Genomic DNA, 57,671 nt, shown 5'->3' with positions numbered 1-57,671 from the left:
CCTGATGCGGCGCCTGTCCGAGCGGCTCGCGCGCGAACACGAGTTCCTCGCGGACGCCGCGCACGAGCTCAAGACGCCGCTGTCGGTCGTGCAGCTCAATGCCCACCTGCTGGAAGCGTCGACCGACGCGGCGCAGAAGACCGAAGCCGGTGCCGGCCTGCGCGAAGGCGTCGCGCGCGCCACGCACGCGGTGCACCAGCTGCTCGCCTACGAACGGGCGCGCCAGGAACCGACGGACGCGCCGCTGCAGGACCAGGACCTGGCCGCGCTGCTGCGCGAACGCATCGCCGTGGCCGCGCCGCTGGCGCTGCAGCGCGGCGTCGACATCGAATTGCGCGCCTCTTCCCCCGTCATCCTGCCGCTGCACCGCGAAAGCATGGCCGCCCTGCTCGACAACGTGGTCGGCAACGCGATCAAGTATTCGCCGGACGGCGCGCGCGTGGACGTGTGCCTCGACGCCGGTCCATGCATCACGGTGTCGGACCAGGGTCCCGGCATCCCGCCCGCGCTGCGTGCCCGGGTGTTCGAACGCTTCTACCGCGTGCCCGGCCAGGACCAGGCGGGCAGCGGCCTCGGTCTCGCGATCGCGGAACGGGCCGCGGCCCGCAACGGCGCCCGCATCACGCTCGATGGCCGCCCCGATGGGCGCGGACTGGCCGTGCGCATCGCGTTCGGCGTGAGCCACCCCGAGCGCATGCTATAGTGGCCGGGCTCCGCTCCCTCACCATGAACGTTTCTTCGCCCGATCGCCTGCGCACGCGGCTCGCGCTGCTGCTGCGCGCCAATGCCATCCTGCTGTGGGCGGCGCTCGTCGGCTGCGCCGGCGCGCTGGCGACGCTCCTCTTCCGCGACGGTCTCACGCTGCTGCAGGCGCTGCTGTTCGGCCGCAGCGGCTCGTTCGTCGACATCGCGACCGCACTGCCCTGGCAGGCACGCCTGCTGATGCCATGCGCGGGCGGCCTGCTGGCCGGCTGCGTGCTGGTACTGGCGCGCCGCCATGCTGGCGGTGCGCGTGCGGACTACATGGAAGTGGTGGCCGTCGGCGACGGCAAGGTGCCGGTGCAGCTTACGCTCGTGAACAGCGTATCGTCGCTGCTGTCGATCGCGTCCGGCGGCTCGATCGGCCGCGAGGGCTCGATGATCCAGCTGGCGGCGATGAGCGCGTCCGTCGTCGGCCGCATCGCCCGTTTCAATACCGAGCGTCTGCGCCTGCTCGTGGCGTGCGGCGCGGCGGCGGGCATCGCCGCGGCCTATAACGCGCCCATCGCCAGCGCGTTCTTCGTCACCGAGATCATCCTGGGCGCCATCACCATGAACAGCCTCGGGCCGATCATGGTCGCCGCCGTCGTCGCCAACATCACCATGCGCCGTCTGCCCGGCTATCACCCGACGTACGAGATGCCCGCGTTCGCGCCCATCGCCAACCTGGAGGTCGTGTGGTTCGTCGCGCTGGGCGTGCTCGCGGGGCTGATCGCGCCGGCCTTCCTGGTCGCGCTGCAGCGCACGCGCGGCCTGTTCGCCGACAGCGGCCTGCCGCTGCCGCTGCGCCTCGCGCTCGGCGGCCTGGGCGTGGGCGCCATCTCCATTTGGGTGCCGCAGGTCTGGGGCAACGGCTACAGCGTCGTGAACGCGCTGCTGCACCAGTCCTGGCTATGGCAGGCCGTTCTCGTCGTCCTCGTCTGCAAGATCGCGGCGACGCTGCTCACCAGCGGATCCGGCGCCATCGGCGGCATCTTCACGCCCACGCTGTTCGTCGGCGCGGCCGTCGGCCATTTGTTCGCGCTGGTGCCGCAGGCATTGACGCCGGAAACGGCTGCCGCGCCGGCCGCGTTCGTCGCCGTCGGCATGGGCGCCCTGCTGGCCGCCGCGACGAGCGCGCCGCTGATGGCGATCCTGATGATCTTCGAGATGACGCTCAGCTATTCGTTGATGCTGCCGCTGATGCTGGCCTGCGTCGTCGCCTTCGGCGTCGCGCGCGCCGTGAACGGGCCGTCGATGTACGAGATCACGGCCCGCCGCGCGGCCGACGAGCAGGAACGCGAACGCCTGCGCGCGATCCGGATGCAGGAACTGATCCGTCCCGCCGACACCGTCCTGCCGCTCGATGCCTCCATCGCGCAGGCCGCGGCACTGTTCCGCCAGCATCCCGTGAAATACGTCTACCTCGTCGACACCGCCCGGCGCTACCGCGGCGTGGTGGCGCTGCACGACGTGGCCGCGCTGTACGAGCGGGACGAGGCATCCTCCCGCACCTGCGCCGACATCGCCCGGTCCGACGCCCTGCCCGTCGTCACGGCCGACATGGGCCTGGACGACGCGCTGCGCCAGTTCATGCGCCACTTCGGCGAGCGGCTGCCGGCCGTGCGCAGCGCGCTCGACCCCGAACTGCTCGGGGCCGTGCACAAGACGGATGTGCTGGATGCGTATGTCAGGCTGAATCGGGCGCCGCTGGGGATGCAGGTGGAGGCATAAACTGCTTGCACATATATTGTGAGATCGATAACATCGAGAGATTACCCACTCTTCCGCGTATCGGTCCATGAGCACACTTACCCGCCGTCGTTTGCTTGGTTCAGCCGCCCGACTGGCGGCCTCGCTTCCCATGCTGTCCGCCTTCGGCAACGCGCAGGCGCAAGCCGCGGCGCGCCACGACGTGCGCGACTACGGCGCCCGCGGCGACGGTAAAACGGTCGATTCCGGCGCCATCAACGCCGCCATCGAGGCGGCGGCCAAGGCCGGCGGCGGCACCGTACTTTTTCCACCCGGGCGCTACCTGTCCGCATCGATCCGGCTACGCAGCCGCGTCACGCTGCATCTGGAGGCGGGCGCGGTGATCGAAGCGGTGGACTGGAAGGTCGCGCCATACGACCTGCCGGAACCGAATGTCGCGGGCGGCAATTACCAGGACTTCGGCCACAGCCACTGGAAAAACAGCCTGATCTGGGGCATCGGCCTGGACAGCGTTGCGATCACCGGAACCGGCCACATCGATGGCAAGGGACTCAATCCGGGCTACCGGAAGCTGCCCGACGGGAGCATACGCTACGACGCGGACGGCGGGCCGGGCGAAGGCAACAAGGCGATCGCGCTACGCGAATGCAATAACGTCCTGCTGCGCGACTTCGGCATCTTGCGAGGGGGCCATTTCGGCATACTCGCGACCGGATGCAGCAACGTGACGGTCGATAATCTGCGCATCGATACCAATCGCGACGGCATGGACATCGATTGCTGCAGCAACGTGCGCATTTCCAGGTGCAGCGTCAATTCGCCCTGGGACGACGGCATCTGCCTGAAGGCGTCGTATGCACTGGGCCGGATCGCGGCCTGCGACAACATCACCATTTCGGATTGTTACGTGGCCGGGAATTTCGACGTCGGCACGCTGCTGGACGGGACATTCAAGCGCAGCGCACCCGACTACCACTCGGGCCGCTTCGGGCGGATCAAGCTGGGCACGGAATCGAATGGCGACTTCAGGAACATCACGATCACCAACTGCATTTTCGACGATTGCCGCGGCCTCGCCATCGAAAGCGTGGACGGTTCGCACATCGAAGACCTCACGATTTCCAACATCACCATGCGCAAGGTGGCCAACGATCCCATCTTCATCGTCCTCGGCGCGCGCCTGCGTGGGCCGGATGCGCCGCCGGTCGGCACCATCCGGCGCGTCAACATCAGCAACATCGTCGTCTCGGGTGCCCAGGCGGGTTTTACCAGCACGATCAGCGGCCTGCCCGGTCATCCGGTCGAGGACATCCACCTGTCGAACCTGCGCTTGCACGTCGAAGGCGGCGGCACGGCCATGCTCCGCGACGCGGTCCCGCTGGAAAAGCCGGCAGCGTATCCCGAGCCGGGCATGTTCGGGCCCTGCCCGGCCTATGGCCTGTACGTGCGCCATGCGGCCGGCGTCGACGTCGACCACGTCACGGTGACGTATGCGCAGCCCGAGGCGCGCGCCGCCTTCGTGCTGGAGGACGTGCGGGACGCCGTCTTCAGCGCGGTCAACGCCCAGCCGGGCAGCGGCGGCGCGGCGCTGTTCGACTTGCGGTCGGTGACGGACTTCACGGTGCGCGATGCGCGCAGGGTCCAGGACCAGCACGTTCCCGGCACCGTGCGGCGCAAGCGCATCTGATTCAGTAGGCGAGCGACCCCTCCAGGGCGGTCTGCACCAGCGCATCGATCTCGCCGGTGACGTTGGTCATCGTGCTCGCGACCACGGCAAACTCCCTGCCGACGTCGCCGGCACGCGCAGCAACGACCTGGGCATTGAAGGCGACCATGCGCGCCTGCCGCGCGATGGTCTTGATGTCCCCCATCAATTCCTGCATCTGCCGGCGCTGCAGCAGGGCATGGCGCTTGGACTGTTCCTCGTACACGAGGGTCAGCGCATTGAGCACGGTGAGCAACGGCGTCGCGCTGCGCACCAGCTCGTCGAGCAGCGCGGGCGCGCGCCGCGACGTCGTGCCGATGGCGTCCAGCGTACTCTCGGCCAGTGCGATGAAGTCGCGGATGATCTGGTCGCCCCGCATCGTGCCGAAATACGCGTCGCGCAATTGCTGGCAAAAGATGCCCGGCAAACCCTGCTTGCCCTGCACAAGCGTGATGTGCGCGTCCCGGAACGCCGCCAGCGTGTCGCGCGCCGTCTTGTCCGCGCCGTCATGGCCGAGCGATGCGAGCACCGAATACAGCACGACCCGCTGCGACGTGAAACGGCGCCGGCCGGACAGGTTGATCAGGGCGCCGAACACGTCGCCGGACAGTTTGACGTCGGGCTGGGCGGTGGATGAGGTGGGAAGAGTGTCTGCGTGCATCCTGGGCTCCGATCGGGGTGGCCGCCGGCGGCGGCTGATGCAGTAGCTGATGCAGGTTTTATGCCAGCCAGATTCGTGGCTGCTGTAGTTACATGCACTAACTTGAATCAAACTGGGGAGAGGATTTGCACCCGGGGCGTGAGCCAGCCCAAATATTGGGCAGGCTCGCCCGGTTGTTCACGATTTTTTCTTGTTCACGTAACGTGAACACGCTGAAAAGATGAACGCTCAAGACCTGTGCAGTGCGATCAGGCACACATTGGTAACCCATCGGCATGTGCAAAGAAAAAGCCCGCTGTTCTTGCGAAGAGCGGGCTTTCATCAGTGGAAAACGGATTCCGGTTTAGAATGGTTATGCCCACCGAAAAGTGTTGATAGCGTGTTGACCGTGAATGAGTAGACTCCTTCAAGCCGTGTCAATCTGTTGGTAGAACAGCGCAGTGCAGCAGCAGAAGGGCCCAAGCTATGGAATTGTGGGTAGCGACCAGGCCAGTGCGTCAGTCTTAGTTCGAAGGTTCAGCACAGCCCTAAAGCGTCGCTTAGAGTCATCATGCATGAGACGCCCATCTCTTTGGGGCCCAGTGACGCGCTGAGCTTTAAGGTGAGACTGTAGGAATTAACACGCGACCGTACATGCAGACAATGTGGCAGTACAGAGAGTTGAAGCGCGGAATTTTGGCGAATTCGTCCCTGCTTTGAGCAGGGGGGCTTTTGTAAAAAATGCCGCTGAGCGACATGCCAATTCTATATCGCCTTCTGACAAAGTACAACTGGACTTCCCCCAGTTCACTAGACAAATTCCGACCTCACGCTGAGGCGCGTTCAAAGGCCTCGGGGCTGACACCACCCAGATGGGTATGGCGCCGAGTCCGATTGTAAAAGACTTCGATGTAGTCGAAGATATCGGCCCGTGCCAAGTCTCGGGTTTTGTAGATGCGCTTGCGGATGCGCTCCTTTTTCAAACTGCTGAAGAACGATTCGGCGACAGCATTATCCCAGCAGTTGCCGCGCCTGCTCATGCTGGGTTCAAGATTGTTGGCTTTGCAGAAGCGTCGCCAGTCATCGCTGCCATACTGGCTGCCTTGATCCGAATGCACGAGCACGGGGTTCTTGGGTTTGCGTCGCCAAACCGCCATCAGCAAAGCATCGATCGCCAGCTCGCGAGACAAGGTTGGCTTCATCGACCAACCGACGACCTTGCGTGCAAAAAGGTCGACCACGACTGCGAGGTAAAGCCAGCCCTGCCACGTCCGTATGTAAGTGATATCGGTGACCCAGGCCTGATCGGGAGCATCGACGGTAAATTCCCGATTCAGCCGGTTAGGAGCGATGATCGAAGGTCGCCCAGCAATCCTTCTGGGCGCTTTATAACCGCGTACGGCCTTGATTTTATTAACCTGCATGAGCCGGGCTACACGATTTCGGCCACAGGTCTCGCCGGCCTCCCGCAGATCGCCAAAGACGCGGTTGGCGCCATACACGCCGCCGCTGGCCGAATACGAATGCCGTATCGCTTCAACCAAACGGGCATCTTCCTTCGCTCGTTCCGATATCGGCTGATGCAGCCATTGGTAAAACCCGGCTCTAGCCACTTTCAAAACGCGGCACATCAGCACTAGGGAAAACTCGTGCCGATGGTCGTTCATGAACCGGTACTTTACTCGGGCTCCCTGGCAAAGTACCGTGCGGCTTTTTTAGCAGATCGCGCTCCTCTTCCAGACGGCGCATCTGGGAGCGCAGCCGCAGGATCTCGCTTTTTGCTTCAACCAGCTCGGCACTTTGCTTTTCGTCCTTCGTCGGCATCACTGCCTTGACCCACTTGTACAAGCTGTGGGCCGACACCCCCAGCCGGGCCGCAACCTCGGGAACGGGGTAGCCCCGCTCGACGACCTGGCGAACTGCTTCTTCCTTAAATTCCGGCGTATAACGCTGTGTGCTCATTCATTTCTCCTATGCTCAAATCATAGGTCAGAAATGTCTACCAGAGTGGGGGAAGTCCAATCATAGGTCAGAAATGTCTACCAGAGTGGGGGAAGTCCAGCAGCGGTTCAGACGTGCCTAGAGGATCAGTGTGTGGCCGGGCTATTCAGAAGGAACTGCAGCTTGAGGCTTGCCTGACTAAGGAAGGTGAGCGAACCAGTATCACGCTGTTGATGCTTTACCCCCAGCGATTCCAGTGGTCTCGTCATAACCAGAGCTACAGCCGTTCAGTTTGTTGCCCGGGGAGACTGCCTGTATAGTTGGGTCAATGCGCGTCTCTCTTGCTAGGGCTCAGATTGTGTGAGAAACGCCGTATGGCAAATATGTTCTACTAAAGGGAGCAGGTGTGAGGAATTTTCTTGGCGATGGGATGTCGCTCGTCCATATTTCTGAAATTCAGAGCGTACTTGTCGATAACAAAGGTAATGGTGAAGGGTTTCAGTCAACATGGCATTGATATTCGACAATCGCCAACCGAACGAGCCTGGTGTCCATGTAGTACTCATAGGTGTTGGTCAATTCGCAGATGCTCAAGGAGCAAGCCTCTTGGAGGATGATACTCCGAGAGGCGGCTTTGCTAATCTTGAAACGCCCCTCCACTCTGTGGAAGCCTTTGCTAAATGGCTCGAACTTGAGCTAAATGTGGCGGACACCCCACTGCATACGATTCGAGCCCTTGGATCCTCTGCAAATCGTTCGTCACCGCTAGGATTGCTCGCACCAACATTCGATAACATCGCTAACGATGTCGGTGACTGGGCTGATGACGTCAACACGCATGAAGACAACTTAGCAATTTTCTATTTTTGTGGTCATGGCCTGCGGATCGGCGACATGCAGTTTCTCTTAGCCGAAGACTTTGGGTCTAACCATCGTGCGCCTTTCGAAAACGCTATAGAACCGGAAGAGCTGGCAAACTCTATGCGCAAGATGAAGGGGCGTCGCCAACTTTTCCTCATCGATGCCTGCAGCACCGAAGTTCGCTTTTCAGAACGCTATAAGAACGTGCGCACTAGAACCATAGTTCAGGAGGCACAAAACGAGAACCTAGCAAAGTCAGAGCAATGTCTCATTCGCGCAAGCAAATTTGGAACACGCGCATTTGGCTTTGCGAATGGCCCGTCATTATTCATGGATGCGTTTTTGCGCGCTATGAAAGGTGCAGGGGCGGTGTCGACGCAACGACGTCAATGGGTCATCAAAACCGATATGTTGAGAATGGCTCTCTCATGGCTTATACAGTTGCGACCTGAAGGTTTCGGACAAGAGGTTTCTTATGGAGGAGGTACCCTATCAAGTAACCTTTCTTTCCATGCGCTCCCAGGCGATCCTTTAGTACCTGTCCGGGTTTCCTGCGAGCCAAGGGATATTGAAGCGGTAAGTGCGTTGCATGTGGACAGCGCTGAGCACTGTACAGCTGGCAACTGGCCGGACAGCTTTGACATTGTACGCCGGTCATATGATTTTGAAGCGATTGAAGCAACCCCAACGGGGTCCCACGTACACGGCCAAGCACTTAAAGAAGTTATTGCGCCGCCTTACGTAGACGTGTCTATACCGTGTTTGGGGGAGAATTCATGAGTACGACCGTTCAATTCGATTTTAGTGTTGGTCAGCCGGCCGGTGCCAGACTTCCAAGGGTGGCACTAGCCGACGTGTTTGAACTGGGACGCGATAACGGTGAAGAACGTCTTGCTGTTGGAGGAATAGTGGTCAATCTCCAGGTCCGCGGGGGTGGCACGCCTACTCGAGTTCAAGTAAAGCCTGGGGCTTTCTTAATCCGGTTACGGACCCCTGAAGGCCAGCTTTTGATGAAGCGCGTTTATGTCGAGCCTGGTGATGATACTGCACTGGTTTTTCTGCCGAAGCAGCTTGTCGAAAAGCCCGAGAGACAGCGCAAGGCGATACAGGAGTCCGTTGTCCCACACAGTGCTGTGCCAAACGCAATTTTGGACGGATTCGAAGAAAAGAAGCCAACAGTCCCTAGAGAATGGTGGTCTGCGTTGCCTATGCCAAAGGCAGAGGAACCAATAACCATTGCAAATTTGCCAGGATTCCATGCTAGCGACTTAGTTCAACCTAAACATGATTTTGTCGGGATAGCGCGGCTACAAGCGGAGCCCCGACGGGAGTTACCATCGCCTGAGTCACCGTCAGATAGTGTCACAGCTAAACTTGTTGGTGAAATTGCTGCTGTTCAAGGTGCAAAATTGCATGGAAACAAGGAGTCGCCATTCGCGAGGTGGAAAACGCCACTACGTAACAGGCATCTTGTTGGCGACAAGTCACAAGAAGGAAAAGGCTCGCGCTATTTTTCGCTTTCATACAGAGCTGAGGACAAACTGAGCCCCATCCAAGTTGCATGTGTTCCAGGTAGATGGGAGAAACGAGACGGAAAACTTGCAGATGTCTACGCTGACTATTATGAACGTGTTATTGGCAACACACTTGCTCGATCCCTTCGTGTCGAGGTGGATGATCCTGACCTTGGTGGGCTTCTAGACTTCCTACAGCAGGGAGACCTTAGTGGTTCAATCCGAATGCTAAACAATGCAACTGAGCTGCTCTATAACAAATGGGCGAACCCTTATGCGTCTGCTGCAGCCGGCTATGTGCTCGTCCAAGTAGGCGATTGGCCGGGAGCGCACGAGAACTGGCGGCAGTGGATCCTGAACTTAGCCTATCGGTATTCTAGCTTGCCGGACGGGGCAATTTTGTTCACGACGATGCTTCTCCAGAGCTCCGCTGATAGTCTAAAAAACCTAACCTACGAACATGGCGGTAAAAATCCCTTTAGGAACGCTCTAAGCGCTGCGTTAGAAGCCGTGCGTAGAGGCCCGCCTTTATTTCGCCACGGACTGAAGATGATGGTGACAAACCTCGCAATTCTTGAAGGTGAGGCCAAGCACCGAGCTAAAGACGAGCAGACCTACCGTAAACTTGAGGCAGCGAGCAGGTACGTGCGAGAGCTATCGCTACGTGTTGATCCAAACCAACCATTTTGTGTATTCGATGTCTGATCTGTCTGCCTCCCTTGAAAAGCCAAAGTATTGGGTCGAAGTTCATGCTATAGCGGCCGAGCATGGCGATTGTATTGTCGTGAGCTATGGGGATGGGATGAAACATTTCCGCCTAGTCGTGGATGCTGGAGTCGCTTCTACAGCCGAGCGATTAACGAAGGTACTCAGTAAGAGCGGAGATGCAGTATGGGAGCTCTTAGTCGTCACTCACATTGACCTCGACCATATCGGAGGCACGCTTTCTTTGTTATCTGATAAGTCTATCGCCACTCGCTTTGGTGACATCTGGTTTAACGGACGACAGCACTTGGAGTTAGGGCGAGAGTCGATGGCTGTAGCGGAGGGAAGGCAACTGGCAGAATTGCTCGGCCGTGATGGAGTCTCCTGGAATCAAGCGTTCGGTCAAAGCGCCGTTTGCTTGACCGAAAAGGATATGCCAGTATATAAAACCTTATGCGAGTCTAAGGCAATTATCACCATTCTTTCGCCATCTAGAGATCAGCTAGCCGCATTGAGGAAGGTCTGGGACTTGTGGGTCGAACGGGAGTCGGCGCCGGCAACACCTACAGACATTAAGAGTGAAGCAAACTCGCTAGACCATACGAACATCGAGGCATTGAGCGCAGGACATGCTTCGATTTCAGATCTCGCCGATACACCGACAAGAACCGATGGCTCTGTGACTAACGGAAGCTCAATCGCTTTCATATTCGAATACGGCGGAATCCGCATACTCTTGGGTGCCGATGCGCACGCAGGTGTGCTACTTAAATCTGCGGCAAAATTGCCACTAGAGGAACTGAGCCTTGACTTATTCAAATTACCTCACCATGGTAGCTCGGCTAACTTAACGAAGAGACTGGCCCTCAAGCTTCCAGCACGTCGCTATCTATTTACGACGGATGGTGAGCGGCATGAAACGCACCCTAGTGATATCGCAATCGCACGTGCTCTGACGGCCACTCCAGATGCTTTGCTATTGTTCAATTATCCGAATGGAGCTTATGAACGTTGGGCGAACAGATCTCGTGATCCCGGTTTTCCATTCGAAATGCGCACAGGAAAAGAGGAAGAAGGTATAAGTATTCGCTTGGAGAGCGTACCAGGCGAAGGCGTTCGCGAGGCCAGTTTATGCGGCTGAGCTCAGTTCTGCGGAGCCGCTCGCCCCATCACAGTCGTGACCACACGGTAAGTATTTCTAGATGAGCTAGAGTCTAGGATAGCTTATGCATGTACGACATAATCAACAAGGGACGATAACTGGTCGCTGATTTAAAACATTACACTAAACCATGAGAGATTTACGTGCGAAGCCCAGAACTAATTTTTGACGACGCACTCACGGCGTTCTTGGAATATGAAGGAAGCTGGCTGCTCAGTGATGTCAGTGAGCGCAATACATGCGGCCGGTTAGCCATTTTCATTGAACGTCAGTTAAAGCAAGAGCGAATTTTCGAATACTATACAGATACTGAATATAATCGTAAGCAGAGTGATCAAGTTAAGACGATTATCAATAAAGAGCTCAGAGTTTTGCCAATAACTGCGGATTTAATTGTTCACTCCCGTGGCGACTTACCTGCTCCCGATGATAATCTTATTGCAGTCGAGGTCAAAAAATCTTCTCGACCGGCACACGAAAAAAATGCTGACAAGGATCGGTTAATTGCGATGACCTCCCCTCCCTACAACGGTGTATGGAATTGGGCAGACGGTCATCCGGAGCACGTTTGCGGTTATTCAGTTGGGATATTTATGGAGATTCGCCGCAAAGAACATGAGATCTTTTTAGAATACTTCAAACTTGGCCAGAAAACTAACGAGCGACTGATAAAAATCCCCGCGCGCAGAGTCAGCAATTATGTCAAAGAAGAATTTTGGTGACGGGCTTGGGTATTAAAGTCTCTTAGTGTTTACTGACCGATGCTGGTCTACAACACACCAGACAGGGCGCTGCCAATTGTCAAGGCCGAGAATAAGTAATCAGTACGCGCTTTGAATTAGCTCTAAGTAGCTCAGACGAATGTACATAGCCTGCTCACTTACCTCAAAAACTGATGCAAGTCGAGATATGTCAAATTCATCATCCAAATCGATATCTTGCTCTTCGATATAATTAAGCAGAACGTCTCGTGGCATTAGCAATGATGCAGCAAAAAGATTTGCTTCGCGCTCTTGCTCAGGAGTTGTAGTGGAGTCAGGGCGGGAATAGGTCGATGCTCCAGGCACACCAGCACGCTTATAAACACTCATTGAAGTGTCCAAAAACACTTTGTCCCCGGCCTTGTGATGCAACATGAGGTGCCCTAATTCATGGGCAATAGTAAAGCGCTGACGATTCGGATGGTGCAACTTATTTATAATAATATGCTTTGCTTTTGCTTTGACGACAAGCATCCCGGAGACCTGGTCGTCCAATTGTTCTCTGTGTAGATTAACTCCCGTCTGCCTCGAAATAGATTCGACGTCTATAGCAGGTTGAGTTTGGGAGCATTGCTCAAGTAGCGCGAGAGCCTTCTTTTCGATCTCACGATTAAAACTCATGAGTTTCCTCATTTATCTCGTTGGCGAGTAGGTTTTCAACAGCCTGAGCGGCCAATGGCGGCAATTTTGTTTCACCAATAACTAGCCGCCAAACATTCGACTCTTGCACATCACCGAGCTTTGGTAGCACCGCAATAATGTCCACATTGAATACTTCACAAACTCGGTAAAGGATATGCAACGGAACCTTCTGGACACCCTTTTCGATGTTCGTAATAGAAGTTCGTTCTAGGCCGACAAGTTGCGCTAACTCAGCCTGAGTCATTCGCTTCCTGCCTTCGCCCCCTTCGCGAAGTTGCTTTATCTTAGCGCCCAAAGACGAATAGAGCCGTTCTTCTGAAATCATAAAGTGTACTCCCCCTTGGTGTAGGGGTATTTTATCATCCAACACACACAATGTCAACGTCATTGACATGTTTGCGTTGCGTACATGGCACATAATGTCACTGACACTGACAATGATGGCACTTGCCAACTTGATTTCAGCAGAGTAGACTGTGTTGTGTGCAATTGATATCGAGAAAGGAGAGCGCCATGTTGAAGTACAAATGAAAAAGGGACAAGCTAGAAAGCTTGTCCCTTGGGTGTCCACAGCACGAAGCCATGTACGGTTTGGCGATTGGAAGTGTCTTCGTGGTGGCATTCAAAGTCAAGCCTTTCGAGCGTAATTCAGTATTTTTTCTGTCACATTTTGTGACGGAAGTGATGAAACTCGCTTTTTGAAAGGAGCAGCTTATGCCTGCCCACAATGTAGTAGTCCATATTGACCGTCAAGAACGACACACTTTCCCCGGCGCCAACCTCGGCAGCCACTTGGCTAGCTTGGCAGGTCTTGCCACTGCAGATCAGCTTCTCCTTGAGGTCGAAGGGGAAATTGATGTTCCCATTGCCACAGACGATGTCATTTTCATCCGTGGTGGTGAAAGATTCAGCATCGGTCCCACTGTAGCAGGAGTTCCCGACAATCCAGTCCGTCGCCGGGCGCTGCACTTCAAGCTCAACGATAAGCCGTTCGAGCATCATGTCGACAAGCTTCAGCATGCCAAGATGACGGCTGCTGAGCTGAAACATGTTGCAGGAGAAGAAGATGTCGATCTGTGGGCTGATTTGGACGACGTTGCAGACGTCCTGGTGGCGGATGGCAGCCGTATCGTGCTTCAGAATGAAGATAAATTCTTCACGGTGAAGCGCGAGCATGACGATCGCTTTTACGATGTCACAGTCTTGCTGGACGGTGAAGACCACGCGACGCGTTTCCCAGTCGAACTGACCGTGCAGGAGGCGATCAAAAAAAGCCTTGCACCGAAAGACAGGCCGCAAGTCACCGACTTCTCCATGGTTGATCGCAACCTTGGAACCGCTCCCTTGCCTATGAATTCGACGCTGCAGGCTGCTGGGGTGCGAGACGGCCATCTCCTGTCGATTACCCGGAATAACGGCGGCGGAGGGGCACGTAAATGAACAACGCGCCAATCGTCCATCCGGCGTTGGCGCAAGTATCGTTTGAGCGTGCAATTCAGCCTTTGCTGTCGCGACCGCAAAATTACGCGGCAGCAGGGCTGAAGCTCGTGGCATACCAATTTCCCTTTCTTGATGTGGAGTTAGATTGGTATCGCCACGGCACGACGATAATGCTGCGCGTTGACGGAACTGATTATCCCTACAGACCTGTTAGTGGCTGGTGGATTGCGCCTGATGGGCGTCCTTTGTCTAATGGTGACTCAGGAATACCTAGCGGCATGGGCTTTCATACGGCCGGTATTGAAAACGAGCCACGATGCTGGTTCTGTTTCCCAGGATGGAAGGAGTACCACAATCATTCGGGCCATCAAGATCGGTCATGGGCATTTTTGCGCCCTGACAAGCGCTATACAGTTCTTGGTTTGATCCAACAGCTAGCCACTGACCTCAATTCAGCAGGAGTACATCGTTCATGAAGATTCACCAGTGGCTCATACCTTTGTCCGCAATACAGGACACTGAGAGGGCATTTCGCAGCGGCAACCACGAAGTATTCGCAATCTGGACGGCCAAAAAATCCGAGCTTGGACTGGCTGACCGCGCGGTACCGATCAGCCGCTGTGTAATCCCCAAACAGACTCCTGGGATGACTTCGACGGGCGTCTATGTGCATATCGAAGGCGCAGAGTTGCAACGGATACAACTCGACAACTTCGACAGGTCTGAGCGTAGCGTAATCCAGCTTCATACCCATCCGGGAGCGGATGTTCGAATGTCCCAGCTGGACAGGGAGTGGGAGGTCGTCCGCCATGTAGGGGCGTTGAGCATCATCGTGCCCTTCTATGGTCAACATGGCCTGATAAGTTTTGAGGGCGTAAATGTTTACGAGCGTGAAGAGCGTGACTGGCGCTTGTGGTCGCGGGCAGAAACTTCCGAAAGGATCAAAATCGTATGAGCGCCAAGGAAAAAAATGCCCAAGCTTTAAAGGCGTTGTTTAGGTCGGATGCGTTAGTCAACCGGCTCTTGGATACACGCATCGCAATAGTTACGCCAGATGATCGCGTGCCGGCTAGCTCGCAGCTTCTAGCGACCGTCCTTGCTGACACGCTGGCCAGGATTTGGCCCAACATCGACTTTTATGGGGCTAGCGCAACGGAAAATCATCAGAAAGCTCTTCAGGCGGCAACTTCAGGAGGGTCGCCACAAGAGGGGCTACGGATTCAATGGCAGCCTCCTTACAACTGTGTCGTAGCGATCGGGTGTAATGCGCCATCGGCAGAGCAAGAACATATCCGTGTCGCGGCTAATGGTTGGATCGCACATTTTGGCCAAGATTCGATGGGTAGTGAAGACCCTAACCCAGTAGGTCCGGCGTTCGCCGCCGCGTTGGCAGCCGCACAGGTATTTGAGACCATCTTCCGCAACGAGCTAGCTGACTCAAATCCCGTCGAGATTCGGTCAATGATCTTCGATCTCAACGAGATTTGCGGCACCGAAGCTTTACGCGTAGAACCACTGGACCTGGGTAATACAACAGTTTTTGGGACTGGGGCTGTGACGCATGGCCTAGTGTGGTTGCTTGAGAACTGGCCACACGCTATTGTCGGCAATTTAAACTTGGTCGACCAGGATCGGTATGGTCAATCCAACGGCCAGCGCTATGCCTTTATGACTGAGGCTGATGTTGGAAAGCTTAAGGTGGATGCGATAAAAGCGCGTTTGACTGCTGCCCATCCGGATCTTATTGCGCAAGCGCATGGCAAAGATCTAAACAACTACTGCCACGAACGCGGATATGTTGAGCCACTCGGACGCGTCATAGCCGGATTAGACTCAGCTGAAAGTCGAAGACATGCAGCATTAAAGCTCCCCGAAAGCTCAATCAATATGTGGACCGCAGGCGTTCGGATAGGTGCTGGCAGGTACATTACTGACGGTAAAGGGGCCTGTATGGGCTGTGAATACCTTGAGGATATCAGCAGCGTTCAGGATGAGGTTGCAGTTCTCGCCCAGCAAACAGGCATTCAAGCGGTGCGCGTGCGAGATCTTCTGGACTCTTCGCGCGGGCTGTTCCTCGACGAAACGCAGCAGCTTGCTTTGAAACTAAACGTGTCACCTCAGTCACTTGTCGGAGAACCGTTGAGGTCAGTGCTGCCTAGGCTGTGTGCAACTGGAAATATCCAGTTACCGAACTCGCACGAAACGGTTGACGTTCCCTTTGCATTTGCTTCTTTGTTGGCTGGTGTAGCCGGGTTCATGATGCTTTTGAAGGATCTTCAATCCCACAAGAATCCAAGCGAAGGTTGGACACAGCACATTTTCAAGCTTCCTTCTGTACACATGCATGAACTTCGGCACCGCAAGGAACGGTGTTCCTGTTGTGCTGAGTTGTATGCTTCACCAGCACTCTTCTCAATATGACAAGACTGGGCAGCGATAGTCATCGCTGCCCTGATAGATTGGTTATACCCGCGTTTACCAATGAATATTCCCCGCCACATTATGATTGTCGCACGCCGGTACTTGATACTGCTTTAAGCTGGCGGCGATCTGATCAAGCGCATCTGTCGTCTTCTTGATCAAGTAATCCGGCGCGGTGCCGGCCATGCCCCACTTAGCAAGGTGCTGCTCGAACATGAACGAGCTGGTGGCTGGATCAGCGTCCAGCTTTTTGGCCCGTTCTAAGGCTTCCACCAAGCCGATGCTACCGACGGCCACCTGGGCGACCAGCCTTTCAAACTCCTCAATAGTCAGGAAGTACATGTTTTCGATCGGTATTTGTAGACCGCCTGGCTGATCCGCCACCACCGCCTCTATCGCTGTCATACCAACCGCGTCTGCTAGTGCACGACCATTCCCGATGTTCATCCTGGCGTAGGTCACAACGATCAGATAATGCCGCTTCCTAGCCTTGAAAACGGCATCATCACTGTTCAACCGTACTAGGTCCGCGATAACGCTATTGGCCTGCTTCACTGCTTTCAGCAACGACGCGTCCAGCAGCTTGGCTAGCTCGACTGCATCGTGGGTAACGGTGCCGCGGTAGTTCATCTCAGCGGCTTTCGCGTCCAGGAACACATGCGCGTCTTCGTCTGTAATTACAAAATCGATGAGGTTGCGCCCCTGCTTCGCGCCCAGCAGAAGCTTGAGCTCGTCCTCTGTCCGGAACGGTAGCCGGCTGTATTCCACTGCCAGGCGCACATAGTCTTCGAATATGGGGCCGAAATGGCCCATGAAATCCTGGACATGGTGGCCACGCAGGGTGTTGTAGATAAAGTTGTCCAGACAGTTCTCCAGCAGACAGGGATCGATCACGACGTAGTCGCCCAGTCCCGAAGGGAGCAGTGGAGTTTGTATCAGCGGTGTCTGCTCAGCATACTCGGAAGCCGCACGTGGCTTGCGGCCAGCTTCTAGCGTTTTGGCATCACGCGCGAGCAGCGTCTCTCGTATGCCCAGGAAGGAATCAGACAGCAAACCAAGAAACAGCTCGATATCGTCGGTTTCGCCGGCGTTCTGCAGATCACCGAACCACCTAGTTCCTATGCGGTGGCGGACTGGTCCGTCGTCCAGAAAGGCGGTATGAAATGCCAGGGCCAGCTGCAGAAAACGGTTCAGCGACATCCCCGTCACCTCATGAAAGGTGCGGGGAATGTAATGCGCTTCGTCTAATCCTCCGAAGTAAAGCATTTGTCGGCCTGTCAGCAGGATCGACGATCGCCGCTGGTACAGGACCTGTTGGAAAAGCATTGCCCGGATAAACAGCGTGATGTAGTCGTGCTCTGATGGCATTCTCACCTTACCCGCCAGGTTGATCATCTGCTGCACCAGCTTGACGGTTTGCGCCTGCGTTGGCGCCGGCCGGTTGCGATCAGCGAACTTCTCATCGACCAAGATCCACTTAATCAGCAATAGCACGCACCAAGGATGGCGTTCGATATAGTCCATGGGCTTTGCAACTGGCTTGTGAAGATACTGCAAGCACATCCCGATCAGCGCGACCGGATTGTAGGCGCGCAACCGATTACGGATCGCCTTGTATTCGTCGTAATAAGGGGTTTCAGAAAAGGGGTCGTTACTCATAATATTGTTTTCTCCGTTCTGCTAGCGGCAAGCGCTTGGCTTGATGTCTTTCTGAACCATCCTGCCCTACGCAATATGCAAGATCACCATGTGGGCGACCAGCTGGCTGTACTTAACCTTTTGCTGTTCGCGCCACACGCTTTCGATCAGCAGTCTAGGCTGATAGCCAACGAATTCTCCGAATTCAGCGTCAGCCCAAGGTAAGGCTATTATCATCGGAGGTAACGCAGCGTGAGGCCCGTCCCTCCATGGGCATCGCCTTAACTGAAAGGATCGCGATGAAGGAAGCTAAATTGTGGCACCTTTCCCATTCCGACGTGTGCAAACTTAAGCACGCTGCGGCACTGTTGAATGTGCTGGCCGGAGACTCGGGGAAGCTTGAGGTGCTGCTCAGGCTTCAGCAATATCTGGTGCATCGGATTCGCTCGCGGGAGCGCGTCATTCTTCGTGCCCGGAAGGTCGAGGCAAAGCTGCGAAGCTCGTTGCGGAAGGGGCGCCTAGAGCGGGCAGAATCGAAAAGGGTCAAACGGACGCTCGAGGACTGCTCGATTCTTATCAACCAGGCCCGACATTGGATCTTTTTGTGGAAGTGTTTTGGGGATGGCGCTGCCTGCGTTTACCAAAGCCCCTACAATTTGAAATTGCTCCTGTACGATCAGGACTACAACATCAAACAGGAGGCCGGCTTCATCACCGGCAAAGAAGGTTTTGACCTCGAATGGGAGGTTCTAGAAGGCTGTCTCCAGAAGGGCCTTCCTGTTGTCTTGTCGGATCTAACGAACATGATACGCATAGGCGATGTCTGTTCGTTGGCCGGCGAAGATCCTTTGCCGTTAGAAGTGAAAAGCAGCAAAACATCTGGGGCGCGTGCCGCCAGGCAGCAACAGCTTCTAAACGAGGTGACAGCGTTTTATCAGAACGACGGTGCCGAAAAATTCAAGGGCTTGCATAATGTTGAGCGGCTACCGATGCCCGGTGGCGATGATTATCGGCGTCTGATGAACGACTGCATCCAGCAGGCCCGCGCTGACGGATACTCCATCGTTTCGCCTGAGCCTGGTCTGCACTATGCCGCGGTGACATCGATAGACAAGATGGGCATACTGGACGAGCTGGTACGGCCCTGGGTGCTGCCTCGTATCCTGACCGCCGATCCAGGCTGGGTTCCGTGTCTACCTTTTACGGTAACGCTAGAACCGGACAACTTGATTCCGTTCATCGCGGGGAAGGTGGCTGTTTTTGTGATGACGGATATGGAGTATCTGAAATCGCTGTTCCTCCAGCACGGAAGCCACGCCACGATGATCATGGACGGCCAAAGTGCGATCCAGTTGTGCGTCGACCCGAACAACCTGATGCGCGGTGTGGTACGTATAAGTGAACTGCACTTCGGGCGAGTAGCGTTAGAATTTCAGTCTTTGGCTTGGTTCGCAAAAGAAAACGCGATCAGTAAGCAAGAACGGGAGCGTTCGTTTACTCTTGAGGAATTTGAGGCGTTACCGAAGGACAGCTATTGCTTCGAGATTCCGGAAGCCTGGCGGCAAGTACGGGACTTTTACCAAGATGCGCTGAATCGCCACGACAAGCTAACTGCAAGGAAACCATGAACAACACAAAACAACGAAACTATCCGCTGAAACAGTTAGTACGCCCGGACGGGGAGAAGTTCGATCTGACTGCACTCTTGTACGAGCTTCCGGCTTCTCACGACTACTGGCTCGTGAGCTACCGCGCAGTGCACAGCAATTGGGCGTAATGACTTTCACGCTCACCATCCCGAAAGGGATTGCGCCGACCCGGGAATTCGCAGAAGCCATACTACAAGGAAGCGTTGACGCACAAGTGCGGTCTATGTTGCAAGGCGCTAACGCGAGGGGACGGCCTCTTGACATGGTATGGTCGAACGATGGCTGGATTCTTGTCTAACGGGAACAGATATGGAAGATGCGAATAAAATCGAACAGGCAATTGATGGGGTAGCGGAGGGCATCGTCCAACCGAGCGAACTGCAGAAACTACTTAAAGTCGAGCACAGACCCGCAGTTCTCCGCAATGTCGCTGCTGAACTGTATAGGATGCAGGCAATTTATAACGGAGCCCCTGACGATCATCCGTATAAGAAACAGGCACACGAACGTATGCCTGGATTGATGCGCGTGATCAGTGCGTTAGGGGGAAACACGATACCTGTGGACACAGACAACGCATTATTAGCACGGTATTGGGTGCTTGATGCCAGTGGTGCAACTATTCCAGATAATGTCGTGATTGACTGGCAATCCTGAGAACGACGGAAAAAGTTTTGTTGTAGATTCCCCGAGTTGCTCATCTTTGCTTCGTTTTCTGCCCCATGCCTACCGCCCAGGACGCGCCGGCCGCACCGTTGCGTTTAAGCTTGCGACCTGCCGCCTGCGGCCTCGACATCAATCTCCTAAAGCGCCGGGGCCGAGTACCGGTCAAACGCTGTTCCTCCCGATGCCACTTGCTCAAGTTTTTCGTTCGATATCACAGCGACCGCCCCATACAGAACAGCTCTCAATGGTCCCGATGGCCACGCCAAGTACTTCGTTTGAACTAGTGTAGTGAGTGCGCTCGCCGGAGTTCTGACTCATCCGAACAGCGAACCTAAGCTGTCGTCGCGGCTTCTGCTCAAGGTACGCTGCTCTCACGCGGAGATCGCCGGTGGCACACGCCAACGGCCGACCGTTACTGAACGGCTGCTTCCTGCGGAAATTTTACTTGTTGTTCCGTCAATTCAACAAGCCTTGCTGGCGACATATTCAGCGCCTCGGCCAGTTTGAACACTACGCGAATTGTCGGCTGGTTTATGCCGCGTTCGATGAGGCTAACAAAGTTACGTTCGACTCCTGCGGACAAGGCCAGTTGCTCTTGGGACAGCCTTGCCTCTTTTCTGACGGCACGTAAAACCTTCCCGAAAGCGACTGCTGGATCCAAAAAAATCTCCCAATATATTGGTAGAGATTCTCTCGATATGTATCAAGGGAGTCTTCACAATATATTGGTAATTTCTGATGTTATATGGAGAAACAGGACTCAAATATTACGCGTTAGAACTTACCTCGAAAAAACTCTTCCGGAATAACTATTTAAGGAGTTTTTCATGGCTCTACCGAGATTTGTAGAAGAGAAGCTAAAAGCGTACTCCTACCGAGCGCGAGATATTCTCATAATAGATGCTTTATCTACGGGCGCTGTGTATGGCCCTCGTGTTTTCGAAATTTTCAACAAGGGCAAAAATGCCACCGCCAGCGATGGGGTTTTGCTACATGTGACTCGATGCTTTATTCGATCTCGATGGGCATACTGGGCGTTCAAACAGTTCCGGCAGAACTGCCCTGACAATATGGACCGTCAACCAGCTGAACTGTACGTCGGACTCACGCAGACTCCATCGGGTTCTCTCGTATGCGAGCGGCGATCGGTAACCATTCCTATATATTTTTCGGAAAGACTAGAGAAGCTGAACATGGAGCGAGAAACACGCGACCGGGCGGACGCAAAGCTCGTGGCAAAAATTGTTCTCATGCGCAACAAAATATACGTATCCCGATGCTTTCCAAGTCAATTGCGCCTCATCATATTCGAGCGCGATAAATATTGTTGTCAAGTATGTCTCAGAAATAAGGAAACCTTACTTAAGCTCGGCCGTCATTTAGAAGTTGACCATATCTTGCCAGTTATTGATGGTGGAAAAACGACCTACAGCAACGGGATGACCATATGCAACGAGTGCAATATTGCAAAACATCATACCAAGGGTTACTTAAGCGGTATCAGCAGGCATTAACGGTTAATGCCAGAGCTCAGGCCAATAACTGAGCGTAAGGTCAAGCGCGAGAGCAAACTTGATTCGCCGATAACTAACTGGAAGCGGAAAAACAAACGTAGCATGAGCCAGCTCGCCTGAACGTAAAACGACCACCTGATTGCCATACAACTGGGGCAAACCGCTGCTTTTCGTAGGTCGAAAATCAGGCCATCCTGCGCTAGTCTTCACCCTTCCTTACTGCGCCTTGATGAATTCAATGCCGCCCCTAGACTTGGAGAGGGTTGGAACACCCCCCGTCTTTATGGCGTAAGTCCAAACGGTCAAGCCACCACCAAGTGGTAGCCGTTTAGAATTTGTTGGCAGCTTGTTGCCCCCTACGCGTCACTTCTCCCCTTTGCTTCTGTCGCGCTGGGGCTTAGGAAGCGGGGCATTCAACATGTCCAACGTGACGCCCTTACGCTCCGCGTTAATCGCCCAGGTCACAAACTGCTCGGTCAGAAGTTGGTTCTCTGCTTCCAGCCGGTCAGCTTTAGCCTTGTAGCGCTCTGCCTGCGCCAGAGCCGCACGGACGCGTTCGTCGCGAGGTTCGCCGCGCTCACGAGGCAGCGCCCCTCGCAAGGCGTCCTTCCTGAGGGAGAACGCATTCGCAATTTCGGGGTACTCTGCGAACGTAAACCTAGAATATCGGTAGCCGGTAGATGCCTGAACTGCATCCAGCAGGAGCTCCCACGTAAGCTTGCCTTTCCACGCGTCCAAAGTCTCAAGGATTACGGTAATGCGTTCATCAGTTAGGTCCGGTGCTCGGCTCTTTTTCATGCAAGCGTCTTTCGTCGCGTAATCTTGGACACCTTGATAGGGTGTGCATTGTTCGTAGTGATGAGCGGAGCGTTCCGAACGTCCAAACGAATTCGCGCCCCCGCAGGAACCTCTGGGTTCTCTAAAATCGACAGAAGGGCGTTGACTCGTTCGAGGGTGATCGACTGATGCTTAACCCAGGTATCAGCGCCGTACTCTTCTTCGCTCAGGGCTTCTCGGGCCTGCTTCAACAGATACTCGGTCTCGCTCTTAAGCATCTGGAGGTTCGCTTCCTTCTGCGTCTCTCCCTTGATGCATTCCTGCTCCGCGCAGTTGATGCAGTCGCGGTACATTTCGCACGGCTCGCTCGCAAAGTCGTGAGCGCACCACCCGTAGCCTGTCGTGTGTGCCGCGGTCAGCCCTAGCCCCTTAAACTCGCCTCGAGTAATTAGGTTGAGCCTGAGGCTCAGGACCGGTTCCAGTTCAGACGTGAACCCATCCTTCAGGGCCTGGCTGATCGGCGCTTGAACCTCGTCAGAGGACATATGGTCATACGCGCGGTTCTGTTTCACGTCCTTCCGACCGGAGAAGAGGGCAATCTCGGTACTACTCAATCCGCCGGTCTGCGCCAGCATATTCAGGTAGTGGCGCAGGCTGTGGCTCTGTAACTCAATCGGTGAGCCATTGTCTTCGACGTACCCAAAGCGCTCGAAAATGGACTTCCTGTCTTCGTAAACGCCGAAGCGGGTTGTGAGCGCCGTATAGTCGACACAGCTAAACATGCATAAATATGTTGCCCTCTCCCCATGCAGTTCGTTCGTTCGCATGACGGCCATCGAGTCTTGGCACAACAGCTCGGGGGCGCCGGGCATGGATGGGAACGTCGCCGGCAGCATTGCAAGGACAGCGCGCTCAACATCCTCGAAGAGAAAACCGATCCGTTGCCCGCCAAGCGATTGCTTGGGCAGATTGTTAGTGGTTTGCGCCCAGACGTTGGCAGGTTTGTTGATCGTCTCATCACCCCACAAGATGAGACTGATTTGCGGGCACGTAAGGACCTTTACATTCCTGAGATGCGTAGCGCCCTCGTGTAAATACAACTTCGTAGGGTTCGCCGTATACCAAGCCGCCAACTTCTGTGCCGGCGTCGTCACCTTGATAATGTTTGCGACCGCCTGACGTGCGATCGGGACCATTTCCGTGGGGAGCCACTTTGTAGTGTCCTCGAACCCTTTTGATCCGGACCACCGTAAACCCAGCTTCCCGCGATATTCGCCGTCCCCCTCAACAAGGCAGTTCCGCCGAAGCCGAAGGAGTTCGTTGATCCGCTCTGGCGCACATAGCATCAGGCCAATGTTGCTCGAAACCAGAACATCTGCGGGCTCAATAGCTTCAAAAAAGATCGCCCCGAGCGCACGGAGCGTGGCGGCTGAGGGCAGCTTCTCCTGGCGCGCGGTTAGCGCCTCCTTTGAGATCCGAGACCCTGGCTCTTGAGGTTTTTTGAGGCCATGCGTCCAGCGCTGGCGAAGGGAAATGAATCCCTTGGTGCACATAAACTCCGCGATGTATTTAATCTGACCGGCAATCCGGTACGCGACACCTGGCGACACTTGCTGAGCAAGTTCGACCGCGCTGTCCAGCACCATTTCGTCCACGGCGGTCGGCCGCGAGCCTTTGCTCGACTCCCGCAACGCCGCTTCCAAACATCGAAGCGCTGCGATCCGTACACTTTGGGACTCCACTGCACGCTTATCGTGGAGGTAGACGAGGGCCGCTTTGGCGAAGTCCAGGAACGGATGCGGCATGCTCGGAGTTGGCTCGTTCTTGCGCGATGCCTCAAGGGTGCTAAATACCGCCCGGTTCACCTTGTTCTGTCCTTTCAGGTAGCCAACGTCCCAAACGTTTTTGTCGAATTGTGACTTGGCACCGAGGACCTCAGAGTCCCTACAGAGTCGCACAAAGGCCTCCAGATTGGCCAATGGCCCTAATTCGGCGCGCGGTGTGAAGTTGAGGACCGGGGCGCTCACGACATAGCTTCCGATTCCTGTTGGCCGCGCTGCTGCCAAACCTGAGCACAAAGCGCAATGACCTCCTGGACGGCCCGGATGGGCTCATCGTTCACCGCTGCCATGCGATCATCTGCCGACCACTTTTCCCGCTCGGCCTGTAACCGCTCAAGCACTTTCCCATGAGGAGCGTCCAACCACGGCTCGAAACGGAAGCACGTGTAACAAGCAACCGGTTTGTTGAAGGCGCAATTGTTTCCCTTACCCCCGCAGCTACCTACCGGGTCCTTCGAGATTCGGAAGTCAATGATGCGGCTGCCCGGGGCGCCCTTGTGGGTCGTGTGCTCCTCGCCCTCTACGAGCTGTCCCTTGAAGGCCCTGGCAAGCGGAGCGAGTAGCGCTCCCATGGTCTTGTCGATGTTCTCGACAATCTTCGGGGACGCCGCAACGTACACATCCACATGTTGGAGGTCCGCGTGGCCCAGGCGGTTCGCAATGACCACTTTGCTTGCACCTTCCTCAGCAAGCCGAGTGCCGAACGTGTACCGGAACCTCTTGGGTGCCAAGGGCACCGGCGCAAAATCGAGACGCGACGTTGGCGGGGCAATTTCGGCCATAAGAAGTTGAAACCGCCTCGATAGGTTGCTCGGCTCGCAGTGCCCGTAAAACAAGTGGTCAATGTCCCGCAGCTGCTTGCTTGACCCGCAAGGCAGGACGAATTTTTCGGGGAAGAACGCGGAGTTGTCGTCGTACCCCTCCGCCCGCAACCCGCCTATGTAGTCCGCGATGAGCTGACCCGTTTGTGGGCTGATGTCAAACGAAAGGAAACTGCTCCGCAGGTGTTCCTCACGTGCCTTGGCCTGCGGAAAGCTGAGCGTTAAAGTGGCACCGTCGAAGTCGCCAAGCTTGAGTGAGGCGTATTGACAGATGCGCCCACCACAGGCCAAGAGCAGTCGGGTGAGCAGAAGCGTCCATAACGGAAGCTCGCCACGCCCGTAGGAAGCGTTAACCGCCGAGTACAGCGCGGTGTACTCCTCTTCACTTAGAGGACCTTTGATCGGATCCCTCGTCCTGACCGCGTTACCCCTCTTGCACCCAGGTTTCCGTTGCTCTAGCAAATACGCCGCGCACTCCGGCTCCACCCCCGGAAGTCTGAGGGCAACCCACTTCTGTAGCAGGACGTTGAGCTTCCCGAGTACCCCGACTTTGTGTGCCTCCAACTTGGCTTTGTAGTCAGAGATATGTTGTGGGCCAATCGCCCCGTCAGGACAGGTCCCGATGACCTTTGCGAACTGGGCGAAGGAATCGTTCAAACCCACGGCATGCCCAGACGAGTATCCTTTGACGAAGGGAAGCAGGGCCTGCTTCAGCATGGGAACGAATGCTTCGAAGCCGTCGCTGTACCGACGGAAGTCGATTCGCGCGTTGAACGGGCCATCGGCCCACTCCCAAAGATCACTCCTTGGGTCAAAGCTGGCCCCACCGCGAGCAAACACGCGCTCGGGCAAGGCAATGACAAGAGTACTGGACGAGCGAAGTTTAATGTTCTGGGACATCTAGTTGTTTTTGTAGCTTCAGGGAGAGCTCACGGCCTTTTCGGGTAGCGTGGCGGCGGGTGTAAGTTGCAGCGGACTCAGAGTTATCGGCCCACCCTTGTTGTTCGTTCCTGGCCTTCTCTTCAACGGCATCCGTGAGGCCAAGTAATTCAGCCTGCTCAGAAAAGCGATCATTCCACGTGTGGCGCATCACATGGCTCGTGAGCGTGACGGGTAGGCCTGGACAAGCAGCGCGAATCTGCACGAATATTTTGTCGATGCTCTTCAGGGACAGTGGCTGCCCCTCATCTCCAACTATAAGCTGCGGATACTTTCGGGCAGCCTTGATTTTCTTTCTATGCCGACTAATGTAACTCCAGACTTCCCGCATGATGGCCGGCCGCAGTTCGACCTCTCGGTCGTTGGTCTTTGTGTTTGGTTGAATACGGCGTGGGTCCTCGCCTGCATCTGCCCTTCGGATGATTCGCAGCTTGGGCAATCGTTGATCAAGGTCTCGAATTTGTAGGCCGAGCAGTTCGCCACGACGCATCCCAGTCGCAAGCAAGAGCACAACAATTAGCCAATTCCGCTGACGAACGAAGCCGCGTTCCCACGGGTTGTCAGGCGAGTTCGGGTCAATTACTTTGAGGAGCCGGTCCTGGTCCTCCTTTGAAAGTCCCTCGCGCGCGCCCAGCTTGGCCCGCTTGGAGACCGGCGGTATTTGGGCACGAAATGCTTTTAGCGCGCGGTCACTTTCAAACGCTACCTCTTTTCGCACGGACGCCGAAAGCGCTGCGCCCATATACGTTGCCAAGAACTCTAAGTAGTCTGCCATGTACCTTAGCCGGATAGCCTGGGTCGCTACACTGACCGACTTGGTCTCCTCAACTGCCGATTTACGACGAATCCGAATTCGTTTGATATCAATGACGTTGGAGCTACCCCGTTCGTTCGCGTCTTCATCGGAGAGGTCAGCTAGCCAATATTGAGTAGCATCGACTAATCGGTTGAGTTCTTGGACCGTCAAGAACTGGCCCTGCCGCAGCCGCTGGAGCAAGTCGATATTCGCCTTGTCTAGCTCTCGATACAGCAACGCCAACGTCATGCACACGGCATGAATCGTATTGGCAGCTCGGCCGCGCTTCCGGTACCTAGCTAAGTACAGGGTCGCTTCGTGAACCGGCAGGCCACCGGGCCTACTCAAAACAGAGTGTCGTTCCCCGTTCCGAAACAGGACACGCTTTGCGACGAATTTCGTCATTTATCAACCTTTTTTACTAAGTAGTAGTTGAGCCGGAACTACACTAAACCACAAAACAAAGTGTTGATAAAGAAAAAGCCCACATTCCCTCTCGGGAATGCGGGCCTATCAACAAAAAGCTGCCTAAGTAGGTTCTAGAACGGAATATCGTCATCCATATCCGAGAAGTTCGGTGCCGGTTTCGGCTGCGGACGTGCGGCCGGGGCCGGCGGGGCCTGGCGCGGTGCCGGGCGGCTCGGCGCGGCGTCATAGCCGCCCATGTCGTCGCCACCACCGAAGCTGTCGCCGCCGCCCATGCCTTGGCGGCCGCCCAGCATCTGCATGTTTTCAGCGATGATGTCGGTGGCGTAGCGCTCGATGCCGTCCTTGTCGGTGTACTTGCGGGTCTGCAGGCGACCTTCGACGTAGACCGACGAACCCTTCTTCAGGTACTGGCCGACGATTTCGGCAAGGCGACCGAAGAACGAGATGCGGTGCCACTCGGTCAGCTCTTTCTGCTCGCCGGTGTTGCGGTCCTTCGATTTGTAGGACGTGGCCACCGCGATGTTGGCGATGGCGTCGCCGCTCGGCATGTAGCGAATTTCCGGATCGCGGCCGAGATTGCCGACGATGATGACCTTGTTAACTGATGCCATTTTGTAAAGCTCCTTTGGATAGTCCCTGACTCTGCGTGTTGTCTAAGCGTTAGGGAAACATGTTGAATACGGCCCGCTATTATGCTGGTCAGTCGCATGAGAAAGCAACTGATTCCGCACTGATCGGGCACCCGGGTTACAGCACCTGATCAGACCTGGAAGATGGGGGCGAAGTGCCCGAATTGGAAGAGATGCGCATCAATACAGCCGGACGAAAATTTTTCCGCTTATTTTTGTTTTCTGGTGAGTCTGCCATTGAAACGCGCCGCTCCCGGACCACATACGATACGCGCACGTTGTACCGGAACGGCAGATCTTGACAGGTCGTCATATCATGCTACCAAGCCTCGCAGACTTTTTCGAGCGCCGGCATACCACTGTAAATAAAAACAGGTAAACTAGTGCGCTTTCCCGTTCGGCCCGCTCACCTGTGCCATCCGTGCGCCGGCCCCGCAACCATTCGAAAGCCTTCAAACAACAATGGAAGAAATCCGTATCCGCGGCGCCCGCACGCACAATCTCAAGAACATCAACCTCGACCTGCCGCGCAACAAGCTGATCGTCATCACCGGCCTGTCGGGTTCCGGTAAGTCGTCGCTCGCTTTCGACACACTGTATGCCGAAGGCCAGCGCCGCTACGTCGAATCGCTGTCGGCCTATGCGCGCCAGTTCCTGCAGCTGATGGAAAAGCCGGACGTCGACATGATCGAGGGCCTGTCGCCCGCGATCTCCATCGAGCAGAAGGCGACGTCGCACAACCCGCGCTCGACCGTCGGCACCGTCACCGAGATCCACGACTACCTGCGCCTGCTGTACGCACGCGTCGGCACGCCTTACTGCCCGGACCATTCGGACGAGCCGCTGGCCGCCCAGACCGTGTCGCAGATGGTCGATGCCGTGCTGGCCATGCCGGAAGGGACCAAGCTGATGATCCTGGCGCCCGTCGTGGCGAACCGCAAGGGCGAGCACAGCGACCTGTTCGAGGCGATGCAGGCGCAGGGCTTCGTCCGCTTCCGCATCCAGAGCGGCACGCACGCGGCCAAGATCTACGACGTGGACGACCTGCCGAAGCTCAAGAAGACGGAAAAGCACACGATCGACGTGGTCATCGACCGCATCAAGGTGAATGCCGAGATCAAGCAGCGCCTGGCCGAAAGCTTCGAGACCGCGCTGCGCATCGCGGACGGCCGCGCCGTCGCGTACGAGATGGATACGGAGAAGGAGCACATCTACTCGAACAAGTTCGCGTGCAACGTCTGCGGCTATTCGCTGCAGGAGCTGGAGCCGCGCCTGTTCTCCTTCAATAACCCGATGGGCGCGTGCCAGGAATGCGATGGCCTGGGCCATATCGAGTTCTTCGATCCGAAGCGCATCGTCGCGTTCCCGAACCTGTCGCTGGCGTCCGGCGCCGTGAAGGGCTGGGATCGCCGCAACCAGTTCTACTACCAGATGCTGACGAGCCTCGCGTCGCACTACGGCTTCGACCTCGACAAGCCGTTCGAGCAGTTGCCGAAACCCGCGCAGGACGTCGTGCTGTTCGGCTCCGGCAAGACGTCGGTGCCGTTCGCGTACGTGAACGAGCGTGGCCGCACGGTGATGCGCGAGCACACGTTCGAGGGCGTCGTCAACAACCTGCAGCGCCGCTACCGCGAGACGGATTCGATGGCCGTGAAGGAAGAGCTGGCGAAGTTCATCAACGAGAAGGAGTGCCCGTCGTGCGGCGGCGCGCGCCTGCGCACGGAAGCGCGCTACGTCAAGATCGGCAACGGCAAGCAACAGCGCGCCATCTATGAAGTGGCGAAGACGCCGCTGCGCGACTGCCTGACCTATTTCGACGACCTGAAGCTGACGGGCGCGAAGAAGGACATCGCCGAGCGCGTGATCAAGGAAATCGTCGCGCGCCTGAAATTCCTGAACGACGTCGGCCTCGATTACCTGTCGCTGGACCGCAGCGCGGACACCCTGTCGGGCGGCGAAGCGCAGCGCATCCGCCTCGCGTCGCAGATCGGCTCCGGCCTGACGGGCGTGATGTACGTGCTCGACGAGCCGTCGATCGGCCTGCACCAGCGCGACAACGACCGCCTGATCGCCACGCTGAAGCACCTGCGCGACATCGGCAACAGCGTGCTCGTGGTGGAACACGACGAGGATGCGATCCGCACGGCGGACTACATCGTCGACATGGGTCCGGGCGCGGGCGTGCACGGCGGCGCCGTGATCGCCGAGGGTTCGCTCAAGGACATCATGAAGAGCAAGGAGTCGCTGACGGCGGCTTACCTGTCGGGCAAGAAGAAGATCCACGTGCCGAAGAAGCGCACGCAGGCCGACCCGGACCGCCAGCTCGTCATCACGGGCGCGACCGGCAACAACCTCAAGAACGTGTCGCTGGAGCTGCCGGTGGGGCTGCTGACGTGCGTGACGGGCGTGTCGGGTTCCGGCAAATCGACGCTCGTGAACGATACGCTGTACCCGGCGCTGTCGCGCCACCTGTACGGTTCGCAGACGGAACCGGCGCCGCACGAGGCCATCCACGGCCTGGAGCACTTCGACAAGGTGATCTCGGTCGACCAGGCGCCGATCGGCCGCACGCCGCGTTCGAACCCGGCCACGTACACGGGCGTGTTCACGCCGATCCGCGACCTGTTCGCGACGGTGCCGACCGCGAAGGAACGCGGTTATTCCGCGGGCCGCTTCTCGTTCAACGTGAAGGGCGGCCGTTGCGAGGCGTGCCAGGGCGATGGCGTCATCAAGGTCGAGATGCACTTCCTGCCGGACGTGTACGTGCCATGCGACGTCTGCCACGGCAAGCGCTACAACCGCGAGACGCTCGAAGTCCAGTACAAGGGCAAGAACATCACCGAAGTGCTGGACATGACGGTCGAGGATGCGCACGAGTTCTTCAAGCCCGTGCCGGTCATCGCCCGCAAGCTGCACACGCTGCTGGACGTGGGTCTCGGCTACATCAAGCTGGGCCAGAGCGCGACCACGCTGTCGGGCGGCGAGGCGCAGCGGGTGAAGCTGTCGCTGGAACTGTCCAAGCGCGACACGGGCCGGACACTCTATATCCTCGACGAGCCGACCACCGGTCTGCACTTCGCCGACATCGACCTGCTGCTGAAGGTGATCCACCGCCTGCGCGACCAGGGCAACACGCTCGTCATCATCGAGCACAACCTGGACGTCATCAAGACGGCGGACTGGATCGTCGACCTGGGTCCGGAAGGCGGCGCGGGCGGCGGCACGATCGTCGCGCACGGCACACCGGAAGACGTGGCGGACAATCCGGCCAGCGTCACGGGCAAGTACCTCAAGCCGCTGCTGAAAGCCTGACCGTCGCCCCCGCGGAAGCGGGGGCCCATGCTGAGCGCGCGGGCCTGCGGCATCGAGCCGACACTACGCAGGCTCAGTATGGATTCCCGCCTGCGCGGGAATGACGTACTTCCTACTCCACCGTATAAAACGGCTGGTGCACCCGCACCGGCCGCACGTCCATCCTGATCCGGTAGATCGAATACGCATCCTCGCGGTTCGTCACGTATGCCGCGGTGTCCGGCACGCGCGTGAACGTGAACTCGAACCCGCGGTCCGGCGACTGGCTGTCCGGCCCTTCGAACGCCACGCCGACGGCCCGCTGCAGATCGCTGTCCACCAGTTTCTCGAGCAGGTCCGCGACCGCCGTGTTGCCGAGGATGTCCGTATAAAAGATCGGCGCGCGGTGCTCGACGTACTGCCGGTCCACGGGCTCCTTGCCCGGCCCCGGCGCGTACGCGCGCGTGGCCAGGTTGAACCGGTCGCCGCTGTCCAGGTAGCTGATGCGCGCATTGGCGAGATTGAATCCCGGCTTCGTCTTGTCCGTCGTGGCCCCGGCCAGGTCGAGCACGAGCGCGCCGCGGTAGCCGATCACCGTGACGTCGCGCGCCGGCCCCACGACGGCGGCCGTGTTCTCGTCGATGCCCAATCCCAGCGTATAACCCTTGGCCAGCATCGCCGGCAGCATGCGCCCGAAGCGGCCGCGCGCGAGAAAGTGCTGGTCGACGAAGACGTCGTCGCCGATGAAGCCGAGTCCCGGCGCCACGTCCTTGCCGTCCGCCACGCCGTTCTTCAGCACGGGCATCACTTCCAGCGGCGGGTCGTAGAACATGGTGCTGCTCATGATGGCGGCGCCCGCGCTCGTGCCCGAGATGACGCCGCCGCGCCGGTACAGCGCCCACAACGCGTCCAGCACGGCCGTGTTGCTGCCGTCCGCGCGCCGCAGCGAGCCCGTGATGCGGGCTTGATCTCCGCCGGTGAAGAACGCGCCGCCGGCCTTGCGGATCGCCTCGGCCAGCGCGGGATCGTCCGCGGCCTTGCGCACGTCGGTCCCGGTCAGCATGGGCGCGACCGGGACGACGAACGCGCGCGCGCCGTAGCGGTTCAGCGCATCGACCGTGAGCTGGGCTTCCTTCGCGGGCGTCTGCGCGGCCGTCGGGAGCACGGCGATGCGCGCGCCCTTCCCGCCCGCGAGCGCGACGATCTTCTCCCACACCTCGGCGTTGTTGACGCGCAGGCCGCCGCCGATGATGACCAGCGATCCTTTCGGCGCCCCGGCATCGGCCGCCATCACCGCGCCGGCGCATACCGCCAGCGCCAGCGCGACACCCAGTTTCTTCAGCATGTCAGCGGAACGAGTAGTTCACGCTCACGAACGCGCTGCGGCCGCGCGGGTCCGTGTAGCTCGGGTCGTACCCGGCCAGGAAGAACCAGGCCTGGTTCGAGAACGGCGGATCCGCGTTGAACATGTTCAGGACGCCCGCGCGCATCTTGAGCTGCTTGCTGATCGTCCAGCTGCCCGTCAGGTCCCACAGCGAGTAGTACTTCACGTGGTTCGGCGGCAGCAGCGTGTCCGTGTACGGGTCGTAGGTCGTGTTCTGGTCCGTGTAGCCCATCGAGTACTGGTTCGCCAGCGTGAGCGTGACCGGGCCGTTGTCCCATTCGAAGTTCACGCGGTGGCGCCATTTCTGGATCGCCTGGTCGTTCAGGAACACGCCCAGGTTGGAGCGGAACGGCTCGGCGGGACCGAACTGGCGGTCGTAGTGCAGGATCAGCGTGCCGGACAGGTTGACGCCGAAGCGGCCCCACGGTCCGCGCTCGGAGCGCCAGTCGCCGGCGATGTCGAAGCCCGACGTCTTGAGCTTGCCCTGGTTTTCCTTCATCAGCAGGATGTTGGAGATGAAGCCGTCCTCGTCGCGCTGGATGTACTTGCCGTTGTAGGCGGCCGGGTTTTCGATGATGACCTGTTCGCCCAGGGTGCTGATCACGTCGCGCTTCTCGATGTTCCAGTAGTCGACCGAGAGGCTCGTGCGTTTAACAGGTTCGAACACGACGCCCAGCGAGAACTCGCGCGATTTTTCCGGCTTCAGGTCCGGGTTCGAGCGGCGTTCCACGTTCCACTGGTCGGTACACGTGTCGATGCTGCCTTCCTGCTTCACGCATTGCGGGTCGGTCAGGATGCCGGCCGTCGTGCCGAAGATCGTCGGGCGCTTCAGGTCCGACAGCGACGGCGCGCGGAAGCCCGTGCCCGCTGACGCGCGCACCAGCAGCGACTGCATCGGCTGCCAGCGCAGGCCGATCTTCGGATTGGTCGTGTTGCCCACTTCGCTGTAGTGGTCGTAGCGCACCGCGAACTGCATCTCGAGTTCCTTGGTGAACGGCGCGACCACCTCGGTGAACACGGAGGCCACTTTTCTCGTGTTGTCCGCGGTCTCGACGTCGGCCAGTTCGCCGGCCGGAATGGTGCTGTCGCGGTCACCCTGGATGTTATTCGAGCGCAGCAGGTCCGACGGCCTGAACGTCTGGTGCTCGTGGCGCAGTTCGCCGCCGACCGCCAGCGCCAGGTCGCCGCCGGCCAGCGTCGTCAGGGAGCGCGACATCTTGCCGTCGAGGGAAGTCGACACGCCCTTCGCATTGCGTGCTTCGTCGTTGACCCGGATGCTGTTGATGAGGTCCCGGCCGGCCTGCGACGACGGCCCGAACGGATTGATCGCGCCCGAGCGCACGCCGGCCTCGAACTGGTCGTACAGGAAGTAGCCGTCGACGTACTTGTCGATGGCCTTGTTCTCGGCGCGGCCCAGCGCCACGTCGTAGTCCCAGCCTTTGATCGTACCCGTGGCACCCAGCAGCAGGCGCTGGCCGGTACTCGTCACGTCGTTGGTACGGTTGCCCGCTTCCGCCATCCGGTAGCGGATCCGGTTGACCGTGGCGGGCAGGCCGGGCGCCGACAGCGCGTTGCGGTACGCCTCCGGCAGGATGCTGACGGGCAGGTTGCGCAGGGTCGACACCGGGTTCGGCGACAGCACGTATTTGGTCTTGGCCTGTGTCTGCACCAGCTCCGCGAACAGCTGGTTGTCCGGATCGAGCTGGAAGGTCGCGCGGCCGATGAAACCGATCTTGCGCGAGTCCGGATAGATCTCCGTGTCTTCCATGTAGTCGTAGCTGCAGCCGGCCACGCCGCCCGGCCCCTTCTCGGCATATACGGTGGCGGGCGGATTGCACTTCGGCGCGCTCGGGTTGACGCGGCTCGCGCGGCTGCCGGCCGGCAGCAGGCCCGCGCCGATCAGGGCGGCACGCTGCGCGGCCGAGATGTCGATATTGGCCGGGAAGGTATTGCTGGACATCTGCGCCGGCAGCGTCGTCGCGAGCGGATGCTCGGAGATGAAGCGGCGCTGGCCCGAGCGCAGGCGGTCGAGCTGCTGGATGTCCAGCACGCCGAACACGTTGAAGCGGTCGGTGCTCAGGTCGCCCGTGCCGCCGCTGAGGCTCAGCGTCTTCTTGCCTGCCCCGCCCTGCTGCGTACCCGCGGCCGACGCGGCCAGGTCGATGCCCGTATAGTCCTTGCGCGTGATGAAGTTGATCACGCCGCCGATGGCGTCGGTACCGTAGATCGCGGAGGCGCCATCCTTCAGCACCTCGACGCGCTGGATCGCCCCGGCCGGGATGTTGTTCAGGTCGACGCCCGAGTTGTCGCCGGGCGACGCGAAGTTGGCGAGACGGCGCCCGTTCAGCAGGATCAGCGTGGACGACACGCCGAGGCCGCGCAGGTTGGCGCCGTTCAGGCCGCGCTGGCCGGACGTGCCGTCCGTGATGCTGGGGCCGTCCGTCACCGGCGCCGTGTTCGCGCTGATGTTCTTGACCAGTTCCGCGGCCGTCGTCGCGCCCATCTTCTCGATGTCCTCGCGCGAGATCAGCTGCACGGGCAGCGCGGTCTCCGTGTCGATGCGTTTGATCGACGAGCCGGTGATCTCCACGCGGTGCATCTTCGGTTCGTCCGCCTGCGCCTGCGCATAGGCGTGCTGCGACGTCAAGACGGCGACGGCCGCCGCGAGGATGGTCGGTTGCAGGGCTCTCGAAATGTGCTTGGTCATGCGGTGCTCTCCCTCTTGGTGTCTTGTGGTGACTCAGGTTTTTTTGACGAGCTTGCGAATCTGGTGTTCACCGTGCAGATAGGCGGCGATGGCCTCGGTGTGGCGGGCCGCCTTGGCCACGTTGGCCTTGTTGGACGTCATCAGCGACACGGCCAGCGCCTCGATGACGGCCAGCGCGGCGCTCGAACTGCTGGGCAGCACCGGGTGCGTGCTGTGCGCGTACAGCACGTGGTGACCCAGTTCGGCGAGCGGCGACGCGGGCGAATCGGTGATCGAGACGATCGTCGCGCCGGCATCGCGCGCGAACCGGGTCAGCGACGCCGCGTCCAGCGTGTAGCGCGGCAGCGAGATCACGACCAGCACGTCCTTGCCGGTGATGGTCGCGAGGTGGCTCGCCGCGACTTCCGTGCCGCCGCTCGCCGCCGCTTCGACGACGTGGCGGCAGAACGGCTGCAGATGCATCGCGAGCGCGCCCGCGAGGAACGACGACAGGCCGAACCCCAGCACGTACACGGTGCGCGCCTTGGTGAGCACGGCGCCGATGCGGTCGATCTGCGTGCCGGCCAGCGCGCGGCTCGTGGCCGTGATGGCCGCTTCCGCATACCCGAGGCTTTCCAGCGCGGGCGACGCTTTCGCGGCGCGGCGCGCGATCGTGCTGCGCAGCTTTTCGACGGGCTGCAACACGGACTGCAGCGTTTCCGCGACCGCGCCCCGCATCGCCGCGTAATTCCTGAAACCGAGGTCGCGCGCGAAGCGGCTGATGGTCGCCGTCGACACGTCGCACGCGTCGGCCAGTTCCTCGATGCCGAGCGCCGTCACGCGCACCTGGTTGCGCAGCACGTAATCCGCGATCGCGCGGTTCGACACCGACCCTTCGGCCAGCACCCGCAGCAGCGACTGGCCGAGCGAAGACTCGGCGAAACCGATGTCGGGAGAGGCGCTGGACGGGGCGGCAGGCGTCATGTGACCGGATGTCAATGAGTTAATGTTTTTTAATGTAAAACAGGTGCGGCGCCCAACTCAACAACATTTTGAAAATAATCTTTCATCGATTTACGTTGTGTAAAAATTCATACATAATCGGCCGCAGACCCGCCGCCAGGAGACACGTCCGCATGCATACGAAGACCCATCCGATCGCGACCGAACCGGGCGTCGCCATGTACCAGCTCACGTCGTACCATTACGGCAGCGCGGGCAGCGGCGGCAAGGTCTATATCCAGGCATCGCTGCACGCGGACGAGGTGCCCGCGATGCTCGTCGCGCACGTCCTGCGGCGCGAACTCGAACGGCTCGATGGCGAGGGACGCATCCGCGGCGAAGTGATCCTGGTACCCGCCGCGAATCCGATCGGGCTGTCGCAGATCGTGCACGGCGCGCCGTTCGGGCGCTTCGACCTCGGCACCGGTACCAATTTCAACCGCGCCTTCCGCCACGTCGCCGACGAATTGAAAGATGCGCTGGCCGGCCGGCTCGGACTGGATTCGGCCGCGAACGTGGCCGCGATCCGTGCGGCGGCACGCGCCGCCGTCGAACGGTGGGAGCCGCAGGACGCAACGCAGGTGCTGAAAAAGACGCTGCTGGGCATGGCGATCGACGCCGACATCGTGCTCGATCTGCACTGCGACAACGAGGCGCTGCTGCACGTCTATACCGGTCCCGCGCTGGCGGACCGCGTGGCGCCGCTGGCGACGCTGCTCGGCGCGCGTGCCTACCTGCTGTCCGCCGGTTCGGGCGGCGAGCCGTTCGACGAGGCCTGCAGCAAGCTGTGGTGGGACCTGGCCGCGCACTTCGGTCCAGAGATACCGATTCCGCCCGCCTGCGCCGCCGTCACCGTCGAACTGCGCGGCGAGATGGACGTGCGCTACGATTACGCGGAACAGGATGCGCACGCGCTGCTGCAGTTCCTCGCGCGCGAAGGCGTCGTCGACCTCCCCTTGGCCCCGCTGCCCGCGCCGCGGTGCGCGGCGTCGCCGCTGGAAGCCGTGGAACCGCTGCACGCGCCGCAGACGGGCGTGCTCGTGTTCCTGAAAGCGCTGGGCGACGAGGTGAAGGCGGGCGACGCCGTCGCCGACATCGTCAACCCGGTCACCGGCGACACGGCGACCGTGCATGCGAGCCGCGACGGCCTGCTGTTCGCGAGCACCGCACACCGCCACCTGCTGCGCGGGATGCACATCTGTAAGATCGCGGGGACGACGCCCTTCCGTTCGGGTTCACTTTTGAGTCAGTGATCATGCGACTACGAATTCCCAATACCTTCGTGCTGCTGTTCGCGATCCTCGCGCTGATCGCGCTGGCGACGTGGTTCATCCCCGGCGGGAAGTACGACACGCATCTCGTGAACGGTAAGCAGCTCATCGACCCGGCCTCGTTCCACTATGTCGAGAGTGCGCCGCAAGGCCTCGTTGCGCTGATGAAGGCGCCCATCAAGGGCTTCGTGGAGGCGGCGCAGATCATCGGCTTCGTGCTGGTCGTCGGCGGCGCGTTCGCGGTCGTCCAGAAGACCGACGCGATCGACACGGGCATCCGTTCGATCGCCCGCATGCACGAGCACTCGGCGCTCGTGCGCGCGGCGCTGATTCCCGTCTTCGTCACCCTGTTCTCGCTGGGCGGCGCCACGTTCGGCATGAACGAGGAGGCGATTCCGTTCGTGCTGATCTTCGTGCCGCTCGCGCTGGCGCTAGGCTACGACACCATCACCGGCGTGTCGATTCCCTTCCTCGGTTCGCAGGCCGGCTTCGGCGCCGCCTTCCTCAATCCTTTCAACGTCGGCATCGCGCAGGGCATCGCGGGCGTGCCCGTGTTTTCGGGGATCGGTTATCGCCTGATCGTGTGGGTGGCGACGACGTCCGTCACGATCCTGTTCCTGATGTGGTACGCGGCGCGCGTGAAGCAGAACCCCACGCTGAGCCCGACTTATGTGCTGGACCAGACGCGGCGCCTTGAACAGCCGGCTGCCACGGGGCTCGACCGCATGACGGGCCGGCACAAGGCAGTGCTGGCGATCTTCGCGCTGGCGCTGGCGGCGATGGTGATCGGCGTGGTGAAGTTCGACTGGTACATCGACGAGATCGCAGCGCTGTTCTTATCCATGGCGATCGTCGTGGGCATCGTGGGCCGGCTGGGGTCCGACAACTGGGTGGCGGCGTTCATGCAGGGCGCGAAGGACCTGGCACCGACGGCGCTCGTGATCGCGATCGCGCGCGGCACGATGATCCTCGCGCGCGACGCCCACATCATCGACACGATGCTGCATGGCCTGATGCCGCTCGTGCAGTCGAGCCACCCCGTATTCGCGGCGCAGAAGATGTACCTGATCCAGTCGGTGATCAACTTCTTCATCCACTCGGGTACGGGCCAGGCCGCGCTGACGATGCCGATCATGGCGCCGCTCGCGGACCTCGTGGGCGTCACGCGCCAGACCGCGATCCTCGCTTTTCAACTGGGCGAGCTGTCGACGCCCATGATCCCGACGTCCGGCATCACGGTCGGCGTGCTCGCGCTCGCGCGCGTGCCGTGGATCACGTGGGCCAGGTGGATGATCCCGCTGCAGCTGATCTACCTCGTGCTGGCCCTCGTGCTGCTCGTGCCCCCCTGCCTGATGCAGTGGAGCTGAGCGACATTACTTCGCGATCTTCACCAGGACCACGTCGTTCGCGCGCATCGGCACCTGCACGTTCGCGGTGCCGTTCGCCGCGACCTTCACGGTGCGCGTCTCGGGCTTGTCGACCGTCAGCGCCTGCAGCTTCGCGAGCTGGTTGGCCGCCAGGGTTTTCGGCTTGCCCATCTCGATGTAGGCCGTGTACGCGTCATTGGCCTTGAAGCCCGTGCGGTACACCTGGACGTTATACGTGCCCGGCTTCATGCCCTTCAGCGACAGCGTCAACGGCGTGCCGTTCTTCGTCGGCTGGACGGCGCCGAAGAACGGGCGGTTGGTCTTCTTGCCCATGTCCGGCGTCTGGAAGTCCCACGCCAGCACCTGCACGCCGTTCGCGTCCTTCGTCACCCAGCTTTGCTTGTCGGTGGTCTGCACCTGCTGGTCGCCCAGCTCGTTCATGTACTTGTAGGCGAACCAGGCGGGTTTGCGGATGCCCTGCGGATTCATCAGGCCGAAACCGCCTTCGAACGGCGCGGTCGGCGGACCCGGTTCCTCGAACAGGTCCGTATAGGTCCAGTAGCTCATGCCCTGCGCGATGCCTTCCGTCGCCTTCAGCTTCGACAGGATGTAGGCGGCGCTGATGTACGAATCGTGCACGAGGTCGCGCGGGTTGTAGCTCGTGCTCCATTCCGTGAAATACAGCGGCAGCTTGGGCAGGTACGACGCTTCGATCTCCTTGCGGACCTTGCGCACGTCGCCGACGATGCCGTCCGGCGACGGCGACAGCTTCTGGTCGCCCTGGCCGTTCTCGTCCAGGAAGCCGCCGTCCACGCCATAGGTGTGCGTGGCGATGAAGTCGACCGCGGCGCCGCTCTTCTGCGTGTGCGCGAGGAATTCCGGCACCCAGGCCGCGCCCGCCGTCGCCGGACCGCCCACGCGCAGCGTCGGGTCGATCGCCTTGATGGTCTTCGCGGTCACGTCATACAGGTCGAAGTAGGCCTTCTGGTCGGCCTTTTCCCAGAAACCGTCCAGGTTCGGCTCGTTCCACACTTCGAAGAACCAGGTGCGCACTTCGTCCTTGCCGTAGCGCTGCTGCACGTGACGCACGAAGGCGTCGACGAGGCCCGCCCACAGTTCCGGTTTCGGGTGCGAGGTATTGCCCTTCCAGTAGAAGATGCTGTTGTCCGACGTCTTCATCGCTTCCGGCGTGAAGCCCAGCTCGACGAACGGCTTGATGCCCATGCCCAGCAGCTTGTCGTACAGGTAGTCGATCTTCGTCCAGTTGTACACGGGCTTGCCGTCGACGACCTTGAACGTGCCCAGCACGTCGTGGAAGATGCCGTGGAAGCGGATGTAGCGGAAGCCCAGCTCATCCTTCGCGATCTTCAACTGGGCCAGGCTGTCGTCGCGGATCAGCGTGCCCGGGTAATCGGAACCCACCGACAGGTCGGCGGCATGGTCGCGCGCGACGGTCGGCGCGTTCGCGTCGATGACGATCTGGCGCGCGGCGTCGGCGGCCATGGCGGGCAACGCGAATGGGGTGGTGAAAGCCAGCGCCAGAGCGGCGCGCAGCACGGTGCGGCGGTGTCTCATGTCTATTGTCCTTTTACGTCGAAGCTCGCTTATCTCTAAGATGTTTGCGCTAACAATGCGAGTTGACGAAAGGATAGAGGATAAGCCGCATTTAGTAAAATCAAAAACCCAAATGATTTTCCACAATGTGATGGTTTAAATTCGTTAAGGAAGCGATGCGCGGCGACAGCGCTCCGAACCGTGTCACCTCCTCCCAGTCGCGCTTCCATTTCTTGCGCCAGCTGAACAGCAACGGGCACACGTGTTCGACGGCCGGTCGGACTTTGCGGCCGAGCCGATGTCGGTTAGTTGCATTGTTCTGCCTGTACAGGCCACGATGAGGTAATGAAAAAAGGACAGGCCACCAAGCCTGTCCTTTCCCATTTTTATCGCGGCCGCATCGTCGTGCGCGCGGCCGTCGTCTCCTCGCCTGTATTTCTCCGTGCGGCTTACTCGGCCAGGCGCTTCTCCAGCTGCGCCTTGGTCGCGACCAGTTCCTGCGGCAGGCGGTAAGCCAGCTTGTCGAACAGTTCGGTGTGCAGCTTCAGTTCTTCGCGCCATGCATCCTTGTCGATCGACGTGATCGTGGTGAACTGTTCGGACGTGAACTCGATGCCGGTCCAGTTCAGGTCGCCGTAGGTCGGGGTGGTGCCGAACATGTGCTCGACGCCGCCGGCCTGGCCCTGGCTGCGGTCCAGGATCCACTTCAGCACCCGCATATTGTCGCCGTAGCCCGGCCACACGAACTTGCCGTTGTCATCGGTGCGGAACCAGTTGACGCAGAAGATCTTCGGCAGCGCTTGCGGGTTCTTGTCGGCGACTTTCTGGCCCAGGTTGAGCCAGTGCTGGAAGTAGTCGCTCATGTTGTAGCCGATGAACGGCAGCATGGCATACGGGTCGCGGCGGACGATGCCCATCTGGCCGGCGGCGGCGGCCGTCGTTTCCGAGCCCATCGTGGCGGCCATGTACACGCCTTCCGTCCAGTTGCGGGCTTCCGTCACGAGCGGCACCGTCGTCGAGCGGCGGCCGCCGAAGATGAAGGCCGAGATCGGCACGCCGGCCGGATCGTCCCATGCCGGGTCGATCACCGGGTTCTGCGTGGCGGCCACCGTGAAGCGCGCGTTCGGGTGCGCGGCCTTGGTGCCGGACGCCGGGGTCCAGTCCTTGCCCTGCCAGTCGATCAGGTGCGCCGGGGCTTCCTTGGTCATGCCTTCCCACCACACGTCGCCGTCGTCGGTCAGCGCCACGTTCGTGAAGATGACGTTTTCGCGCAGGGAAGCCATGCAGTTCGGATTGGTCTTTTCGTTCGTGCCCGGGGCGACGCCGAAATAGCCCGCTTCCGGGTTGATGGCGTACAGCTTGCCGTCGGCACCCGGCTTGATCCACGCGATGTCGTCGCCGATGGTCGTGACCTTCCAGCCTTCGAAGCCGGCGGGCGGGATCAGCATCGCGAAGTTCGTCTTGCCGCAGGCCGACGGGAACGCGGCCGCGACGTATTTCTTGTCGCCCTGCGGCGATTCCACGCCCAGGATCAGCATGTGCTCGGCCAGCCAGCCGGTGCCGCCCTGCTGGGCTTCCTGGTAACCCATGTTGGATGCGATGCGCAGCGCGAAGCATTTCTTGCCCAGCAGCGCGTTGCCGCCATAGCCGGAGCCGAACGACCAGATCTCGCGCGTTTCCGGATAGTGCACGATGTACTTGGTCGAGTTGCACGGCCAACGCACGTCCTGCTGGCCCGCCTGCAGCGGCATGCCGACGGTGTGCACGCACGGCACGAAATCGCCGTCGGCGCCCAGCACGTCGTACACGGCCTTGCCCATGCGGGTCATGATGCGCATGTTGACGGCGACATACGGAGAATCGGACAGTTCCACGCCGATGTGCGCGATCGGCGAGCCCAGCGGGCCCATCGAGAACGGCACGACATACATCGTGCGGCCGGCCATGCAGCCGTCGAACAGGCCGTTCAGGGTCTGGCGCATCTCGTTCGGGTCGGTCCAGTTATTGGTCGGACCCGCCTGCTCCTTCGTGGCCGAGCAAATGAAGGTGCGGTCTTCGACACGCGCCACGTCGCTCGGGTCGGAGCAGGCCAGGTACGAGTTCGGGCGCTTCTCCGGGTTCAGGCGCTTCATCGTGCCCGCTTCGACCATCTGTGCGCACAGGCGGTCGTACTCTTCTTCGGAGCCGTCGCACCAGTAGATGGCGTCGGGCTTCGTGAGGGCCGCGATCTCGGCCACCCAATTGATGAGTTTATTGTGCTTGATGTAAGCTGGGACGTTCAGTGCGGCGACGCCGCCCATCACGGGCTGGTTCATACATACCTCCAATGCCAATTAAGAATCCCTGGCGATTCCGATGGCCTTGATGCGGCAGAGGCGGCGGCCTGCAATGCGCGCGGCGGTCGGAATCCCGTTAATCTTGTCCCGGCAGGATCGTCGTCAAGGATGGCCTCGTGGGCCCGCACCTGGAAAGCCGTGCGGTTCACGGTTCAGTGCTACGGCGGTCATGTCGCCAGCCCGGGGTCGCGTGTGCGCGGAGGCCGGCGGGCTGGTTGGAACGTGTGCTGCTGGCCGCAAATGATGTCAGTCTGACATCTCGGGCTCTTATTTCTGGTCGATTCTACACCTGCGCAAACGGCTTTAGAATGCTTGCACAACAAAAATGTAGGAATTTTGGTTGAGTAAAGTAGTAGGCTATTTCCTATCGTTCAAATTCTGTCATTTCATTACTTTCTTGCCGATAACATCCGCTAACATCCATGAAAATTGCAATCCTTGACGATTACCAGGACGCCGTCCGCACCCTCGAATGCTTCCGCAGGTTGGACGGCCACGAGGTCAAAGTGTTCAACAGTTCGACCCGTGGCCTGGGCCAACTGGCGATCCGCCTGGCGCCGTTCGACGCGTTGGTCCTGATCCGCGAACGCACCACGTTTCCGCGTGCGCTGCTGGCCAAGCTGCCCAATTTGAAGCTGCTGTCGCAGACGGGCAAGGTTGCCGGACACATCGACGTGGCGGCCGCGACCGAATACGGCGTCGCGATCGCGGAAGGCGTCGGCTCGCCGGTCGCGCCGGCCGAACTGACGTGGGCGCTGATCATGGCGGCCAGCCGCAAGATCGTGCCTTACGCCAACAACCTGAAGGACGGGCTGTGGCAGACGGCGTCGATCAATCCCGAGCTCAACGGCCTGGGCCGCGTGCTGAAGGGTCGTACGCTAGGGATCTGGGGCTACGGCAAGATCGGACACCTGATCGCGGGCTATGCGCAAGCGTTCGGGATGCAGGTGATGGTGTGGGGCAGCGAGAAAAGCCGGGCCGCCGCGGTCGCCGAGGGTTTGACGGCCGCGCCGACGCGCGAAGCGTTCTTCGAGCAGGCCGACGTGGTCAGTGTGCACCTGCGGCTGAACGATGCGACGCGCGGCATCGTCAAGGCCGACGACCTGGCGCGCATGAAGCGCGACGCCTTGTTCGTGAACACGAGCCGGGCGGAACTGGTCGAGGAAGGCGCGCTGGAGGCGGCGCTGCGCAAGGGACGGCCGGGCTATGCGGCGCTGGACGTGTTCACCAGCGAGCCGCTGGCGGCCGATGCGGATATCCTGAAGATTCCGACCGTGCTGGCGACGCCGCACCTCGGGTATGTCGAGCGGGACAGTTATGAGTTGTATTTCCGGGCGGCGTTCGAGAATGTCGTCAATTTTGCGAACGGGACTCCGACCAACATCCTGAATCCCTGACGGGCAGCGGTCACTGGCCGTTGACCGCGACTTGCGCACCGCCCTTGTGCGATGTCGATGACTCGACCAGCCTTTCGATGCCCGCGAAATCCAGGGCATCGGTGCGACGCCGCACTTCCTCAAGCAAGCCGGTGTACTCGGCGCGAGCCGCGTGGGTGTCGATCCAGGTTTCGATGTCGCTGAAACGGCCGCTGCGCGCAAGTGCGGCCAGCCTGGCGAGAACGTCAGGATCCGGACAAGCGCGCGTGTCGTGAACACCGGACGCCGGCGCGGGCCGATCGGCAGGCGTCGGCGGCGCGAGCGTGGCCCCGACGGCGCGCACGGCGATCCGGAACGAGAACGCCGTGCCGGCGCCGGGCACGCTGGACACCTGCAGCGTGCCGCCCATGGACCGGACGATGCTGTCGGCGATGAACAGCCCCAGTCCGGTGCCGCCATCGGTCACGTGCACTTGCCTGAACGGCTGGAACAAATCGGCCTTGCCGTCGGCGTCGAAGCCGATGCCGGTGTCGGCGATTTCGATGCCGACCTGGTATGCGCCGGCTTCCTCGCGGGCATCAACGGCGAGCGAGACCTGGCCGTCGCGCGTGAATTTGGATGCATTGGACAGCAGGTTGAGCAGGACTTGTTGCAAGCGTGTCCCGTCGACGATCACGGTGCGAGGCAGCGGCGTCAGGGCGCGATACGTAAACCCGTTGTTCTGCTGGGCACACAGCGCGACGGCATAGCGGCCAATATCGTCCAGGAAGGCGGGCAGATCGGTTGCCCGCGGATCGAGATCGAGCGGCCGCAGTTCGGCTTTCGTGAACTCGAGCAGTTCGTCGATCAGGGCGAGCTGATAATGGATGCTGCGGTCGATGGATTGGATGAGCCGGGCCTGATGCTGCGTCGCAGTCTCCAGCAACAGTTTCGCGTAACCATTGATTGTGGAAAGCGGCGCGCGCAAGTCGTGACTCACGTAGCCGAGGATTTCGACCTTCTGCCGCACGTTGACCTGCGCCTCGTGCAGGGCTTCGTTGAGCGCCAGCGTGCGCGTCGCGACTTCTGCCCGCAGGCGTTCCTGTTCCGTTCGCTGTTGCCGTTCGAGATGCTGCTTCGCTTCGCTGCGCTGCCGGCCGACATGATGGATCCAGGCCGCAAGCACCACGAGATTCGTTGCCAGGCCGATGAGCGCGATGATCGGGTTGGGGAAGATATCCGAATGCAACCAGAACAATGCCGGCGGCAACGCATCGTGTCCGTCCAGGGTCCGTATTACGTAATTGAACAACGAAAAGACGACCGTGACGAGCATCAGGCGGCCGGCCGGGGTCCGGCGTCTGGCAAGCAACAGCGCCAGGCAAATATTCAACAGGCCGAACGCGATGTTCAGGCCTGCGCAAAACCGCACGAACACGTACAGGTCGCCAAACGCCGCACCGGCCATGCCGACCCATTCGAGCGCGAATATCGTCAGATAGGCGGCGCGCACGGGGATGCGGACTTTCTCGCCGTTCGAGATCTTCAGGATGAACAGGATGAAGCACGCGATCGCGAAATAAACGGCCATCGTTTCGCCGCGGGCCACCCATTCGGGCGAGGATGGGAACAGAAACGTTCGCAGGTAGCCGCGGATGCCCGCCTCGTACACGGCGGTGCCCAGCGCCACCATGGCCAGCGATAAAAAGGTGGCGCTGCGCGAAAACAGAGCGATCAGCAGCGCGCACCATCCGAGCGCCAGGAAGCCGCCGAAGAGCGTCGCATCCCACAGGGCTGCACGGACTTCGTTGGCATGCCATGCCGCCCAGGTGACGACCACCGGCTGCAAGCGTATCGGCTTGCGGGATGTAACGCGGACCAGTACCGGCAGGCTGTCGTGCGGGCCGGGGTGCAATTCGAGGACCGGATAACGCGGGCGCGCGCCCTCCGCGGCGGCGGCCGGGAAAACGGCGTCGGGGGTCCATGTACCGTTCCGTAAGATGTAGAACTCGGCACCGTCGACCCGGGGATCCTGCAGTGCCAGCACGAGCGCGAGCGCGCTGTCGGCGCGGTTGGCCACGGTGACGTGCAGCCACCACGCGGAACGCGAAAATCCGGGATTGAGCCGTGCCTTCGTCGCGGGCTGGAAGCCGCCGCGCGCGTCACCGAGTTGCGCGGCAGCCTGGTCGACCGTCATCGCGGCCGTCGGATCCTCGAAGACCGACATGCCTTCCGGCAGCGCTGGCATGGCGGCCATCGCGCTGCGGACATGGCAAAGCGAGAGACACGCGCACAACAGGCAAAGGAGAATCGTGCGCCAGGCCGGTACGTTGCACGGTTTACGCATCGGCCTGCAGTTCGGCGGGAGGGTGGTCGTCCTCGATCCGCCCTTTCCGGCGGCGCCAATCGGATGGCGTCATGGCGAAGCGGTCGCGAAATGCCGTGGCAAAATTCCCTGCAGTCGAAAAGCCGATTTCTTCGGCGATGTCGCTGACGCTCATCGACGTGTCGAGCAGGAAGCGCTGGGCCATCTTCAGCCGCGTGTCGCGAATATATTCGCCGACAGTCTGGCCGAGATTGTCGCGAAATGCCCGGGACAGGCGTTTTTCGTGCGTACCGACGAGTCTGGCGAGTTCCTCGACCGTCGGTGCATGGCGCAAGTCGCGCAACAGCACCGCCACGGCGGCGCGAACCAGCGCCGCATCGGGTCCCTCGGGCAGATCGGGCAAGTGCTCGTCCAGGCGCCTGCGGATGATCTTCCTTAAATGATTCCGGATGCGGGCGATCACCTCCGCCGGTTCGAACGGCTTGAGGATATAGTCCATCGCACCGAGTTCGAGCCCATGGATGCGGTCGTCAAGCTTGTCCGCGGCCGTCAGGATGAGGATCGGGATGGCCTGCGTGGCCGGATTCGCGGCCAGCAGGCGGCATGCGGTGAAGCCATCCATACGCGGCATGCGCACGTCCATCAGGATCAGGTCCGGCGCAATCAACTGGGCGCGGTTGTACGCCTGCGCGCCATCGAACGCCACGCTGATCCGGCAACGCGACGCGCGCAGGATTTCAATCAATAACTGGAGTTCGTCGGGACGGTCGTCCACGATCAGGATATGCGCGCCGGCGACCTCCTGGGCGGTATGCGGCAGCGCCGGGCTGGAAAGGCGGGGCGACGTGGGGCTGCGAACGGTATAGCGCAAAACGTTACGGACGGCACAAGCCGTGCAATAAATGTAAACATTATAGAGCAGCAAGTGAATCTTTAACGAAAAGCAATTACACCGATCGCAGCACCCGGCATAACACCGAGCCCGTCAAGACTGGACCGAATCAGTTACCAGCGATAACCGACACCGACGCCTGCACCGAATGCGCCGTGCCGCGACACGGGTTTCGACATCGAACCCTTGACCAGCCATTTCTCGGTCGCGGTGGAGATGCCGACCGCGATCGCGCTTTGCCCGCCGTACGTGCCGGCGCCCAGCGTGGCGACCTTTTCACCCGGCAGGACCGCTTGCGGCAGGCTGGCCACCGCGATCGCGCTCGCCGTACCCGCGTTCGCGTCCTTGCGATACTGCGACATCTCGTCGCGCACCGAACCGATCGCACCGTTCAGCTGGCGCAGGTTCACGGCATCCATCGGGGCCGTGCCGTCGGCCACGTTCGCCAGTTGGCGTTCGGCCCCTACCGAACCGATCGACACGGTGTTGTCCCGGTCGGCCACCGAATTGGCGCCCAACGCGACGGCATTGCTGGCCGTGGCCTGGCTGTTCGTACCGATGGCGGTGGAATTCATTCCGGACACGTTCGCGCCAGTCCCCATCGCGGTACCGTTTGCCGCAGTCACTTTCGCATTCGCACCGATCACGGTGCCGTTTGCGGCGCTCACGGCCGAGTTGCGGCCGATTGCCGTACCCGTCTGGTCCGCGACGGTGCCGGCCGGGGCGCTCGCCACCATCTTGTCCACGGTCGTCGTCAGCGAGGAGACGTTCGTCGTCAGCGTCGTCACCTGGCTGGACACCGAGGTGACCTTGGTCGCGACCGTATCTACCTTGCCGGACACCGCATCGACCTGGGTCGCGACCGCGTCTACCTTGCCGGACACCGTGTTGACCTGATTTGTGACCGCGTCTACCTTGCCGGACACCGTGTTGACCTGATTTGTGACCGCGTCCACCTTGCCGGACACCGTGTTGACCTGGCTTGCGACCGCGTCCACCTTGCCGGACACCGTGTTGACCTGGGTCGCAACCGCACCCACCTGGTTGGTCACCGACGACACCTGGTTGGTCACCGAGTACAGCTGCGAGCCGTTCACCGCGTCCGTACTGGTGGCGCTCACGTCGCCCGCTGCGACGTTGACGACCTGGCGTTCCGCGCCGGCAGCGCCCACGCTCGCGACGCCGACCGGCGCTCCCGCGAAGCCATTGTAGGTGACGCCACCGACCGTGACGTTGCCGACCGTGGTCGCGGCGCGCGTGGTCGCGTTCGCGCCCAATGCAACGGAATTCGCATCCGTCGCCTTTGCGCCCTGTCCGATCGCCGTCGACTGGTCGACTGCGGAAGCCCCCTGGCCGAATGCTGCCGCCGTTGCCCCGTTGGCAACAGCGCCGTCGCCGACCGCCGTTGCCTTCGCCCCGACGGCGCTGGCCGCGGAACCGACTGCCGTCGCGTGATCCCCGGTTGCGACGGCATTGCCGCCCAGTGCGGTCGCCTGGATGCCGGTTGCCGACGTCATGCGGCCGATCGACACGGCTTCGCTGTAGGCGGTCGGCGAGGTTGCGCTCGAAGTGGCCGACGCGCCGATTGCGATATTGTCGCAACCCGTTGCCGTGGCGGGATAAGTGCCGCTGCCCGAAATGGCGATATTGCCGTCGCAGAATGCGGATGCTTTGGTCGTGCTGCCGTTCTGGGTGTAGTCGGCCCGTGCCGGCGCGGACGCCGCAAGTGCGACCATGGCGGCGCTGATTGCGACGGCGAGCGAGGTAGTCGATTTACCCGGCAGACGTCGTGCCGGACGTGCAAATGCTTGTTGATTATTTCCCATGTCTTTTCCGTAAAATATGAAATTGCCTCTGTGACATCGTCGTCTCCTCCTTTTTGTGTAGTCGCGGATTCTGGAGTACGTCGTTGAGACAGATATTTGCCGCAGGGCAATAAATCTTTTATTTTCAGGAAATAGTTCGATGTTCGGACAAACTGACGAACGAAGACGCAACCGGCGCCTGGGAACAGGCACTACGGCGATGAGATGCGCCTGGATGTGAGCCAGGCACCAGGAAGGAAAAGTGTGCGGGTCAGGAAGCGGGGAGCTAGCGTAATTCCGGCTCGCCCGTGAAATTGGGCTTACGCATCGGCATCTCATGCCGGCGCGTCCACAAGCCGGCCCAGCCGGGCGGCCATTCGATCACGGGCCCGGCATACGCGGGCAACCCTGCGCGCACGGGCACGATGGGCACCGGCGGCATCTCGATGAGGCCGCCGTTCGCGTTCTTTTGCATCGGCGCCATGTCGAAGGAATACATGTAGCCCGGCAGCAGCGCATCGCACACGTTCGCGAACCACGCGGTGTGATCCTCGTCGCGCCCGAGCGCGCGTGCGAGGCCTTCCGGGTCGAACTTCGCCAGTGAGTGGATCAGTTCGTCCGTACTGGCACCCGGCGCATCGCCCCATCCCATCACGGGGTTGTTGTTGTAGTCGGCACCCGAGCCGTACCAGCCTTCGCGCCATGGCCGCTGCATCCAGTCGCGCTTACCCGTGAACAATTGCCAGCGCCAGTGCAGGCCGGACGGCTTGGGCCAGGAATACAGGTACAGCTTTTCGTAGCCGGCCATGTGGAGCGCGCGCACCATCGCCATCAGGCGCGCATGCGGCATGCGGTCCGGCGGCGAGCGGCGGAACAGGATCGCTTCGCCATCGGCGTGCTGCACCTCGTCGGTCGACAGGTTCAGGTCGAGCGTGCGCGACTCGTTGCCGAAGCGTGCGGAAATCCAGCCTGTCAGCAGGTTGACGTGGGTGATGACACCATAGCCGCGATGGCGATGGAAGATGACGGTTCCAGGTGCGACGGGTTTCATTGGGAAGGCGGGCTCGGCCCAAAAAGGAGAAAGGATACTCATCCGATCCGGACGATTCTAGCGCAGACACATACGGATACACTACGGTTTGCGGCTATCATTACCCACCTTTTTTTACAGCGTTTTCAAATCATCATGACTTTGCGGATCATCGCCACTGGCGGCACTTTCGACAAACACTACAACGAACTCAATGGCGTTCTGGGCTTTGCCGAAAGCCACTTGCCGGAGGTCATCGCACGCTCCCGCATGACCATTCCCGTCGAACTGCAGGTCGTGTCCCTGCTCGATTCGCTGGAGATGCAGGACAGCGATCGCCAGAACGTGCTGGCCGCGTGCCAGGCCGCCAGCGAGAAGCAGATCGTGATCGTGCACGGTACCGATACGATGCGCGAAACGGCCGAGGTGCTGGGCGCGGCAACGTCGGACAAGACGATCGTGTTCACGGGTGCCATGATCCCGTACGAAATCGCCAACTCGGATGCGCTGTTCAACTTCGGCTTCGCCTGCGCCGCCGCGCAGATGCTGCCGCCGGGCGTCTACGTGGCGATGAACGGCAAAGTGTTCACCTGGGATAACGTCACCAAGAATCGCGCGGCGGGCGTGTTCCAGGCGCGATAACCCCTCGCGGGCGCTACGCATTTTCGTCAATTCCTATAATGGTTCTCCCACGAACCAGGAGGAATCAGCGATGAGCGAGCAGCGCCCCACCCTGACCACGCGCCAGGGCCATCCCGTCCGCGACAACCAGGCCATGCGTTCCGTCGGCGAACGCGGTCCGGCCACCCTCGAGAACTACCAGTTCATCGAAAAGATCACCCACTTCGACCGCGAACGGATCCCCGAGCGCGTGGTACATGCGCGCGGCACGGGCGCGCACGGTTATTTCGAAGCCTACGGCAAGATCGGCGACGAGCCCGCCAGCAAGTACACGCGCGCCCGCGTCCTCAACGAGACCGGCGTGCAGACGCCCGTGTTCGTGCGCTTCTCGACCGTGATCGGCGGCAAGGAATCGCCGGAGACGGCACGCGATCCGCGCGGTTTCGCCGTCAAGCTCAAGACGGTCGACGGCAACTGGGACCTCGTGGGCAATAACCTGAAAGTCTTTTTCATCCGCGATGCGATCAAGTTCCCGGACATGATCCACGCCTTCAAGCCCGATCCCGTATCAAACCAGCAGGAGCCGTGGCGCTTCTACGATTTCATCTGCAGCCATCCGGAAGCGCTGCACATGGTTACGTGGGTCAAGAGCCCATGGGGCATTCCCGCCAATTACCGCGAGATGGAAGGCTCGGGCGTCAACACGTATAAACTCGTGAACGACCAGGGCATCGCCCACCTCGTCAAATTCCACTGGCAGCCGAAACAGGGCGTGCGCAACCTGACGAGCCAGCAGGCCGCGGAAATCCAGGCGCACGACACGAGCCACGCCACGCGCGACCTGTACGACGCGATCGAGCGCGGCGAGTTTCCGGAGTGGGAATTCTGCGTGCAGGTCATGAGCGACGGCGAGCACCCGGAACTGGAATTCGACCCGCTGGACGACACCAAACGCTGGCCGGAAGACCGCTTCCCGCTGCTGCCCGTGGGCCGCATGGTGCTCGACAAGAACCCGGACAATGTCTTCGCTGAAACCGAGCAATCGGCCTTCGGCACGGGCGTGCTCGTCGACGGCATCGACTTCTCGGACGACAAGATGCTGCAGGGCCGCACCCTGTCCTATTCGGACACGCAGCGCTACCGCGTCGGGCCGAACTACCTTCAGCTACCGATCAATGCGCCGCAGGAAAAAGCGGTGGCGCGCACGAACCAGCGCGACGGCCAGATGACCTTCTATGTCGACGGCGGCGGCGAGGAAAAGCACATCAATTACGAACCGAGCCTGCTGGGCGGCCTGGGCGAAGCGCCGCAACCCGAGAGGGATTACCACCAGCACGTCGAGGGCCACCTGGGCCGCTACCAGACGAGCCGCACGGCCGACGACTACCAACAGGCCGGCGACCGCTACCGCACGTTCGCGGACTGGGAGCGTGACGACCTCGTCAACAACGTCGGCAACGACCTCAAGAAATGCCCGGAAGTCATCCAGCTGCGCATGGTGTGGCACCTGTGGCATTGCGACGAGGATTACGGACGTCGCGTGGCCGAGATAGCTGGCATCGACCTGGAAAAGGCGAAAGCCTTGCAGCCGCTGCCGGGCAAGCCGGCGCCGGGCGAGAATCGCCCGGGCTCGACCTATTCGGGCGGCCAGCCGGAAAGCGGCGGCGGCAAGAAGGAGCCGGCCACGACGGAAGAAGTGGCGTCGGCAAAATAAAACCAGCGGCCCGGATGAATGTCCGGGCCGTTTTTCGTTACGCCTTGGCTTCGCCGCCCAGCGCCTCGACCAGGTCGGTCAGCATCTTGGCCAGCTCGCCGGTCATCAGCATGATGTCGTTGTCGAAACGCTCGTCGTCGCTGTAGGTGATCGTTTCGTTTTCCTTGATCACGTCCAGCGGCTTGATGCCCTTGACGGCCAGCTGCTCGGTCAGCACGAACGAGATGCGGCTGTTCCACGTCATGGCCAGGCGCGTGCACTGCTTGCCGTTGGCGATGTGGCGGCGGATGTCTTCCGGATCCAGCGAGTGCTTCACGTAGCGCACGGCGGCCTTGCTCTCGCCGGTGGCGCGCAGTTCCGTATCCTGGTCGATCGTGAAGTTGTACGGCGCCTCGTCCGATTGCAGCCAGCCCGTCATCACGGCAACCGGCGACTGTTGCACGCGCAGCGATTCCAGCGGCAGCTTGTCGACGGCCTTCAGCAGCAGCTTGATGACGTCGTCGGCCTTGCTCGGGCTGGCGGCGTCGACGACGAGCCAGCCATTGACCGGGTCGATCCACGTCCACACGTTGCCGCGGATCGAGAACGCCCGCGGCAGCAGCTCGTCGGCCACGCGTTCCTTGAGTTCTTTCATCGCCTTCTTGCCCGGCGGAAAGCCCTGCTGCTCTTCCAGCTCGGCGGCCCTGGCCTTGGCGACCTGGTTGATGACCGAGCTCGGCAGCAATTTCTTTTCCGTGCCCAGCATCATGAGCATCTGCTTGTTGACGACGTGAACGAGCTTGCCGTTGCCGCGTGGCGAATCCCAGCCCTGGCGCAGCAATTCGTTGCTGCTGGCGGGCGTGAACGCCTGCGACTGCAGGGCCTCTTCCATCTGTTCAGGGGAGAAATTCCACGGTGCGGGCAGGCGGTAGATCTGAAGATTCTTGAACCACATAACGTTGCTTCCAGTTATCTCGATATTTCAAAGGAACGACATTCTACACGCTGACTGGCGGCAAAATTCACGTCGTCGACAAGGGATTTTTATTGTGTTGCACGTTCGTCAAACAAGCTCAGCTGCTCGACCGTTTCCGTATCGCTGAGGCGCACGCCGACGCCCAGCAGCCGCACGGGACGGCTCGCCCGCAGCCAGCCCGTCTCCATCAGGTGACGGAACGTCGTCATGTTCGGCGCGTAGCCCACGCATTCGACCGTGGTGCGCCGGAAGTCGGCAAACTTGATCTTCACGAACAATTTATTGATGAATTTTTCGGCATTGTTGCGCTTGATCCGGCCGAGCAGATGCTCGTACAGGTCCGGCAGCAGTGTCAGGCAGCCGTCCAGGTCGGGGACGTCCGGCGTGTACGTCTCCTCCGTACTGATCGACTTACGCTCGCGCACGGGATTCACGTCGCGGTAGTCGATACCCCGGCACAAGTCATACAGCCGCGCGCCGAACGAGCCGAAGTGCTGCTGCAGCTTGTCCATATTCCAGTCGCGCAGGTCGCCGCACGTCTGCGCGCCGAGGTGATGCAGCTTCGCGGCCGTCACCTTCCCTACCCCGAACAATTTCTTCACAGGCAACACGGCGACGAACGCATCGACCTCATCGGGCCGCACGAGGAACAGCCCGTCCGGCTTGTTCCAGTCGCTGGCGATCTTGGCCACGAACTTGTTGGGCGCCACGCCGGCCGACGCCGTGATGCCGACCGTCTCGAAGATGCGGCGGCGGATCTCCTGGGCGATCAGGGTCGCGCTGCCCTTGCAGTGCGGCGAGTTCGTCACGTCGAGATAGGCTTCGTCCAGCGACAGCGGCTCCACGAGGTCCGTGTAATCGCGGTAGATGTCCATGATCTGGCGCGATGCGACCCGGTACTTTTCCATGTTCGGTGGAATGAGGATCAGGTCCGGGCACAGCTTGACCGCCTGCGCCGTCGCCATCGCCGAATGGATGCCGTAGCGGCGCGCCTCGTAATTGCAGGTGGCGACCACGCCGCGCTGCTCGGCCCGCCCGCCGACGGCCAGCGGCCGTCCGCGCAGGGACGGGTCGTCGCGCATCTCGACGGATGCGTAAAAACAATCGCAATCGCAGTGGATGATCTTGCGGACGGGGGCGTTCACGGTGACGGTCGCCCGCGCCGAGCGACTACTGTAATTGCATACAGTATCGCTGGGAATTAGGAATAGTGCAAGGGGGAACGCCGCCGCCGCAGGGATGCGGCGGCGGGTTGGGAGGACTTACTTGGTGGCGCTGGAATAGCTGCAGGACTTGACGATACCGTGTGCCGGGTCGCCGAACACCGAGTTCGAGCATTTCACGGAACCGGTGAAGGTCTTCGTCACATAGCTGGTAGCGGTGCCGTAGCGCACGTCGCGCGTGCCGCTGAACGAGCAGGTGCCGTTCTCGGCGGCGCAATAAGTCCAGCTCGGGGTCGTCGTCGTGGTCGTCGAGCCCAGCGCCGCGTTCACGGCGGCGGCCGCGTTGACGATGCCCGCGCCGCAGCCCGAGCACACGGCCGGGAAGGCGCGCGCCGTCGACTTCAGCCTGGCGGCCACGTCATCCGGCGTCAGGTTCGGATTCGCCGACAGCATCAGCGCGACGACGCCAGCCACGTGCGGCGTCGCCATCGACGTGCCCATGTAGTACGCGTAGTTGTCCGATGCCGGCGTGGTCGTGCCCGCGTTCAGGGTCGACAGGATGCCGGCGCCGTTGTCGCCGCCCGGGGCCGCAATGGTGACGTTGGTGCCGTAGTTCGAATACGACGCCTTGCCGCCCGCACGGTTCGTCGCCGCGACGGTGATCACGCCCGCGCAGTTGGCCGGGTTCGAATTGATCGCATTCGTGTTCGAGTTGCCTGCCGCGACGACGACCACGGCGCCGCGCGAACGGGCGCTGTTGATCGCGTTCTGCGTCGTCGTGTCGCACGCGCCGGTGCCGCCCAGCGACAGGTTCAGCACGCGCGCCTTGTTCGCATTGGCCGGTACGCCGGTCACGGTGCCGCCCGAGGCCCAGACGATGGCGTCGGCGATGTCGGACGTGTAGCCGCCGCAACGGCCCAGCACGCGCGCCGGGACGATCTTCGCGTTATAAGCAATGCCCGCGATGCCGAGGCCGTTGTTGGTCTTCGCGGCGATCGTGCCGGCCACGTGCGTGCCGTGCCAGCTCGAGTTCTGGTCCGCGGCCGGGATGCCGGTGCCGCAGCTGCCGGCCGGGGCCCAGTCGCCCGGGTCGCTCGCGTCGGTGTCGCGGCCGCTGCCGTCGTTGGCGATGGTGGTCGTCGAGATGAAGTCATAGCCCTGCAGGATCTGGCCCGACAGGTCGGCATGCGGACGGTAGCCCGTGTCGATCACGGCCACGTTGATGCCGGCGCCGGTCGACTTGTCCCAGGCGGCGGGCGCGTTGATGCCGCCGGTGGCTTCGTACAGGTCCCACTGCTGGGTATAGCTGGGGTCGGTCGGGGTGGCCAGCGGGACCATGATGCGGTCCGGCTCGGCGTACTCGACGTTGGCGTCGCGCGACTTCAGTTCGGCGGCCAGCTGGCGCGCCTCGTCGAGCGACATCGTGCGGTTGAGTTGCAGGACGTTCGCGCCGTTCGCCGTCGCGCGCAGCGCGCGCATCGTGGCGCCATAGGTCTGGCCGGCGCGGTCGATCAGGGCCTGGCGCGCGCGGTCGATGCCGCGTGCGGCCACACCGGTCTTCGACGTATCGCCGTCGCCCTTGTACTTGACGATGATGCGGTCGGTCTGGACGACGAAGTGATTGGTTTGCGCCACGGCCTGGCCGGCGAAACCGGCGGCAACGAGGGCCGCTGCACAAATTTTCAACAAAGAAGAGATCGTGTGGCGCTGCGTCATGCTGCATCCTTTTCAGTAAACCGAACTGTGCAGCGTAACGAAAAACGGCCCTGTGCGGGCCGTTTTTCGGTGTTTTTACAACAGGAAAGTTTCGTTAAGTAATTGAATTTTAACGGTTATTAGCCCTGTTATAACGCATTACCAGGTGAGCTTGAGCGTGTACTTGCCGCTGGTCGAACCGGTGCCGCCGCTGTAATAAACGACGCGTACATAGCGCACCGACGTGGTCGTGCCCGTATTGGACGACGTGGCGGCATCCGCGGTGCCCGTGCCGTTCTCGCTGCGTGCCAGCAAGGTGCCCGCGCTGTTGTAGATGTACAGGTCGTAGTCCGAGCTCGCGTTCGGCGTCATCGTCGCGCTCAGGGTTTTACCGGCCGGCAGCTGGACGGAGAAATAATCCGTGTCCGTCGAGCTGCCCATCGCGGCATTGACCGTCGTGCCGGACGTCGTCACGCTGTCGGCCGTGCCGAGCGTGTTGTTCGACTCCGTTTCCGAGATCGTCGTGCCTGTACCGCCGCCCGTGCCCGCCGCCGCGTCCACCGCGGCCGAAGCGTCCACGATGCCGGTGCCGCAGCCCGAGCAGCTGGCCGGGAACGGACGCGTGCTCGACTTCAGGCGCGACTCGACCTCGTCCGGCGTCAGGTTCGGGTTCTTGGCCAGCATCAGCGCGACGACACCGGCCACGTGCGGTGTCGCCATCGACGTCCCCATATAGCCCGCGTAGCTGTCGGCGCCCGGCGACTTGGTGCCGGCGTTCAGGGTGGACAGGATGGCCGCGCCGCTGTCGCCGCCCGGTGCCGCGACGTCGACGATGGTGCCGTAGTTCGAGTAGGAGGCTCGGCCGCCGGAGCGGTTCGTCGCCGCCACCGTGATCACGCCCGCGCAGTTGGCCGGGTTGCTGTTGCTCGCGTTCTGGGACTCGTTACCGGCCGCCACGACGATCACGGTGCCGCGCGAACGGGCGCTGTTGATCGCGTTCTGCGTCGTCGTGTCGCACGCGCCGCCGCCGCCCAGCGACATATTGATCACCTGGGCGCGCGCCGCGATGGCCGGCACGCCGGACACGGTGCCGCCCGATGCCCAGATGATGCCGTCGGCGATGTCGGACGTGTAACCGCCGCACTTGCCGAGCACGCGCACGGGCACGACCTTGGCGCCGTACGCGACGCCGGCGACGCCGGTGCTGTTGTTCGTCGCCGCGGCGATGGTGCCGGCCACGTGGGTGCCGTGCCAGCTCGAGTTCGACGCCGGTTCGCCGGCC

Annotated in this window: 45 protein-coding genes (2 of these 45 cut by a window edge); 20 read left to right on the top strand and 25 right to left on the bottom strand. The window is 60.4% G+C overall.

Going from position 1 to position 57,671, the window contains the following annotated elements:
- From ACEN9H_RS31630 to ACEN9H_RS31620, 3 genes are all read left to right on the top strand, one after another.
- Nucleotides 1-703: the 3' portion of an ATP-binding protein gene (locus ACEN9H_RS31630; RefSeq protein WP_413673304.1), read on the top strand. Its footprint begins 659 nt before the window's first position; 703 of the gene's 1,362 nt are visible here — the last part of the coding sequence; the start codon falls outside the window, past its left edge; its stop codon occupies nucleotides 701-703.
- Between the two features lie 23 nt (nucleotides 704-726).
- A complete protein-coding gene (locus ACEN9H_RS31625; protein WP_413673303.1) occupies nucleotides 727-2,472 on the top strand; it encodes a ClcB-like voltage-gated chloride channel protein in 1,746 nt (581 codons plus the stop codon).
- Between the two features lie 130 nt (nucleotides 2,473-2,602).
- The gene (locus ACEN9H_RS31620) at nucleotides 2,603-4,138 is read left to right on the top strand and encodes a glycoside hydrolase family 28 protein (protein ID WP_413673302.1); all 1,536 of its coding nucleotides are present in this window, start codon (nucleotides 2,603-2,605) and stop codon (nucleotides 4,136-4,138) included.
- Nucleotide 4,139: 1 nt separating this feature from the next.
- On the opposite strand, the gene ACEN9H_RS31615 is transcribed toward ACEN9H_RS31620, so the two are convergent.
- Both ACEN9H_RS31615 and ACEN9H_RS31610 read right to left on the bottom strand, forming a co-directional pair.
- A complete protein-coding gene (locus ACEN9H_RS31615; RefSeq protein ID WP_371770680.1) occupies nucleotides 4,140-4,817 on the bottom strand; it encodes a methyl-accepting chemotaxis protein in 678 nt (225 codons plus the stop codon).
- 806 nt (nucleotides 4,818-5,623) lie between these two features.
- Nucleotides 5,624-6,758 (bottom strand): IS3 family transposase gene (locus ACEN9H_RS31610; RefSeq protein WP_413673301.1). Its coding sequence is split into 2 segments (ribosomal slippage): nucleotides 5,624-6,506 and nucleotides 6,505-6,758, totalling 1,137 coding nucleotides; the frame shifts between segments, so codons are not numbered across the junction.
- Nucleotides 6,759-7,244: 486 nt separating this feature from the next.
- On the opposite strand from ACEN9H_RS31610, the gene ACEN9H_RS31605 reads away from it, so the two are divergent.
- The 4 genes from ACEN9H_RS31605 (at nucleotide 7,245) to ACEN9H_RS31590 (ending at nucleotide 11,701) form a co-directional block, all read left to right on the top strand.
- Nucleotides 7,245-8,378, top strand: a complete 1,134-nt coding sequence (locus tag ACEN9H_RS31605) for a caspase family protein (RefSeq protein ID WP_413673300.1) — start codon at nucleotides 7,245-7,247, stop codon at nucleotides 8,376-8,378.
- Entirely contained in the window at nucleotides 8,375-9,817 is a 1,443-nt protein-coding gene (locus ACEN9H_RS31600; protein ID WP_413673299.1) for a hypothetical protein, read from the top strand. The genes ACEN9H_RS31605 and ACEN9H_RS31600 overlap by 4 nt, the downstream gene beginning before the upstream one ends.
- Nucleotides 9,777-10,958 (top strand): hypothetical protein, encoded by a 1,182-nt coding sequence (locus ACEN9H_RS31595; RefSeq protein WP_413673298.1) that lies wholly within the window; start codon nucleotides 9,777-9,779, stop codon nucleotides 10,956-10,958. Before ACEN9H_RS31600 ends, ACEN9H_RS31595 begins: the two co-directional genes overlap by 41 nt.
- Before the next feature lie 164 nt (nucleotides 10,959-11,122).
- Entirely contained in the window at nucleotides 11,123-11,701 is a 579-nt protein-coding gene (locus ACEN9H_RS31590) for a hypothetical protein (protein ID WP_413673297.1), read from the top strand.
- Between the two features lie 99 nt (nucleotides 11,702-11,800).
- Here ACEN9H_RS31590 and ACEN9H_RS31585 read toward each other — a convergent pair whose 3' ends face one another.
- Both ACEN9H_RS31585 and ACEN9H_RS31580 read right to left on the bottom strand, forming a co-directional pair.
- Nucleotides 11,801-12,361 (bottom strand): ImmA/IrrE family metallo-endopeptidase, encoded by a 561-nt coding sequence (locus ACEN9H_RS31585; protein ID WP_413673296.1) that lies wholly within the window; start codon nucleotides 12,359-12,361, stop codon nucleotides 11,801-11,803.
- Nucleotides 12,351-12,707, bottom strand: a complete 357-nt coding sequence (locus tag ACEN9H_RS31580) for a helix-turn-helix transcriptional regulator (RefSeq protein WP_413673295.1) — start codon at nucleotides 12,705-12,707, stop codon at nucleotides 12,351-12,353. The genes ACEN9H_RS31585 and ACEN9H_RS31580 overlap by 11 nt, the downstream gene beginning before the upstream one ends.
- A 389-nt stretch (nucleotides 12,708-13,096) precedes the next feature.
- Here ACEN9H_RS31580 and ACEN9H_RS31575 point away from each other — a divergent pair, with 389 nt between their 5' ends.
- Genes ACEN9H_RS31575 through ACEN9H_RS31560 form a run of 4 tightly spaced genes read left to right on the top strand, consistent with a single transcriptional unit; the run spans nucleotide 13,097 to nucleotide 16,243 of the window.
- Nucleotides 13,097-13,822, top strand: coding sequence for a hypothetical protein (locus tag ACEN9H_RS31575; RefSeq protein WP_413673294.1), 726 nt, complete (start codon nucleotides 13,097-13,099; stop codon nucleotides 13,820-13,822).
- Nucleotides 13,819-14,298, top strand: a complete 480-nt coding sequence (locus tag ACEN9H_RS31570) for a hypothetical protein (RefSeq protein ID WP_413673293.1) — start codon at nucleotides 13,819-13,821, stop codon at nucleotides 14,296-14,298. The genes ACEN9H_RS31575 and ACEN9H_RS31570 overlap by 4 nt, the downstream gene beginning before the upstream one ends.
- Complete coding sequence (locus tag ACEN9H_RS31565; RefSeq protein WP_413673292.1) at nucleotides 14,295-14,777, top strand: hypothetical protein; 483 nt, start codon at nucleotides 14,295-14,297, stop codon at nucleotides 14,775-14,777. Before ACEN9H_RS31570 ends, ACEN9H_RS31565 begins: the two co-directional genes overlap by 4 nt.
- On the top strand, nucleotides 14,774-16,243 hold the full coding sequence (locus tag ACEN9H_RS31560; RefSeq protein WP_413673291.1) for a ThiF family adenylyltransferase: 1,470 nt from the start codon (nucleotides 14,774-14,776) through the stop codon (nucleotides 16,241-16,243). The genes ACEN9H_RS31565 and ACEN9H_RS31560 overlap by 4 nt, the downstream gene beginning before the upstream one ends.
- Before the next feature lie 54 nt (nucleotides 16,244-16,297).
- Here the strand turns inward: ACEN9H_RS31560 and ACEN9H_RS31555 are convergent, their stop codons facing one another.
- Nucleotides 16,298-17,902, bottom strand: a complete 1,605-nt coding sequence (locus ACEN9H_RS31555; RefSeq protein WP_413673290.1) for a hypothetical protein — start codon at nucleotides 17,900-17,902, stop codon at nucleotides 16,298-16,300.
- A 248-nt stretch (nucleotides 17,903-18,150) separates the two neighbouring features.
- On the opposite strand from ACEN9H_RS31555, the gene ACEN9H_RS31550 reads away from it, so the two are divergent.
- Together ACEN9H_RS31550 and ACEN9H_RS31545 are read left to right on the top strand one after the other, a co-directional pair.
- Entirely contained in the window at nucleotides 18,151-19,509 is a 1,359-nt protein-coding gene (locus ACEN9H_RS31550) for a hypothetical protein (protein WP_413673289.1), read from the top strand.
- Nucleotides 19,510-19,839: 330 nt separating this feature from the next.
- Complete coding sequence (locus ACEN9H_RS31545) at nucleotides 19,840-20,187, top strand: hypothetical protein (protein WP_413673288.1); 348 nt, start codon at nucleotides 19,840-19,842, stop codon at nucleotides 20,185-20,187.
- Nucleotides 20,188-20,608: 421 nt separating this feature from the next.
- On the opposite strand, the gene ACEN9H_RS31540 is transcribed toward ACEN9H_RS31545, so the two are convergent.
- Nucleotides 20,609-20,857 carry a helix-turn-helix domain-containing protein gene (locus tag ACEN9H_RS31540; RefSeq protein ID WP_413673287.1) on the bottom strand — a complete coding sequence of 83 codons (249 nt, stop codon included), beginning with the start codon at nucleotides 20,855-20,857 and terminating at the stop codon, nucleotides 20,609-20,611.
- A 166-nt stretch (nucleotides 20,858-21,023) separates the two neighbouring features.
- Here ACEN9H_RS31540 and ACEN9H_RS31535 point away from each other — a divergent pair, with 166 nt between their 5' ends.
- On the top strand, nucleotides 21,024-21,710 hold the full coding sequence (locus ACEN9H_RS31535) for an HNH endonuclease (RefSeq protein ID WP_413673286.1): 687 nt from the start codon (nucleotides 21,024-21,026) through the stop codon (nucleotides 21,708-21,710).
- Between the two features lie 363 nt (nucleotides 21,711-22,073).
- Here the strand turns inward: ACEN9H_RS31535 and ACEN9H_RS31530 are convergent, their stop codons facing one another.
- From ACEN9H_RS31530 to ssb, 5 genes are all read right to left on the bottom strand, one after another.
- Nucleotides 22,074-22,508 carry a hypothetical protein gene (locus ACEN9H_RS31530; protein WP_413673285.1) on the bottom strand — a complete coding sequence of 145 codons (435 nt, stop codon included), beginning with the start codon at nucleotides 22,506-22,508 and terminating at the stop codon, nucleotides 22,074-22,076.
- Nucleotides 22,505-24,514 (bottom strand): integrase, encoded by a 2,010-nt coding sequence (locus ACEN9H_RS31525; protein ID WP_413673284.1) that lies wholly within the window; start codon nucleotides 24,512-24,514, stop codon nucleotides 22,505-22,507. The genes ACEN9H_RS31530 and ACEN9H_RS31525 overlap by 4 nt, the downstream gene beginning before the upstream one ends.
- Nucleotides 24,511-25,866 carry a tyrosine-type recombinase/integrase gene (locus ACEN9H_RS31520; protein ID WP_413673283.1) on the bottom strand — a complete coding sequence of 452 codons (1,356 nt, stop codon included), beginning with the start codon at nucleotides 25,864-25,866 and terminating at the stop codon, nucleotides 24,511-24,513. Before ACEN9H_RS31520 ends, ACEN9H_RS31525 begins: the two co-directional genes overlap by 4 nt.
- 166 nt (nucleotides 25,867-26,032) lie before the next feature.
- Nucleotides 26,033-27,133, bottom strand: a complete 1,101-nt coding sequence (locus ACEN9H_RS31515; RefSeq protein ID WP_413673282.1) for a tyrosine-type recombinase/integrase — start codon at nucleotides 27,131-27,133, stop codon at nucleotides 26,033-26,035.
- Between the two features lie 290 nt (nucleotides 27,134-27,423).
- The gene (ssb, locus tag ACEN9H_RS31510) at nucleotides 27,424-27,924 is read right to left on the bottom strand and encodes a single-stranded DNA-binding protein (RefSeq protein ID WP_413673281.1); all 501 of its coding nucleotides are present in this window, start codon (nucleotides 27,922-27,924) and stop codon (nucleotides 27,424-27,426) included.
- Nucleotides 27,925-28,404: 480 nt separating this feature from the next.
- Here ssb and uvrA point away from each other — a divergent pair, with 480 nt between their 5' ends.
- The gene (gene uvrA / locus ACEN9H_RS31505) at nucleotides 28,405-31,254 is read left to right on the top strand and encodes an excinuclease ABC subunit UvrA (RefSeq protein WP_056126870.1); all 2,850 of its coding nucleotides are present in this window, start codon (nucleotides 28,405-28,407) and stop codon (nucleotides 31,252-31,254) included.
- A 112-nt stretch (nucleotides 31,255-31,366) separates the two neighbouring features.
- On the opposite strand, the gene ACEN9H_RS31500 is transcribed toward uvrA, so the two are convergent.
- The 3 genes from ACEN9H_RS31500 to ACEN9H_RS31490 are packed head-to-tail and all read right to left on the bottom strand — an operon-like array spanning nucleotide 31,367 to nucleotide 36,287.
- On the bottom strand, nucleotides 31,367-32,578 hold the full coding sequence (locus tag ACEN9H_RS31500; RefSeq protein WP_413673280.1) for a cyanophycinase: 1,212 nt from the start codon (nucleotides 32,576-32,578) through the stop codon (nucleotides 31,367-31,369).
- A 1-nt stretch (nucleotide 32,579) separates the two neighbouring features.
- Nucleotides 32,580-35,324 carry a TonB-dependent receptor gene (locus ACEN9H_RS31495; protein ID WP_413673279.1) on the bottom strand — a complete coding sequence of 915 codons (2,745 nt, stop codon included), beginning with the start codon at nucleotides 35,322-35,324 and terminating at the stop codon, nucleotides 32,580-32,582.
- A gap of 33 nt (nucleotides 35,325-35,357) precedes the next feature.
- Nucleotides 35,358-36,287, bottom strand: a complete 930-nt coding sequence (locus tag ACEN9H_RS31490; RefSeq protein ID WP_371763221.1) for a MurR/RpiR family transcriptional regulator — start codon at nucleotides 36,285-36,287, stop codon at nucleotides 35,358-35,360.
- A gap of 152 nt (nucleotides 36,288-36,439) precedes the next feature.
- Here ACEN9H_RS31490 and ACEN9H_RS31485 point away from each other — a divergent pair, with 152 nt between their 5' ends.
- The gene (locus ACEN9H_RS31485) at nucleotides 36,440-37,558 is read left to right on the top strand and encodes a succinylglutamate desuccinylase/aspartoacylase family protein (protein ID WP_413673278.1); all 1,119 of its coding nucleotides are present in this window, start codon (nucleotides 36,440-36,442) and stop codon (nucleotides 37,556-37,558) included.
- 2 nt (nucleotides 37,559-37,560) lie between these two features.
- On the top strand, nucleotides 37,561-38,943 hold the full coding sequence (locus tag ACEN9H_RS31480; protein WP_056126865.1) for a YfcC family protein: 1,383 nt from the start codon (nucleotides 37,561-37,563) through the stop codon (nucleotides 38,941-38,943).
- Nucleotides 38,944-38,949: 6 nt separating this feature from the next.
- Here ACEN9H_RS31480 and ACEN9H_RS31475 read toward each other — a convergent pair whose 3' ends face one another.
- The 3 genes from ACEN9H_RS31475 to ACEN9H_RS31465 all read right to left on the bottom strand — a co-directional run bounded on the left by ACEN9H_RS31475 (nucleotide 38,950) and on the right by ACEN9H_RS31465 (nucleotide 42,812).
- Nucleotides 38,950-40,518: a GH39 family glycosyl hydrolase gene (locus ACEN9H_RS31475; protein ID WP_413673277.1), complete on the bottom strand. Its 1,569-nt coding sequence runs from the start codon at nucleotides 40,516-40,518 to the stop codon at nucleotides 38,950-38,952.
- Between the two features lie 100 nt (nucleotides 40,519-40,618).
- Nucleotides 40,619-40,759, bottom strand: a complete 141-nt coding sequence (locus ACEN9H_RS31470; RefSeq protein ID WP_413673276.1) for a DUF2256 domain-containing protein — start codon at nucleotides 40,757-40,759, stop codon at nucleotides 40,619-40,621.
- 187 nt (nucleotides 40,760-40,946) lie between these two features.
- On the bottom strand, nucleotides 40,947-42,812 hold the full coding sequence (locus tag ACEN9H_RS31465; protein ID WP_413673275.1) for a phosphoenolpyruvate carboxykinase (GTP): 1,866 nt from the start codon (nucleotides 42,810-42,812) through the stop codon (nucleotides 40,947-40,949).
- 443 nt (nucleotides 42,813-43,255) lie between these two features.
- Here ACEN9H_RS31465 and ACEN9H_RS31460 point away from each other — a divergent pair, with 443 nt between their 5' ends.
- Nucleotides 43,256-44,230 carry a D-2-hydroxyacid dehydrogenase family protein gene (locus tag ACEN9H_RS31460; RefSeq protein ID WP_413673274.1) on the top strand — a complete coding sequence of 325 codons (975 nt, stop codon included), beginning with the start codon at nucleotides 43,256-43,258 and terminating at the stop codon, nucleotides 44,228-44,230.
- A 10-nt stretch (nucleotides 44,231-44,240) separates the two neighbouring features.
- Here ACEN9H_RS31460 and ACEN9H_RS31455 read toward each other — a convergent pair whose 3' ends face one another.
- From ACEN9H_RS31455 to ACEN9H_RS31440, 4 genes are all read right to left on the bottom strand, one after another.
- Nucleotides 44,241-46,436, bottom strand: coding sequence for a sensor histidine kinase (locus ACEN9H_RS31455; protein WP_413673273.1), 2,196 nt, complete (start codon nucleotides 46,434-46,436; stop codon nucleotides 44,241-44,243).
- Between the two features lie 91 nt (nucleotides 46,437-46,527).
- A complete protein-coding gene (locus ACEN9H_RS31450; protein WP_413675654.1) occupies nucleotides 46,528-47,385 on the bottom strand; it encodes a response regulator in 858 nt (285 codons plus the stop codon).
- Between the two features lie 134 nt (nucleotides 47,386-47,519).
- On the bottom strand, nucleotides 47,520-49,232 hold the full coding sequence (locus ACEN9H_RS31445; protein ID WP_413673272.1) for a YadA family autotransporter adhesin: 1,713 nt from the start codon (nucleotides 49,230-49,232) through the stop codon (nucleotides 47,520-47,522).
- Nucleotides 49,233-49,497: 265 nt separating this feature from the next.
- The gene (locus ACEN9H_RS31440; protein WP_413673271.1) at nucleotides 49,498-50,262 is read right to left on the bottom strand and encodes an L-asparaginase; all 765 of its coding nucleotides are present in this window, start codon (nucleotides 50,260-50,262) and stop codon (nucleotides 49,498-49,500) included.
- Nucleotides 50,263-50,397: 135 nt separating this feature from the next.
- Here ACEN9H_RS31440 and ACEN9H_RS31435 point away from each other — a divergent pair, with 135 nt between their 5' ends.
- Both ACEN9H_RS31435 and ACEN9H_RS31430 read left to right on the top strand, forming a co-directional pair.
- Nucleotides 50,398-50,883, top strand: coding sequence for an asparaginase domain-containing protein (locus tag ACEN9H_RS31435; RefSeq protein ID WP_371763214.1), 486 nt, complete (start codon nucleotides 50,398-50,400; stop codon nucleotides 50,881-50,883).
- Between the two features lie 70 nt (nucleotides 50,884-50,953).
- On the top strand, nucleotides 50,954-52,576 hold the full coding sequence (locus ACEN9H_RS31430; RefSeq protein ID WP_413673270.1) for a catalase: 1,623 nt from the start codon (nucleotides 50,954-50,956) through the stop codon (nucleotides 52,574-52,576).
- Nucleotides 52,577-52,613: 37 nt separating this feature from the next.
- Here the strand turns inward: ACEN9H_RS31430 and ACEN9H_RS31425 are convergent, their stop codons facing one another.
- From ACEN9H_RS31425 to ACEN9H_RS31410, 4 genes are all read right to left on the bottom strand, one after another.
- A complete protein-coding gene (locus ACEN9H_RS31425) occupies nucleotides 52,614-53,510 on the bottom strand; it encodes a recombination-associated protein RdgC (RefSeq protein WP_056126858.1) in 897 nt (298 codons plus the stop codon).
- Between the two features lie 89 nt (nucleotides 53,511-53,599).
- Nucleotides 53,600-54,676 carry a DNA polymerase IV gene (dinB, locus tag ACEN9H_RS31420; RefSeq protein WP_413673269.1) on the bottom strand — a complete coding sequence of 359 codons (1,077 nt, stop codon included), beginning with the start codon at nucleotides 54,674-54,676 and terminating at the stop codon, nucleotides 53,600-53,602.
- Nucleotides 54,677-54,793: 117 nt separating this feature from the next.
- Nucleotides 54,794-56,410, bottom strand: a complete 1,617-nt coding sequence (locus ACEN9H_RS31415) for a S8 family peptidase (protein WP_413673268.1) — start codon at nucleotides 56,408-56,410, stop codon at nucleotides 54,794-54,796.
- Between the two features lie 138 nt (nucleotides 56,411-56,548).
- Nucleotides 56,549-57,671: the 3' portion of a S8 family peptidase gene (locus tag ACEN9H_RS31410; RefSeq protein WP_413673267.1), read on the bottom strand. Its footprint extends 713 nt past the window's final position; only the last 1,123 of its 1,836 coding nucleotides appear in the window; the start codon falls outside the window, past its right edge; its stop codon occupies nucleotides 56,549-56,551.

The organism is Massilia cellulosiltytica, from assembly GCF_047325105.1.
Lineage (GTDB): Bacteria > Pseudomonadota > Gammaproteobacteria > Burkholderiales > Burkholderiaceae_D > Telluria > Telluria orientalis.
Note: the sequence above shows the minus strand (reverse complement) of the source record. Positions and strands in the feature narration are given on the sequence as shown.

Bases quoted from the DNA above. Each gene is read 5' to 3' on its own strand.
- ACEN9H_RS31615 (WP_371770680.1), bottom strand. From the start codon at position 4,817: ATGCACGCAGACACTCTTCCCACCTCATCCACCGCCCAGCCCGACGTC.
- ACEN9H_RS31605 (WP_413673300.1), top strand. From the start codon at position 7,245: ATGGCATTGATATTCGACAATCGCCAACCGAACGAGCCTGGTGTCCAT.
- ACEN9H_RS31415 (WP_413673268.1), bottom strand. From the start codon at position 56,410: ATGACGCAGCGCCACACGATCTCTTCTTTGTTGAAAATTTGTGCAGCG.
- ACEN9H_RS31460 (WP_413673274.1), top strand. From the start codon at position 43,256: ATGAAAATTGCAATCCTTGACGATTACCAGGACGCCGTCCGCACCCTC.
- ACEN9H_RS31465 (WP_413673275.1), bottom strand. From the start codon at position 42,812: ATGAACCAGCCCGTGATGGGCGGCGTCGCCGCACTGAACGTCCCAGCT.
- ACEN9H_RS31570 (WP_413673293.1), top strand. From the start codon at position 13,819: ATGAACAACGCGCCAATCGTCCATCCGGCGTTGGCGCAAGTATCGTTT.
- ACEN9H_RS31545 (WP_413673288.1), top strand. From the start codon at position 19,840: ATGGAAGATGCGAATAAAATCGAACAGGCAATTGATGGGGTAGCGGAG.
- ACEN9H_RS31535 (WP_413673286.1), top strand. From the start codon at position 21,024: ATGGCTCTACCGAGATTTGTAGAAGAGAAGCTAAAAGCGTACTCCTAC.
- ACEN9H_RS31530 (WP_413673285.1), bottom strand. From the start codon at position 22,508: ATGAAAAAGAGCCGAGCACCGGACCTAACTGATGAACGCATTACCGTA.
- ACEN9H_RS31620 (WP_413673302.1), top strand. From the start codon at position 2,603: ATGCTGTCCGCCTTCGGCAACGCGCAGGCGCAAGCCGCGGCGCGCCAC.
- uvrA (WP_056126870.1), top strand. From the start codon at position 28,405: ATGGAAGAAATCCGTATCCGCGGCGCCCGCACGCACAATCTCAAGAAC.
- ACEN9H_RS31480 (WP_056126865.1), top strand. From the start codon at position 37,561: ATGCGACTACGAATTCCCAATACCTTCGTGCTGCTGTTCGCGATCCTC.
- ACEN9H_RS31475 (WP_413673277.1), bottom strand. From the start codon at position 40,518: ATGAGACACCGCCGCACCGTGCTGCGCGCCGCTCTGGCGCTGGCTTTC.
- ACEN9H_RS31585 (WP_413673296.1), bottom strand. From the start codon at position 12,361: ATGAGTTTTAATCGTGAGATCGAAAAGAAGGCTCTCGCGCTACTTGAG.
- ACEN9H_RS31495 (WP_413673279.1), bottom strand. From the start codon at position 35,324: ATGACCAAGCACATTTCGAGAGCCCTGCAACCGACCATCCTCGCGGCG.
- ACEN9H_RS31600 (WP_413673299.1), top strand. From the start codon at position 8,375: ATGAGTACGACCGTTCAATTCGATTTTAGTGTTGGTCAGCCGGCCGGT.
- ACEN9H_RS31560 (WP_413673291.1), top strand. From the start codon at position 14,774: ATGAGCGCCAAGGAAAAAAATGCCCAAGCTTTAAAGGCGTTGTTTAGG.
- ACEN9H_RS31555 (WP_413673290.1), bottom strand. From the start codon at position 17,902: ATGAGTAACGACCCCTTTTCTGAAACCCCTTATTACGACGAATACAAG.
- ssb (WP_413673281.1), bottom strand. From the start codon at position 27,924: ATGGCATCAGTTAACAAGGTCATCATCGTCGGCAATCTCGGCCGCGAT.
- ACEN9H_RS31425 (WP_056126858.1), bottom strand. From the start codon at position 53,510: ATGTGGTTCAAGAATCTTCAGATCTACCGCCTGCCCGCACCGTGGAAT.
- ACEN9H_RS31580 (WP_413673295.1), bottom strand. From the start codon at position 12,707: ATGATTTCAGAAGAACGGCTCTATTCGTCTTTGGGCGCTAAGATAAAG.
- ACEN9H_RS31490 (WP_371763221.1), bottom strand. From the start codon at position 36,287: ATGACGCCTGCCGCCCCGTCCAGCGCCTCTCCCGACATCGGTTTCGCC.
- ACEN9H_RS31440 (WP_413673271.1), bottom strand. From the start codon at position 50,262: ATGAAACCCGTCGCACCTGGAACCGTCATCTTCCATCGCCATCGCGGC.
- ACEN9H_RS31435 (WP_371763214.1), top strand. From the start codon at position 50,398: ATGACTTTGCGGATCATCGCCACTGGCGGCACTTTCGACAAACACTAC.
- ACEN9H_RS31575 (WP_413673294.1), top strand. From the start codon at position 13,097: ATGCCTGCCCACAATGTAGTAGTCCATATTGACCGTCAAGAACGACAC.
- ACEN9H_RS31550 (WP_413673289.1), top strand. From the start codon at position 18,151: ATGGGCATCGCCTTAACTGAAAGGATCGCGATGAAGGAAGCTAAATTG.
- ACEN9H_RS31625 (WP_413673303.1), top strand. From the start codon at position 727: ATGAACGTTTCTTCGCCCGATCGCCTGCGCACGCGGCTCGCGCTGCTG.
- ACEN9H_RS31455 (WP_413673273.1), bottom strand. From the start codon at position 46,436: ATGCCAGCGCTGCCGGAAGGCATGTCGGTCTTCGAGGATCCGACGGCC.
- ACEN9H_RS31515 (WP_413673282.1), bottom strand. From the start codon at position 27,133: ATGACGTTGGCGTTGCTGTATCGAGAGCTAGACAAGGCGAATATCGAC.
- ACEN9H_RS31485 (WP_413673278.1), top strand. From the start codon at position 36,440: ATGCATACGAAGACCCATCCGATCGCGACCGAACCGGGCGTCGCCATG.
- ACEN9H_RS31500 (WP_413673280.1), bottom strand. From the start codon at position 32,578: ATGCTGAAGAAACTGGGTGTCGCGCTGGCGCTGGCGGTATGCGCCGGC.
- ACEN9H_RS31520 (WP_413673283.1), bottom strand. From the start codon at position 25,866: ATGCTGAAGCAGGCCCTGCTTCCCTTCGTCAAAGGATACTCGTCTGGG.
- ACEN9H_RS31445 (WP_413673272.1), bottom strand. From the start codon at position 49,232: ATGGGAAATAATCAACAAGCATTTGCACGTCCGGCACGACGTCTGCCG.
- ACEN9H_RS31430 (WP_413673270.1), top strand. From the start codon at position 50,954: ATGAGCGAGCAGCGCCCCACCCTGACCACGCGCCAGGGCCATCCCGTC.
- ACEN9H_RS31565 (WP_413673292.1), top strand. From the start codon at position 14,295: ATGAAGATTCACCAGTGGCTCATACCTTTGTCCGCAATACAGGACACT.